The organism is Rhodoplanes tepidamans (assembly GCF_030813915.1).
Lineage (GTDB): Bacteria > Pseudomonadota > Alphaproteobacteria > Rhizobiales > Xanthobacteraceae > Rhodoplanes > Rhodoplanes tepidamans.
The window spans coordinates 1-56,700 of the sequence record NZ_JAUSUJ010000014.1; the positions used below are offsets into that span (position 1 = coordinate 1).

General features: G+C 71.3%; 51 protein-coding genes (1 of these 51 only partly in view). 22 read left to right on the top strand and 29 right to left on the bottom strand.

What is annotated here, in order from left to right; genetic code table 11:
• The coding region (locus tag J2S22_RS17015) for an NAD(P)-binding domain-containing protein (RefSeq protein ID WP_307155856.1) at positions 1-167 on the bottom strand (167 nt) is incomplete at its 3' end.
• Positions 168-441: 274 nt separating this feature from the next.
• On the opposite strand from J2S22_RS17015, the gene J2S22_RS17020 reads away from it, so the two are divergent.
• From J2S22_RS17020 to J2S22_RS17045, 6 genes are all read left to right on the top strand, one after another.
• The gene (locus tag J2S22_RS17020) at positions 442-1,734 is read left to right on the top strand and encodes a M24 family metallopeptidase (RefSeq protein WP_272775862.1); all 1,293 of its coding nucleotides are present in this window, start codon (positions 442-444) and stop codon (positions 1,732-1,734) included.
• 8 nt (positions 1,735-1,742) lie between these two features.
• Positions 1,743-2,771: a thiamine pyrophosphate-dependent dehydrogenase E1 component subunit alpha gene (locus tag J2S22_RS17025; RefSeq protein ID WP_272775863.1), complete on the top strand. Its 1,029-nt coding sequence runs from the start codon at positions 1,743-1,745 to the stop codon at positions 2,769-2,771.
• The gene (locus J2S22_RS17030; RefSeq protein ID WP_272775864.1) at positions 2,759-3,739 is read left to right on the top strand and encodes an alpha-ketoacid dehydrogenase subunit beta; all 981 of its coding nucleotides are present in this window, start codon (positions 2,759-2,761) and stop codon (positions 3,737-3,739) included. Before J2S22_RS17025 ends, J2S22_RS17030 begins: the two co-directional genes overlap by 13 nt.
• A gap of 131 nt (positions 3,740-3,870) precedes the next feature.
• Entirely contained in the window at positions 3,871-5,322 is a 1,452-nt protein-coding gene (locus J2S22_RS17035) for an NAD-dependent succinate-semialdehyde dehydrogenase (RefSeq protein ID WP_272775865.1), read from the top strand.
• A 105-nt stretch (positions 5,323-5,427) separates the two neighbouring features.
• A complete protein-coding gene (locus tag J2S22_RS17040) occupies positions 5,428-6,789 on the top strand; it encodes a dihydrolipoamide acetyltransferase family protein (protein ID WP_272775866.1) in 1,362 nt (453 codons plus the stop codon).
• 73 nt (positions 6,790-6,862) lie between these two features.
• Entirely contained in the window at positions 6,863-7,834 is a 972-nt protein-coding gene (locus J2S22_RS17045) for a Bug family tripartite tricarboxylate transporter substrate binding protein (RefSeq protein ID WP_272775867.1), read from the top strand.
• A 105-nt stretch (positions 7,835-7,939) separates the two neighbouring features.
• Here the strand turns inward: J2S22_RS17045 and J2S22_RS17050 are convergent, their stop codons facing one another.
• The 3 genes from J2S22_RS17050 to J2S22_RS17060 form a co-directional block, all read right to left on the bottom strand.
• Positions 7,940-9,007 (bottom strand): LacI family DNA-binding transcriptional regulator, encoded by a 1,068-nt coding sequence (locus tag J2S22_RS17050; protein WP_272775868.1) that lies wholly within the window; start codon positions 9,005-9,007, stop codon positions 7,940-7,942.
• A 136-nt stretch (positions 9,008-9,143) separates the two neighbouring features.
• Positions 9,144-10,064, bottom strand: a complete 921-nt coding sequence (locus tag J2S22_RS17055) for a formate/nitrite transporter family protein (protein WP_272775869.1) — start codon at positions 10,062-10,064, stop codon at positions 9,144-9,146.
• Positions 10,065-10,368: 304 nt separating this feature from the next.
• Positions 10,369-11,715: a cytochrome P450 gene (locus tag J2S22_RS17060; RefSeq protein ID WP_272775870.1), complete on the bottom strand. Its 1,347-nt coding sequence runs from the start codon at positions 11,713-11,715 to the stop codon at positions 10,369-10,371.
• Between the two features lie 283 nt (positions 11,716-11,998).
• On the opposite strand from J2S22_RS17060, the gene J2S22_RS17065 reads away from it, so the two are divergent.
• Complete coding sequence (locus J2S22_RS17065; RefSeq protein WP_272775871.1) at positions 11,999-12,919, top strand: beta-keto acid cleavage family enzyme; 921 nt, start codon at positions 11,999-12,001, stop codon at positions 12,917-12,919.
• A gap of 10 nt (positions 12,920-12,929) precedes the next feature.
• Here the strand turns inward: J2S22_RS17065 and J2S22_RS17070 are convergent, their stop codons facing one another.
• From J2S22_RS17070 to J2S22_RS17130, 13 genes are all read right to left on the bottom strand, one after another.
• On the bottom strand, positions 12,930-13,868 hold the full coding sequence (locus J2S22_RS17070) for a LysR family transcriptional regulator (RefSeq protein ID WP_272775872.1): 939 nt from the start codon (positions 13,866-13,868) through the stop codon (positions 12,930-12,932).
• A 178-nt stretch (positions 13,869-14,046) separates the two neighbouring features.
• The gene (locus J2S22_RS17075) at positions 14,047-15,351 is read right to left on the bottom strand and encodes a TRAP transporter large permease (RefSeq protein WP_272775873.1); all 1,305 of its coding nucleotides are present in this window, start codon (positions 15,349-15,351) and stop codon (positions 14,047-14,049) included.
• Positions 15,348-15,857 carry a TRAP transporter small permease gene (locus tag J2S22_RS17080; protein ID WP_272775874.1) on the bottom strand — a complete coding sequence of 170 codons (510 nt, stop codon included), beginning with the start codon at positions 15,855-15,857 and terminating at the stop codon, positions 15,348-15,350. The genes J2S22_RS17075 and J2S22_RS17080 overlap by 4 nt, the downstream gene beginning before the upstream one ends.
• 2 nt (positions 15,858-15,859) lie before the next feature.
• The gene (dctP, locus tag J2S22_RS17085; RefSeq protein WP_272775875.1) at positions 15,860-16,864 is read right to left on the bottom strand and encodes a TRAP transporter substrate-binding protein DctP; all 1,005 of its coding nucleotides are present in this window, start codon (positions 16,862-16,864) and stop codon (positions 15,860-15,862) included.
• A gap of 27 nt (positions 16,865-16,891) precedes the next feature.
• Complete coding sequence (locus tag J2S22_RS17090; protein ID WP_272775876.1) at positions 16,892-17,869, bottom strand: 3-hydroxyacyl-CoA dehydrogenase family protein; 978 nt, start codon at positions 17,867-17,869, stop codon at positions 16,892-16,894.
• Positions 17,841-18,647: an SDR family NAD(P)-dependent oxidoreductase gene (locus J2S22_RS17095; RefSeq protein WP_272775877.1), complete on the bottom strand. Its 807-nt coding sequence runs from the start codon at positions 18,645-18,647 to the stop codon at positions 17,841-17,843. Before J2S22_RS17095 ends, J2S22_RS17090 begins: the two co-directional genes overlap by 29 nt.
• A 13-nt stretch (positions 18,648-18,660) precedes the next feature.
• On the bottom strand, positions 18,661-19,002 hold the full coding sequence (locus tag J2S22_RS17100) for a cupin domain-containing protein (RefSeq protein WP_272775878.1): 342 nt from the start codon (positions 19,000-19,002) through the stop codon (positions 18,661-18,663).
• A gap of 1 nt (position 19,003) precedes the next feature.
• Positions 19,004-19,804 (bottom strand): cyclase family protein, encoded by an 801-nt coding sequence (locus J2S22_RS17105; protein WP_272775879.1) that lies wholly within the window; start codon positions 19,802-19,804, stop codon positions 19,004-19,006.
• A gap of 42 nt (positions 19,805-19,846) precedes the next feature.
• Positions 19,847-20,653: a cyclase family protein gene (locus J2S22_RS17110; RefSeq protein ID WP_272775880.1), complete on the bottom strand. Its 807-nt coding sequence runs from the start codon at positions 20,651-20,653 to the stop codon at positions 19,847-19,849.
• A gap of 157 nt (positions 20,654-20,810) precedes the next feature.
• Positions 20,811-21,821: a Bug family tripartite tricarboxylate transporter substrate binding protein gene (locus J2S22_RS17115; RefSeq protein WP_272775881.1), complete on the bottom strand. Its 1,011-nt coding sequence runs from the start codon at positions 21,819-21,821 to the stop codon at positions 20,811-20,813.
• An 81-nt stretch (positions 21,822-21,902) separates the two neighbouring features.
• Complete coding sequence (locus J2S22_RS17120) at positions 21,903-22,892, bottom strand: Bug family tripartite tricarboxylate transporter substrate binding protein (protein ID WP_272775882.1); 990 nt, start codon at positions 22,890-22,892, stop codon at positions 21,903-21,905.
• A gap of 442 nt (positions 22,893-23,334) precedes the next feature.
• Positions 23,335-24,465 carry an iron-containing alcohol dehydrogenase gene (locus J2S22_RS17125; protein ID WP_272775883.1) on the bottom strand — a complete coding sequence of 377 codons (1,131 nt, stop codon included), beginning with the start codon at positions 24,463-24,465 and terminating at the stop codon, positions 23,335-23,337.
• Positions 24,466-24,473: 8 nt separating this feature from the next.
• Positions 24,474-25,406 carry a dihydrodipicolinate synthase family protein gene (locus tag J2S22_RS17130; protein WP_272775884.1) on the bottom strand — a complete coding sequence of 311 codons (933 nt, stop codon included), beginning with the start codon at positions 25,404-25,406 and terminating at the stop codon, positions 24,474-24,476.
• Positions 25,407-25,679: 273 nt separating this feature from the next.
• On the opposite strand from J2S22_RS17130, the gene J2S22_RS17135 reads away from it, so the two are divergent.
• Complete coding sequence (locus tag J2S22_RS17135; protein WP_272775885.1) at positions 25,680-26,642, top strand: hydroxyacid dehydrogenase; 963 nt, start codon at positions 25,680-25,682, stop codon at positions 26,640-26,642.
• 2 nt (positions 26,643-26,644) lie between these two features.
• Positions 26,645-27,367: a FadR/GntR family transcriptional regulator gene (locus J2S22_RS17140; RefSeq protein ID WP_272775886.1), complete on the top strand. Its 723-nt coding sequence runs from the start codon at positions 26,645-26,647 to the stop codon at positions 27,365-27,367.
• A 638-nt stretch (positions 27,368-28,005) separates the two neighbouring features.
• On the opposite strand, the gene J2S22_RS17145 is transcribed toward J2S22_RS17140, so the two are convergent.
• From J2S22_RS17145 to fdhD, 6 genes are all read right to left on the bottom strand, one after another.
• Entirely contained in the window at positions 28,006-28,395 is a 390-nt protein-coding gene (locus J2S22_RS17145; protein WP_272775887.1) for a hypothetical protein, read from the bottom strand.
• A gap of 30 nt (positions 28,396-28,425) precedes the next feature.
• The gene (locus J2S22_RS17150) at positions 28,426-31,563 is read right to left on the bottom strand and encodes an efflux RND transporter permease subunit (protein WP_272775888.1); all 3,138 of its coding nucleotides are present in this window, start codon (positions 31,561-31,563) and stop codon (positions 28,426-28,428) included.
• A 9-nt stretch (positions 31,564-31,572) separates the two neighbouring features.
• Positions 31,573-33,255: an efflux RND transporter periplasmic adaptor subunit gene (locus J2S22_RS17155; RefSeq protein WP_272775889.1), complete on the bottom strand. Its 1,683-nt coding sequence runs from the start codon at positions 33,253-33,255 to the stop codon at positions 31,573-31,575.
• 82 nt (positions 33,256-33,337) lie between these two features.
• Positions 33,338-33,826 (bottom strand): hypothetical protein, encoded by a 489-nt coding sequence (locus J2S22_RS17160; protein ID WP_272775890.1) that lies wholly within the window; start codon positions 33,824-33,826, stop codon positions 33,338-33,340.
• Between the two features lie 135 nt (positions 33,827-33,961).
• The gene (locus J2S22_RS17165) at positions 33,962-35,092 is read right to left on the bottom strand and encodes a c-type cytochrome (protein ID WP_272775891.1); all 1,131 of its coding nucleotides are present in this window, start codon (positions 35,090-35,092) and stop codon (positions 33,962-33,964) included.
• Positions 35,093-35,179: 87 nt separating this feature from the next.
• Positions 35,180-36,088 (bottom strand): formate dehydrogenase accessory sulfurtransferase FdhD, encoded by a 909-nt coding sequence (gene fdhD, locus J2S22_RS17170; RefSeq protein ID WP_370878218.1) that lies wholly within the window; start codon positions 36,086-36,088, stop codon positions 35,180-35,182.
• Between the two features lie 234 nt (positions 36,089-36,322).
• On the opposite strand from fdhD, the gene J2S22_RS17175 reads away from it, so the two are divergent.
• The 4 genes from J2S22_RS17175 (at position 36,323) to J2S22_RS17190 (ending at position 42,250) form a co-directional block, all read left to right on the top strand.
• The gene (locus J2S22_RS17175; protein ID WP_272775892.1) at positions 36,323-38,632 is read left to right on the top strand and encodes an FdhF/YdeP family oxidoreductase; all 2,310 of its coding nucleotides are present in this window, start codon (positions 36,323-36,325) and stop codon (positions 38,630-38,632) included.
• Between the two features lie 12 nt (positions 38,633-38,644).
• The gene (locus J2S22_RS17180; RefSeq protein ID WP_272775893.1) at positions 38,645-39,514 is read left to right on the top strand and encodes a formate/nitrite transporter family protein; all 870 of its coding nucleotides are present in this window, start codon (positions 38,645-38,647) and stop codon (positions 39,512-39,514) included.
• Positions 39,515-39,565: 51 nt separating this feature from the next.
• On the top strand, positions 39,566-40,924 hold the full coding sequence (locus tag J2S22_RS17185) for a cation:proton antiporter (RefSeq protein ID WP_272775894.1): 1,359 nt from the start codon (positions 39,566-39,568) through the stop codon (positions 40,922-40,924).
• A gap of 279 nt (positions 40,925-41,203) precedes the next feature.
• Positions 41,204-42,250 (top strand): sodium:calcium antiporter, encoded by a 1,047-nt coding sequence (locus J2S22_RS17190; protein ID WP_272775895.1) that lies wholly within the window; start codon positions 41,204-41,206, stop codon positions 42,248-42,250.
• A gap of 32 nt (positions 42,251-42,282) precedes the next feature.
• Here the strand turns inward: J2S22_RS17190 and J2S22_RS17195 are convergent, their stop codons facing one another.
• The 5 genes from J2S22_RS17195 to J2S22_RS17215 are packed head-to-tail and all read right to left on the bottom strand — an operon-like array spanning position 42,283 to position 47,330.
• Positions 42,283-42,645 carry a hypothetical protein gene (locus J2S22_RS17195; RefSeq protein ID WP_272775896.1) on the bottom strand — a complete coding sequence of 121 codons (363 nt, stop codon included), beginning with the start codon at positions 42,643-42,645 and terminating at the stop codon, positions 42,283-42,285.
• Positions 42,646-42,648: 3 nt separating this feature from the next.
• Positions 42,649-45,231: a cytochrome c oxidase subunit I gene (gene ctaD / locus J2S22_RS17200; RefSeq protein ID WP_272775897.1), complete on the bottom strand. Its 2,583-nt coding sequence runs from the start codon at positions 45,229-45,231 to the stop codon at positions 42,649-42,651.
• Positions 45,228-46,193 (bottom strand): cytochrome c oxidase subunit II, encoded by a 966-nt coding sequence (gene coxB / locus J2S22_RS17205; protein ID WP_272775898.1) that lies wholly within the window; start codon positions 46,191-46,193, stop codon positions 45,228-45,230. The genes ctaD and coxB overlap by 4 nt, the downstream gene beginning before the upstream one ends.
• Positions 46,194-46,212: 19 nt before the next feature.
• Entirely contained in the window at positions 46,213-46,587 is a 375-nt protein-coding gene (locus J2S22_RS17210) for a c-type cytochrome (protein ID WP_272775899.1), read from the bottom strand.
• Positions 46,588-46,598: 11 nt separating this feature from the next.
• Positions 46,599-47,330, bottom strand: coding sequence for a c-type cytochrome (locus J2S22_RS17215; protein ID WP_272775900.1), 732 nt, complete (start codon positions 47,328-47,330; stop codon positions 46,599-46,601).
• 76 nt (positions 47,331-47,406) lie between these two features.
• On the opposite strand from J2S22_RS17215, the gene J2S22_RS17220 reads away from it, so the two are divergent.
• From J2S22_RS17220 to J2S22_RS17250, 7 genes are all read left to right on the top strand, one after another.
• Positions 47,407-47,982 (top strand): hypothetical protein, encoded by a 576-nt coding sequence (locus J2S22_RS17220; RefSeq protein WP_272775901.1) that lies wholly within the window; start codon positions 47,407-47,409, stop codon positions 47,980-47,982.
• Positions 47,979-48,716, top strand: a complete 738-nt coding sequence (locus tag J2S22_RS17225; protein WP_272775902.1) for a gluconate 2-dehydrogenase subunit 3 family protein — start codon at positions 47,979-47,981, stop codon at positions 48,714-48,716. Before J2S22_RS17220 ends, J2S22_RS17225 begins: the two co-directional genes overlap by 4 nt.
• A 10-nt stretch (positions 48,717-48,726) precedes the next feature.
• Positions 48,727-50,496 carry a GMC family oxidoreductase gene (locus tag J2S22_RS17230; RefSeq protein WP_272775903.1) on the top strand — a complete coding sequence of 590 codons (1,770 nt, stop codon included), beginning with the start codon at positions 48,727-48,729 and terminating at the stop codon, positions 50,494-50,496.
• A 231-nt stretch (positions 50,497-50,727) separates the two neighbouring features.
• Positions 50,728-52,158, top strand: a complete 1,431-nt coding sequence (locus J2S22_RS17235) for a hypothetical protein (RefSeq protein ID WP_272775904.1) — start codon at positions 50,728-50,730, stop codon at positions 52,156-52,158.
• Positions 52,159-52,262: 104 nt separating this feature from the next.
• On the top strand, positions 52,263-53,297 hold the full coding sequence (locus J2S22_RS17240) for a mechanosensitive ion channel family protein (protein ID WP_272775905.1): 1,035 nt from the start codon (positions 52,263-52,265) through the stop codon (positions 53,295-53,297).
• Positions 53,298-53,452: 155 nt separating this feature from the next.
• Positions 53,453-53,698 carry a hypothetical protein gene (locus J2S22_RS17245; protein WP_272775906.1) on the top strand — a complete coding sequence of 82 codons (246 nt, stop codon included), beginning with the start codon at positions 53,453-53,455 and terminating at the stop codon, positions 53,696-53,698.
• Positions 53,699-53,756: 58 nt separating this feature from the next.
• Positions 53,757-53,999: a hypothetical protein gene (locus J2S22_RS17250; protein WP_272775907.1), complete on the top strand. Its 243-nt coding sequence runs from the start codon at positions 53,757-53,759 to the stop codon at positions 53,997-53,999.
• A 30-nt stretch (positions 54,000-54,029) separates the two neighbouring features.
• On the opposite strand, the gene J2S22_RS17255 is transcribed toward J2S22_RS17250, so the two are convergent.
• A complete protein-coding gene (locus J2S22_RS17255) occupies positions 54,030-55,334 on the bottom strand; it encodes a DUF2254 domain-containing protein (protein ID WP_272775908.1) in 1,305 nt (434 codons plus the stop codon).
• Positions 55,335-55,631: 297 nt separating this feature from the next.
• Here J2S22_RS17255 and J2S22_RS17260 point away from each other — a divergent pair, with 297 nt between their 5' ends.
• Positions 55,632-56,018, top strand: a complete 387-nt coding sequence (locus J2S22_RS17260) for a hypothetical protein (protein ID WP_272775909.1) — start codon at positions 55,632-55,634, stop codon at positions 56,016-56,018.
• Between the two features lie 204 nt (positions 56,019-56,222).
• On the top strand, positions 56,223-56,700 hold the 5' portion of the coding sequence (locus J2S22_RS17265) for a hypothetical protein (protein ID WP_272775910.1). The gene runs 197 nt beyond the window's last position; 478 of the gene's 675 nt are visible here — the first part of the coding sequence; its start codon is at positions 56,223-56,225; its stop codon lies beyond the right edge, outside the window.

Here is a 56,700-nt window from a genome sequence, read left to right on the forward strand (position 1 = left end):
GACGGCTTGTCGACGATCTTGCCGCCATAGGCCGCCAGCGGCTCCGCCTTCGACCGCGTCCGGTTCCAGATCGACACGTCGTGCCCGGACTTCACAAGCCGCTCGGCCATCGCGTAGCCCATGCGGCCCATGCCGATCCAGCCCACCTTCGGCGTGTTCTGCGACATCCTCGTGCTCTCCTCGTTGCGCCCTCGACCGGCGGTCGAAGCGTTGCTGGGGCGCCGCTCGCGTGACGCGCATCGCGTCCCGAAGAGCCCGATGCGTCGGCCGGCACCGCGTCTCGACGATCGCACCGCACGACCGCGCCGCAGCGTGTGCGCTGCAGCATCCATCGCCAGTGCAATCGTTTGCATTTGTCATTGCACGCCCCCCGGAGCTGTGTCAATCTTCCGGCGAGACGGGCAGCCTCGTGCCCGCATCCGCGCCTTCCGGGAGATCATCATGGACCAGCATCTGCGCGCCATCCGCGCCGAGGACATCGACCCGCGTCACGACTGGGGCCGCGCGCTGCCGGCGCTCGGGACCATGGGGGTGGACTTCGAGGAGCGCGTCGATTACCGCCGGCTCCACCGCTATCGTCTCGCCCGCGCCCGCCAGGCGCTGGAGGCCTCCGACCTCGGCGCGCTGCTCGTCTTCGACGTCAACAACATCCGCTATCTCACCTCGACCAAGATCGGCGAGTGGGAGCGCGACAAGCTCGCCCGCTGGGCGCTGCTCACCCGCACCGGCGATCCGATCGTGTGGGACTTCGGCTCCGCCGCCGTGCATCACAAGCTCTATTCGCCGTGGCTGAAGCCGGAGAACTGCCGGGCCGGCCTGGTCGGCCTGCGCGGCACCGTGAACCCCGCCTTCGGCCTGATGGAGCGGCATGCCAAGGAGATCGCCGCGCTCCTAAAGGAGGCCGGAGTCGCCGACATGCCGGTCGGCATGGACATCGTCGAGCCGCCGATGATGTTCGAGCTGCAGAAGGCCGGCGTCACCGTGGTCGACGGCCAGCAGGTGATGCTCGAGGCCCGCGAGGTGAAGTCGGCCGACGAGATCGCGCTCCTGAACCGCGCCGCCGCCATGGTGGACGGCGCCTATCAGGTCGTGTGGGACATGCTGCGGCCGGGCGTGCGCGAGAACGACGTCGTCGCCGAGGTGAACAAGTTCCTCTACACGCACGGCTCCGACGACGTCGAGGCGATCAACGCCATCTCGGGCGAGCGCTGCAATCCGCACCCGCACAACTTCACCGACCGCATGCTGCGGCCCGGCGACCAGGCGTTCTTCGACATCATCCAGGCCTTCATGGGCTATCGCACCTGCTACTACCGGACCTTCAACGTCGGCAGGGCGACGCCGGTGCAGCACGACGCCTACAAGCAGGCGCGCGAGTGGCTCGACAACGCCATCGCCCGCATCCGGCCGGGCGTGACGACGGCGCACATCTGCGAGGTGTTCCCCAAGGCCGACGAGTTCGGCTTCCCGGACGAGATGGCGGCCTTCGGCCTGCAGTTCGCGCACGGGCTCGGCCTCGCCCTGCACGAGCGGCCGATCATCTCGCGGGTCGTGTCGATGGACCACCCGACCGTGATCAAGGAGGGCATGGTGTTCGCGATCGAGACCTACTGCCCGGCCAAGGACGGCTACTCGGCCGCCCGCATCGAGGAGGAGGTCGTGGTGACGGCGAACGGCTGCCGGCTGATCACGCTCTTCCCGGCCGAAGAGCTGCCGATCGCCGGCCGGTGGTGAGGTACACGATGGCGAAGAAGACCGCGGAGGCGACCGTGCTCGACCGCAGCAACGACGACATCGGCGAGGCGGTGCGGCTCGAGCTCTACCGCAAGCAGCAGGTGATCCGGCAGGCGGAGCAGCGCGCCTACGACCTGTTCCTGCAGAACCTCGTCAAGGGCACGAGCCACCTGTCGCTCGGCCAGGAGGCGATCGCCGCCGCCTTCGGCACCGCGATGCGGCCCGGCGACCTCTCCTTCTGCACTTACCGGGGGCACGCCCACACGCTGGCGCGCGGCGTCTCGGTCGAGTCGGTGCTCGGCGAGCTGATGCAGCGCGACAACGGCCTGATGCGTGGCAAGGGCGGCTCGATGCATCTCACCTCGGTGGAGCACGGCGTGATGGGCTCCTACGCCATCATCGGCGCCCACCTGCCGATCGCCTGCGGGGCGGCGCTGACCGCCCAGTACAAGGGCACCGGCGACGTCGCCGTCTGCTTCTTCGGCGACGGCACCACCAATATCGGCGCCTTCCACGAGGCGCTGAACTTCGCGGCGATCTGGAAGCTGCCCGTCGTCTTCGTGTGCGAGAACAACCTCTACATGGAGTACACGGCGATCCACGAGGTGACGGCCGTGAAGCATCCGGCCGCCGACCGCGCGGCCGCTTACGGGCTCGAGCGCATCGTGGTCGACGGCAACGACGCCGACGCGGTCTACCGCACCGCGCAGGCGGCGTTCGCCAAGGCGCGCGCCGGCGACGGCCCGTCGCTGATCGAGTGCCTGACCTACCGGCACAGCGGCCACTCGCGCGCCGATCCCGCCAAGTACCGGCCCGAGGGCGAGCTCGAGCGCTGGAAGGAGCGCGATCCCATCAAGGTCTATCGCGAGCGCCTGAAGTCGTTCGGCATCGCCGAGAGCGTGATGACCAGTATCGACCAGGAGGTCGCCCGCATGGTCGATGCGGCGACCGAGGCCTGCAAGGCGGCCCCGATGCCGCCCGAGGACATCCTCTTCACCGACGTGTATGCCGATGGAGGCTGGGCATGGCGGAACTGACCTATCGCGACGCGGTCGCCCGCGGCATCGCCCAGGAGATGGCGCGCGACGACGACGTGATCTTCTTCGGCGAGGACGTCGCCAAGGCGGGCGGCGTGTTCAAGGCGACGGTCGGGCTGCTCGACCAGTTCGGGCCGATCCGCGTGCGCGACACGCCGATCTCCGAGCAGGCGATCCTCGGCGCCGCCATGGGCGCCGCGATGACGGGCCTGAAGCCGATCGCCGAGATCATGTTCTCGGACTTCCTGGCGGTGTGCTGGGACTACGTGGCGAACGAGTTCCCGAAGAGCCGCTACATGACGAACGGGCAGGTGAAGTGCCCGCTGGTCGTGCGCACCGGCAACGGTGCCGGCTCGCGCTTCGGCGCGCAGCACAGCCAGTCGGTCGAGAACTGGTGCATGATGATCCCGGGGCTGAAGGTGGTGGCGCCGTCGAGCCCGGCCGACGTGGTCGGGCTGCTCGCCGCGGCCGTGCGGGATCCCGACCCGGTGATCTTCTTCGAGCACAAGTCGCTCTACGCCGTGAAGGGCGAGGTGCCGGACGGCGAGATCGTCGACACGCTCGGCACCGCGAAGATTCTCCGCCCCGGCAAGGACGCGACCGTGCTGGCGCTCGCCCTGATGGTGCCCCGGGCGCTGGCCGCGGCCGAGACCCTCGCCGCCGAGCACGGCATCGAGGTCGAGGTGGTCGACGTGCGCTCGCTGGTGCCGCTCGACATGCAGACCATCCTCGGCTCGGTCGGGCGCACGCACCGGCTGTTCACCGTGGAGGAGAACCCGCGGCTGTGCGGCTGGGGCGCCGAGATCGTGTCGATCGCGGTCGAGGAGGCGTTCTACGACATGGACGGCCCGCCGGTGCGGATCACCACGCCGCACATCCCGCTGCCGGCCGCCGACGCGCTCGAGGACATGGTGCTGCCCACCCCGGCCCGTATCGTCGAGACGATCCGGCGGAGCCTGGGGAGCTAGCGCGTCGTCATTCCGGGGCGCCGCGCAGCGGCGAGCCCGGAATCCATACTCACGGACAGGGGTTATGGATTCCGGGCTCGCGGACCTGCGGTCCGCGCCCCGGGATGACCGGAAGAACTCGAGGACGAGACATGTACGACAATCTGATCGCCGGCGTTCCGACCGACCTGTGGATCGGGGGCGAGTGGAAGAAGGCCTCCGACGGGTCGCGCTTCGACGTGATCGATCCGGCGACCGAGGCCGTGATCACGAACGTCGCCAGCGGCACGGTCGAGGACGCCAAGGCGGCCGTCGAGGCGGCGGCCGCCGCCGGCGCCGAATGGGCGGCCAGGAAGCCGCGCGAGCGCGGCGAGATCCTGCGCCGCGCCTTCGAGCTGTTCACGGCGCAGAGCGAGCGCTTCGCCAAGCTGATCACGCTGGAGAACGGCAAGGCGATGCCGGACTCGCGCGGCGAGGTCGCCTATGCGGCGGAGTTCTTCCGCTGGTTCGCCGAGGAGGGCGTGCGCAATCTCGGCCAGCTCTACAACGCGCCCTCCTCCGGCGCCCGCATCATGGTGCAGCACCGCCCGGCCGGCGTCGCCTGCCTGGTCACGCCGTGGAACTATCCGGCCGCCATGGCGACCCGCAAGATCGCGCCGGCGCTCGCCGCCGGTTGCACCGTGGTGCTCAAGCCCGCCTCCGAGACGCCGCTCACCATGCTGGCGCTGATGCCGCTGCTCGCCGAGGCCGGCGTGCCGGCGGGCGTCGTCAACGTGGTGCCGTCGCGCCGCTCCGGTGCCGTCGTCTCGGCGATGCTGCACGACATGCGGGTGCGGGTCGTCTCCTTCACCGGCTCGACCGAGGTCGGCGTGAAGCTCTTGCGCGAGGCTGCCGACAACGTGGTGCGGCCGGCCATGGAGCTCGGCGGCAACGCGCCGTTCCTGGTGTTCGAGGACGCCGACATCGACGCCGCCGTCGAGGGCGCCATGATCGCCAAGATGCGCAACCAGGGCGAGGCCTGCACGGCGGCGAACCGCTTCTACGTCCACGAGGCCGTGCACGACGCCTTCGCCGCGAAGCTGACGGAGAAGATGGCGGCGCTGAAGATGGGCAACGGGCTCGACGAGTCGGTCGCGCTCGGCCCGCTGGTCAATGCCGACACCCGCGACAAGGTGCAGGAGCTGGTCGACGACGCCGTCGCCAAGGGCGCCAGGGTGACGGTCGGCGGCACGCGGCCGGACGGCAAGGGCTTCTTCTACCCGGCGACGGTGCTGACCCACATCTCCGACGACGCGAAGCTGCTGCGCGAGGAGATCTTCGGCCCGGTCGCGGCGCTGAAGACCTTCAAGACCGAGGACGAGGCGATCCGCGCGGCGAACGCCACCGAGTACGGCCTCGCCGCCTATCTCTACACCAAGGATCTCAGCCGCGGCCTGCGGGTCTCCGAGAAGCTCGACTTCGGCATGATCGGCCTCAATCGCGGCCTGATGTCGGATCCGGCGGCGCCGTTCGGCGGCATGAAGCAGTCCGGCCTCGGCCGCGAAGGCGCGCACGAGGGCCTGATGGAGTTTCTGGAGACCCAGTACGTCTCCGTGAACTGGTGATGCCGAGGGCCGGCGACGCGCCGGCTCTGCCTCTCCCCGCACGCGGGGAGAGGCGAGGGACAAGGCCGCCACGGCGGCAATCGTCTGCAGAGGTTGGGAACCACGATGGACATCCTGATGCCGCAGCTCGGCGAGACGGTCGCCGAAGGCAAGATCACCACCTGGTTCAAGCAGCCGGGCGACACGGTCGCGCCCGGCGACAATCTGTTCGAGATCGAGACCGACAAGGTGTCCATGGAGGTCCCGGCGATCGCCGGCGGCGTGCTCCAGGAGATCCGCGTTCCGGCCGGCACCGCCGCGCCGGTCGGCGCGATCGTCGCGATCCTCGCCGGCGACGGCGCCGCCACGTCCCCGGGGCCGACCACCGGCACGGCGGCGACCGGCGCGCCGCCGGCCAACACGGCCGCGGCCCCGGCGCCGGCCGCCCCGCCCTCCCCGGCACCGGCGCGCGCCGCCGTGTCGGCCGCGCCGGCCGTCGCGTCGTCGGTGCGCGGCGGCCCGCTCGATCCGTTCCACGCGGTGCGCACGCCGGACAAGAACTTCGGCCCGGCCCGGCTCGGCGGCGGCCGCACCATCACGCCGCTCGCCCGCCGCCTCGCCGCCGAAGCCGGCATCGACGTGTCGCGGATCGCCGCCACCGGCCCGCGCGGCCGCATCTTTGCGCGTGACGTGCAGACCGCGATGGCGAACGGCGTGGCGAGCGCCCCGGCGCCGGCGTCCGGCCCGACCGCCGATCGCGTCAAGGCCCTCTACGAGGCCGGCACCTACACCGAGACGCCGGCCGACAGCATGCGCAAGACCATCGCGGTCCGCCTGGTCGAGGCCAAGCAGACGGTCCCGCATTTCTACCTGACCGCCGAGGTGACGCTCGACCGGCTGCTGGCGCTCCGCCACGAGGCGAACGCCGCCGCCCCGCACGACGCCGACGGCAAGCCGGCCTGGCATCTCTCGCTCAACGACCTCGTCGTGCGCGCCCTCGCCCGCGCCCTCGTCCACGTGCCGGCCGCCAACGCCGTGTGGGCCGAGGACCGCATCCTGCGCTTCGATCGTGTCGACATCGGCATCGCGGTGGCGCTCGACGGCGGCCTCATCACCCCGGTGCTGCGCGACGCCGCGGCGAAGCCGATGAGCGTGGTCGCCGCCGAGGCGAAGGATCTGATCGCCCGCGGCCGCCTGAAGAAGCTCGAGCCGCGCGAGTACCAGGGCGGCGTCAGCACGGTGTCGAATCTCGGCATGTACGGCGTGAAGGAGTTCGCCGGGATCATCAACCCGCCGCAGTCGACGCTGCTCGCGGTCGGCGGCACCGAGCGGCGCCCGGTCGAGGCCGAAGGCGGCGGCGTGCGGTTCGAGACCCGCATGACCGTCACGCTCTCCTGCGACCATCGCGTCGTCGACGGGGCGCTGGGCGCCCGGCTCCTCTCCGCCTTCCGGCACGCCGTCGAGCACCCCACGGGGCTCCTGATGTAGCGCAGGTCTCGTCACCGCGCCCCCGACGGCGCGGGACCAATTCAATCAACAATCGACAACTGGAGGAACGGCTATGAGACTCTTCAAGACGGCGGCCCTCGCCGGCGCGGCACTGCTCGCTCTCGCGGCTCCGGCCCTGGCGCAGGGGTCCGCACAAGGCACCTGGCCGAACCAGATGGTGCGCATCGTCGTGCCGTTCTCGGCCGGCAGCGTCACCGACACGCTCGCCCGCATCATGACCGACAAGCTCGCCGAGATGTGGAAGCAGCAGGTGATCGTCGAGAACCGGCCGGGCCTGCCGGGCACCACCAGCGTCGCCAAGGGCCAGGCCGACGGCTACACGCTGATGCTCACCTCCAACGGCCACACCATCGCCAAGACGATCAACAAGAACATCAGCTTCGATCCGGTGGCGGACTTCGCCGGCGTGACCAAGATCGCCTCGGTGCCGATGGTCGCCGTGGTGCCGCCGGATCTGCCGGCCAAGACCCTCGCCGAGTTCCTGGCGCTCGCCAAGGAGAAGCCCGGCAAGCTCAACTTCTCGTCGGCCGGCCTCGCCTCGACCACGTTCCTCTCCGCCGAGGTGCTCAAGCAGGCCGCCAAGGTCGACATCCAGCACGTCCCCTACAAGGGCACGCCCGAAGCGACCACGGCGGTGATCCGCGGCGACGCGCAGCTCTATTTCACGCCGATCCCACTCGCCCAGGAGCTGACCGCCGGCAACAAGGTGCGGGCGATCGCGATCAACTCCAGCGCCCGCAGCGACCAGATGCCGAACATCCCCACCGTCAAGGAGACGGTGCCGTCCTACGACTACGATTCGTGGTTCGCCGTGCTGGCGCCGGCCGGCACCCCGAAGGACGTCCTCGCCAAGGCGAGCCGCGACATCGCGACGGTGCTGAAGATGCCGGACGTGGTCGAGAAGCTGAAGCAGCAGGGCGCCGTGCCGGCTCCGACGTCGCCCGAGGCGCTCGATGCGCAGATCAAGCGCGAGGTCGAGCTCTACGCCAAGATGCTGCAGGAGGCCGGCGTCACCGCGAAGTGACGCGCGCTCCGAGCTGCGCCGAGCGGGCGGTCCGTGCGCGGGCCGCCCGTTTCGTTTCGGCGAGGGTCCGGCCGACCGGCTCCGGGACCGCCCTCGCGTCGCGCATCAGCGCGCGGCGGCGAGCCGGCGACGGGTGCGGGGCGGCGCCTTCGAGGCCACCTGCTGGGTCGAGCCGCGGACGACGAGCTCGACCGGCAGCACGATGCGGGCGGGCTTGCCGCGGCGTCCCGGGCCGGTCTCGATCGCGTCGAGGAGCAGCCGCGCCGCCTCCCAGCCCGCCTTGTACTGCTGGACCCGGACCGTGGTGAGCGCCGGAACGAAGCGGCCCGCATAGGGCATGTCGTTGAAGCCGGTGACCGAGACGTCGTCGGGGCAGCGCAGCCCGTAGCGCTTCAGCACGTCGATGACGCCGACCGCGAGGCGGTCGTTGGCGCACAGGATCGCCGTGAAGTCGCTGGTGCGGGCGAGCAGCGTCTCGGCGCAGCGCTCGCCCTCCTGCTCGTTGAACCCGTCGGCGAAGACCACGAGCCGCTTGTCGAGCGGCAGCTTCATCTCCCGCCGGTGCCGCTCGAACGCCTCCCAGCGGCTGTAGCCGGTCGAGATCGTGCGCGGGCCGGCGATGTTGGCGATCCGCCGATGGCCGAGCGACACCAGATGGGTCAGCGCGTGGCGGATGCCGCAGTTCTCGTCGAAGACGACGCAGGGCGCGACCGGCTTCGTCGTCTCGCGGAACACGGTGACGACCGGCACGTCGCCGATGCGCGGGATCAGCTTGTCCTCGTAGCGGCTGCTGGCGAGCGCCAGCCCGTCGACCGAGCGCGCCAGCATCGAGGCGACCACCTCGGCCTCGCGCGCCTCGTCGCCGTCCGTGTTGGCGAGCACCACGGCGTAGCCGCGCTCGCTCAGCACGTCCTCGACGCCGCGGATCATCGGCGGGAACACCGGGTCGGTGATGTCGGGAACGACGATGCCGATGGTGCGCGAGCGGTTGGTGCGCAGCGAGGCGCCGGCCGCGTTGGGGCGGAAGCCGAGCTTCGCCGCGACCTCGCCGACCTTGGCGACGATCTCGGGCGAGATCAGGTGGCAGGTCTTGGGATCGAGCGCGCGCGACACCGTCGACACGTGGACGCCGACGATCCCGGCGATGTCGCTCATGGTCGGACGGCTGCGCATGTCCCCCGGCTCGCCGCGCTCGCTGACGGTGGTCGTGATCTCGGACCACGACTGTATGGGCCCGCGAGGACCGGCGCAATGCAAAGGTTTGCATTGGGCCGGCCCGCCCGGCCGCGGCCGCGGCCGCGGCCGCGGCTCAGCGGCGGGCGGCGCGCGCTCCGGCCGGCTCGGCCGCGGCGGCCGGCGTCTCCTCGGGCAGCGGCGTGAGGCCGCCGAGGCCCTTGCGGTAGATGGCCCAGTAGACGAAGCCGACGAAGCCGGCGCCGCCGACGATGTTGCCCAGCGTCGCCGGCACGATGTTGTGGACGATGCCGGAGAGCGTGACGACCGAGGCGTCGATGCCGGCCGGGACGTGGTCGGTCACCACCAGCACCCAGGCGAGCGGCAGGAAGTACATGTTGGCGATGCAGTGCTCGAAGCCGGCGGCGACGAAGCAGGCCACCGGCAGCACCATGCCGGCCATCTTGTCGGCCACCGAGCGGCCCGCATAGGCGAGCCACACGCCGAGGCAGACGAGGATGTTGCAGAGCACGCCCTTGAAGAAGATGGTCGTCATGTCGGGCTGGATCTTGCTCACCGCGAGCTTGACCGCCGCCGCCGCGATGATGCCGCCGTTCATGTCGGGATGGTGCGCCATCACGACCAGGAAGACGAGGCCGAGGGCTCCGACCAGATTGCCGAGCCAGACGATCGTCCAGTTCCTGATCACCTCGGCGGTTCGGATCTGGCCGTTCCACCACGCCATCACGATCAGGCAGTTGCCGGTGAACAGCTCGGCGCCGCCGATCATCACCAGCGCGAGGCCGAGCGAGAACACCAGGCCGCCGAGAAAACGCTGCAGGGCGAAGCCGAGCGTCGGATCGGCCAGGATGATGGTGAAGAACATTCCGCCGAGCCCGATCGAGCCGCCCGCGACCATCGACAGCATCGCGCTCGGCAGCAGAGGCATGCGGGCCTTCTTGACCCCGAGCTTCTCGACCTTGTCCTGGATCTCGGCCGGCGAGTAGGCGTCCGAGCCGAAAATGTCCGTCCTGTGCGCCTGGGGGTTCGCCGCCATCGCTCGTCTCCTGAAGGTGTAGTCACGTCGACGAGCTGGTCCGCTCGGGGCAGTTGCGTTCCAGCCCCCTCCAGGGAGCGTCGTGCTCACGGCCTTTCGTGGTCGACCCGGTGACGCGGTCGGCGGAGCCATAGCAGGGCGCGGCCGGCAGGACGATCGGGAGTGCCTCGAATAATGGGCGCCCGAAACGCATGGCGGACATTTCGGAGCGGCGCAGCCAGCCGCCGGCGCCGCGATCCACAACCTGGGATCACGTCGGACGAAGAGTTCGCCTCGAATTGCAGGCCACGAGGGCGCCGGGCGGTCAGCCGAGCCGGAAGCGCAGCGTGTTGTAGTCGAGCGTGCCGGGCAGGCGCAGCGGGTCGAGCCGGGCCGGATCGGCGAGCGCGACCGCGCCTCGCGTCAGGATCGTCGCGATCACGGCGCTCGCCACCATGGGCACCAGCCGGACCGCCGGGCAGACCGCCGGGCCGCCGCTGAACGGCATCAGCGGCCAGCCGTCGCCGGGGGCGTCCGCCAGCCACAGGTCGGGCGTGAACCGATGGGCCCAGGACAGCGTCTCGTCGTCGCGATGGAAGTACGGCGCGAAGATCAGGAGGCTGGTGTTCTTCGGCAGCACCGTGCCGGCGAGCGCCACGTCGCGCGTGGTCTCGCGCAGGATCGCCGGCGTGGTCGGCCACAGCCGCAGCGATTCGAGCACCACGGCGCGCCCGCGCGGCAGGTCGGCGCGGCCGTCCGGACCGGCGGCGGCGATCTCGTCCTGCACGCGCCGCATCTCGGCCGGATGGGCGGCGAGCAGGGCCAGCGCCCGCATGGTCGCGATCGCCCCGGCGTCGAAGGCGAACAGGTACTGCGTCGTCTGGTCGGCCGGCGCGGCGGCGGCCGCCGCCGGGATCGCCGCGATCATGCCGGCGAGGCTGTCCGGGGCGGCGCGGGCGAGATGGCCGTCCAGACGCGCGTGGAAGCGCCGCCGCAGCCGCGACCGGCCGGGATGCAGGAAGGCCCAGTTGGCGGCACCGCGCAGCCGCGCCAGCATGTCGGTGAGTTCGCCGTCGTCGGCCGCGCCCTCGCCGAGCACGATACGCCGGACGAGACGCTGCCACATGGCCGTGAAGGCGCCCCAGGTCAGCGTCCCACCGGCCTGCGCGAGCAGCGCCCCGGTCTCCTCGTCGATCGCCCGCAGGAACGCGCCGGCGAGCCGATGCACCGGGCAGCCGGTCTCCAGCACCTGCTCGTTGAAGCGCCGCCGGACGCCACGCTCGGCGCCCTCCGAGATCAGCGAGACGTCGGGCTCCATGTGGGCGAGCGCGCTGCGCTTCTCGGCCGTGGCCGGCGAGAACGGCTCGGGCGCCCCGTTCAGGATGGCGACGACGTCGTGTGGCGACAGCACCAGCACGTGTCGGCGGATCGGGATGGCGAGCCGAAGCAGGCCGGTGCCGTAGGTGGCGCGCAGGCGCTGCATCCGCCGCACGGCGCGGTCGTCGAGGCCGAGCGCCTCGGCCGCGCCGACCACCCGGGGCCGGCGAATGATGACGCCCTTGCCGAGCGTCGGAATCACCACGTCGGCGAGCACGGCGAGCGTATCCGCCAGGCTGGCCATGGTCGGGGCCGCGTCGGCCTGGGGCGGCCGCGAGGTGGCGTGCTGAAGCATGTCGGGTCCCTGGCGTTCGGCGGAGCGCTCCGGGGCAGCCGGGCGGATGCGCGGAGCCGGCGGCGGCAGGCCCGCCCTCACGGAGCCAACGCCGCACCGGCGTCCGGGTTTCGGACACCGAAGCCCGCGGCCGAGAAACCGCACCCGCTCCGCGCCGCGATAACCGCGGGATATGGCGCGCATCGCCGATTGTATTTCGCCGGCCGGCGCCGCGCCGGCATCATCCGGCCGTCACGTCATCGGTGCCGGCGGCCCGCCGCCGGCGCCCATCATCGAGCCAGCCATGCCAGAGACACCCCGAGCCCGGTCCGGCAAGCGCCCCGTCGTCGTCACCTGCGCCATCACGGGCGGCGGCGACACGGTCGGCAAGCATCCCGCCATTCCGGTCACGCCCGAGCAGATCGCCGTCTCCTCGCTCGAGGCCGCGCGCGCCGGCGCCGCCATCGTCCACATCCATGTGCGCGATCCCGCCACCGGCAAGCCGAGCAGCAGGCTGGAGCACTATGCCGAGGTGGTCGAGCGCATCCGGGCCGAGAACCGCGACGTCGTCGTCAACCTGACGACCGGCGCCGGCGCCCGCTTCATCCCGTCCGACGCCGATCCGAAGATCGGCGGCCCCGGCACCACGCTGGCGAGCCCGGAGGCGCGGGTGCGCCACATCGAGGCGCTGAAGCCGGAGATCTGCACGCTCGACATCACGACGATGAATTTCGGCGAGTTCGTCTTCGTCAACACGCCGGCGCATCTGCGCGTCATGGCGAAGTGCGTGCGCGCCGCCGGCGCGACCGCCGAGCTCGAATGCTTCGACACCGGCAACATCCGCCTGGCGCTGCGGCTGATCGAGGAGGGCGTGCTCGCCTCCCCCGCCATGTTCCAGATCTGCCTCGGCATCCCGTGGGGCGCGCCCGCGACCGTCGAGGCCCTGCTGATGATGCGCGACATGCTGCCGAAGGACGCGTTCTGGACCGGCTTCGCCATCGGGCCGCAGGAGTTCCCGATGGTCGCCCAGGCCGTGCTGCTCGGCGGACACGTCCGGGTCGGGCTGGAGGACAATCTCTACATCGAGAAGGGCGTGCTGGCGCCGAGCAACGCCGCGCTGGTCGAGAAGGCGGTGCGGATCGTCGAGGCGCTCGACGCCCGTCCGGCGACGCCCGACGAGACCCGCGAGCTGCTCGGAATTCCGCGATCCGCCCAGCCCGCCTGAGCGGTCGCCGTCACACCCGGTCGAGCTCCGCCGGGCCGAGCTCCGCGGCATCGAGATCCGGCGGCGCGAACGACGCGCGCAGCATGGCACAGAACGCCTTGACGACCGGGATCGGCGTCTTGGTGCGCCGATAGGCGATGCCGGCCGAGAACTCCCACAGGGTGCCGTGGATGGCGAGCCGCACGAGGCCGAACGATTCCATGTAGGGCAGCATCACGGTCGGCAGGTTGACGATGTAGTCGCCGGCCTGCAGCAGCGACAGGATGCTGGCGATCGACGAGGTCTCGACCGCCACCTTGGGCGGCGCCAGCTCGTTGGCCGCGAAGAACGAGTTCACCCGGCTCGAGCCGACATAGTCGTTGGCGAGCGCGATCCACGGATAGGCGAGCAGGTCGGCGGCGGCGATGTCGTCGCGCCGCGCCAGCGGATGGCGGGCGCTCGCGGCCAGCATGTGGTGGATCTCGGTGAGGTGCTCCTTCACGATCTCCGGATGGCTCGGATAGTCGAGGGTCGAGCAGACGAGATCGAGCTCGCCGCCGAGCAGCGCCGGCACCAGCGTGTCGATCACGCCGGTGCGCATCGTCACCTTCACGTTGGGCTGCTGCTTCTGGAACTTGGCGATGACGGGCGGCAGCAGCCGCAGCATCCACACCGGCCCGGCGCCGATCCGGATGTGCCCGCCGCTGCCGCCGGTGATCGCCTGGATCTCGCCGAGCGCGTGCTGGTACTCCAGCGCCATCAGGCGCACGCGGCGCGCCAGGATCTCGCCATAGGGGGTCGGCACCACGCCGTTGGGGCGCCGCTCGAACAGAGGCACGCCGAGGCTCGTCTCGAGCTGGTGGATGCTCTTGGTGAGGGCCGGCTGGCTGATGTGCACGGCCTCGGCGGCCGCGCTGATGCGGCCGTGATCGAGAACGGCCAGGAAGTGCCGCAGGAGACGAGAATGCATCGTGCGCGATCCTGCCCGCCGGCCGGCCGGCGCGAGGCCGTCCGGGACGGCACGCGTCGGGCGAGACCCCGGTGGACCCGACCGCTTTGGCACGATCGACCGTCTCCTGCAAGACCGGCAGGTTCCCGACCCGGCCGACCGCCGCGCGGCCGGCCCTCCCGGGCCGGGCGGCCCCGGCTCAGCCCTTGAGCAGCGCCGGGAGCCACAGCGCGAGGTCGGGGAACGCCGTCAGGAGGGCGAGGACCAGCATGTCGGCGATCACGAACGGCATGATGGTCCAGTAGAGCCGGCGCAGCGGGATGTCGGGCCGCATCGCGTTGATGATCAGGATCACCAGCCCGATCGGCGGGATGATCAGCCCGAGCTCGACGATGATCACGTTGACGATGCCCCACCACACCGGATCGTAGCCGAGATGCAGGATGATCGGCAGGGCGAAGGGCAGCGTGACGATCATCGCCGCGAGCTCGTCGAAGACCGAGCCGAGGACCAGATAGACACACAGCATCAGCACGATGACGCCGACCGGCGGCAGCTCGACCTCGCCGACCAGCTTGATGAGCTGCTCGGGGATCATCGGCAGGCTGATGAAGTAGGTGAAGACCGACGAGCCGATCAGGATGAAGTAGATCATGCCGGCCGTCGCGGCGGTGTCGCGCATGCCGGTGACGAAGTTCTCGACCGTGATGGTGCGGCGGAGCGCGGCGAAGGCGAACGACACCACGGCGGCGACCGAGGCCGCCTCGTTGACCGTGAAGATGCCGCTGTAGAGGCCGGTGAAGATGGTGCCGATCAGCAGCACGGCCGGCGCCGCCCGCACGAGCGCGGCGCGCCGCTCGGCCGCCGGCATCCGCTCGGAGACCGGCGCCAGCGACGGGGTGAAGCGCACCAGCAGCGTGATCGCCATGACGTTCGCCGTGATGGTGATCAGGGCGGGCACGACGGCGGCGATGAACACGTCGAAGATGTAGGCGCGCGCCACCACGCAGTAGATGATCATGCTGAGCGAGGGCGGGATCAGCGCCTTCATGGCGCCGCCGGCCGCGATGGTGGCGCCCGAGAAGCTCGACGCGTAGCCGCGGGCCAGCATCTCGGGCAGCGCGACGCGCGTGAAGGTGGCGACCGTCGCCGGCGACGAGCCGCAGATCGCCCCGAACGCGGCGCTGCCTCCGATGGTCGCGTAGGCGAGGCCGCCCCGCCGGTGGCCCAGCACGGCCGCGGCGGCGCCGTAGAGATCCTTGGAGAAGCCGGAGACGTTGACGAACGCCCCCATGATCAGGAACAGCGGGACCGCGGTGAGGTCCATGCTGCTCAGCACCTGGGCCGGCTCGGTGGCCAGGAAGGTGAGCGCCGGCCCCCAGCTGGTCTGCAGCGCGAAGGCGACGATGCCGACCGCGATCATCGCGAAGGCGAGCGGGACGTGCAGCGCGACCAGGACGAACAGGGCGATCAGGCCGGCGATGCCGATTTGAGTCGGGGTCACGCGGGTGTCTCCGTCTCGACGGTGTCGCGGGTGCCGCGCGCCCGACCGACCAGCACCACCAGCTGCACCAGGACGCCGACCCACAGGATGCCGTCGACCGCGAACCAGAACGGCGCCTTCGGCACCTCGAGCATCCAGGTCACCTCGCCGGCCCGCATCGCCTTGTCGGCGTGCAGCCAGAACTGCCAGGCCATGCCGATCATGACGACCTCGACCACCAGGGCGGCGACGCCGTCGACGACCCGCAGGGCGAGCCGCGGGAGCACCCGGCCGAGCGCCCGCAGCACGATGTTGCTTTCGCGCAGGAGCGCGATCGGCAGGCAGGCCGCGCCGGCGATCGCCGCGACCATGTCGCCGAGCTCGCGGACGAAATCCAGCGGGGTGTTGGCGAAGGCCCGCAGGAGCCCGTCCAGCATCGTGAACGTCGCCAGGATCAGGAGCAGGGTGAGGCCGAGCACGGCGAGGCCGTTCGCGACGGCGCCCGCCACCTGTTCGATCCTGGCCATGATCACTTCGCCCGGATCTGGGTCAGGATCTCGCGGGCCTTCGCCAGGACCTTGGCGTTGTTCGGATCCTTGGCGGCCCAGGCGGCCGTGACCTTCTCGTAGGGCGCCTTGATGGCGGCGAGGTCGGCGGCCGAGGGCATGACCACGGTGCGCTTCGCGTCGGCCTTGAAGCGGGCGATGATCTCGGCGTTATGGGCGAGCAGCGCCTTGACGTAGAGATCGTTGATCCAGGCCCCCGAATACTTGTCGAGCACGGCCTTCGCCTCGGCCGGCAGCGCCTCGTACCTGGCGCGGTTCATCACCACGCCGAGCGGGCCGGCGCCGAGATCGAGCAGATAGCTGTGGCTGGTCACCCGGTCGACGCCGAAGTCGATGACGGCCGCCGGCACCAGGGTCGCGGCGTCGACGGTGCCGCGCCCGATCGCCTCGACGATCTCGTTCGGCGGCATCAGCACCGGCACCATGCCGAGCTCCTTCACGGTCTGGCCGACGATCGGCCCGACGATGCGCACCTTCATGCCCTTGAGATCGGCGTTGGAGCGGATCGGCCGTCGCGAATAGAGGTTGTAGTTCGCGTTCATGAACGAGCCGATGACGTGATAGTCGCCATAGCCGCGCAGGCTGTTCGACTTGACGAGCTCGGCATAGAGCTTCGTGCCCTCGCCGAGATCCTTCAGCAGGCCCGGCAGCTCGAACACCTGGTCGTCCGGGAAGCGGCCAGGCACCAAGCTCGGATTGATGAAGGCAATGTCGGCGACGCCGTCGAGCACCAGCTGCGGCTGTGCCGGCAGGCTCTTGCCGAGCGCGCCGTTCGGATAGGCGTCGATCTTCACGGCGCCGCTCGGATCCGCGTTGACGGCGTCGACCCACGGCTTGATCACCTTGGCGTAGTTCACCTCGGTGTCGTTGGAGAAGAAGGACAGCTTGAGGGTGACGGGCTCGGCGAGCGCCGGCCCGGCGGCGAGCGCCATCACGGCCCCCAGAAACGCCGCGAAACATTTCGTCATCTGGTCTCTCCCTTGCGTCCTGCCGGTTCACCCGGCGGCTTTCGTGTCGACACCGACGGGCTCCTCGCCCTTCGTCTCGTCCGGCCCGCGCGCCGCCGCGAGCAGCGCGGCGTCGAGCCGGTTCTCCAGTTCCGCGCGTTGCTCCGGCGTCCAGCTGCGGAAGCCGCGGCCGACCGCGGCGCCGGTCTCGCCGGCCGCGACCTTGTCGACGAGCAGCCGTTGCGGCGCGCGACTGCAGTCGAGATCCGACAGCAGCACGGAATGGATGGCCAGCGTCAAGCCGAGACCGAGCATGTCGGACTGCTCGAGCGGTCCCATCAGGCCGAGGCGCGCGCCGAAGCTGTTCCTGACGACGAAATCCACCGTCTCGGCGTCGCAGACGCCGTTCTCGACCAGCGCGATCGCCTCGCGCTTGAGCGCGTGCTGCAGGCGGTTGCCGATGAAGCCCGGCACATCCTTGCGGACGTGGACGGGCTTCTGGCCGACCTCGGCGAGCAGCGCCATGGCGGGCGCGATCACGGCCGGATCGGTGCGCTCGGCCTGCACCACCTCGACGAGCCGCACCGCGTAGGGCGGATTCCAGAAATGCATGCCGAGCGCACGGCCGGGCCGGCCGACCTCGGCCGCCACCCGCGACACCGGGATGACCGAGGTGTTGGTGGCGAGGATGACGTCCGGCCCGCAGCGCGCGTCGAGCTCGCGGAAGATGCTCTGCTTGAGCTCGACCTTTTCCGGCGCCGCCTCGATCACCAGCACGCAGCCGGCGATCGCGTCCGGCAGCGCGGCGTGGAACGACACGCGGTCCGCCACCGCGGCCGGCTGGCCGCGGCGCGCCGTGATGCCGGCGAGCCGCTCCGGCGCCGCGGCGAGCGCCGCCGCGACCGGATCGATCAGGTGGACCCGGAACCCGCCGGCCGCGAAGATCTGGGCGATGCCGACGCCCATGCGGCCGGCACCGACCACGCCGACGGCGCGGTCACCCGGCCGTGTAGCCGCCGTCGACATACATCACCTGTCCCGTGCAGAAGTCCGATGCGGGCGAGAGGAGGTAGAGCGCCATGCCGACAAGGTCCTCGGCCTCGCCGAGCCGGCCGAGCGGGATGCGCGACAGCGACCGCTTCTTGGTCGCCTGGCCGAGCTCGTCGTCGCCGAACATCCAGGCGGTGAGCTTGGAGCGGAAGACGGTCGGCGCGATGGCGTTGACGGTGATGCCGTACTTGGCCCACTCGGTGGCGAGCACCCGGGTGAGCGCGTCGGTGGCGCCCTTGGAGGTGCAGTAGGCCGTGTAGCCCGAGACGTTGCCGTGGCGGCCGCGCACCGAGGACATCAGCAGCACCTTGCCCTTCACCTGCTTCTCGATGAAGTGGGTGCCGACCGCCTTGGCCATGAACCAGGCGCCGCGGACATTGGCGTCCATCACCTTCTGCCAGTCCTCGTAGGCCATCTCGTGGATGAAGCCGGCCTTGTTGTAGCCCGACGCGATGACCAGCTGGTCGACGCGGCCGAAGGCGGCGAGCGCCGCGTCGAGCATGGCCTGCGCGTCCTCCAGCGTGTCGGGCCGGCGCGGCACCGTGATGCAGCGCCCGCCGCCCAGGCTCTCGACCTCGGCCGCGACCTCGGCGAGCTCCTTCACGGAGCCGCCGGCGAGCGTGACGTCGACGTCGAGCGCGGCGAGCATCAGCGCGGTGGCGCGGCCGAAGGCCCCGGTGGCGCCGGTGACGATCGCGGACTTTCCCCGGACGTCGAACAGGGACAGTGGATTGCGGAGCGGTTCGGAGATCATGGTCGGCTCGGGCTCAGCTCTTCGGCTTCGACAGGATGACCAGCATGCTGGCGACCGCGTTGCCGCGGTTCTCGATCGCGCGGGCCTCGCCCGGCGCGAGATGGCAGGAGTCGAGCGGACCGAGCACGACCTCGCCGCCGTCGGTGATCACCGTCACCTCGCCGGCGACGACGACGTAGAGCTTCTCGGCGGCGGAGGCGGACATCTCGGCGCCGCCGCCGGGCAGGAAGTGCGACAGGCCGCAGGTGAAGGCCTCGGTGGCGCTCTCGGCGCCGCCCTGGAGCTGCAGCGCCACCATGGCGTGATGGCGCTTGGCCTCGTAGGGCTTCGCGTCGGTGAAGCGGGTGACGTGCATGTCAGGCCCCCGTCGGGATGCGGAACGTCTGGTCGGGGTCGATCACCGCCACGACCCGCACGACGCAGCCCTCGCCCTCGTGCCAGCGCCACGGGAACGCCATGATGGTGCAGCGCCGGCCGGTCACCAGGTCGACGTCGCCGCCGATGTTCTCGATGCCCGGAATGCCGGCGCCCATCATGATCTTGTGGGCCGGCTCCCAGTACGGGAAGTCCTCCAGCACGTGGCGGCCGGTGAGCGCCTTGTACTCCGCGTCGAGATGCGGGTGCGACGGGCCGAGGCCGTGGTCGCACAGCTTGGTGCCGAGCGGGTGGTCGAGCGCCTGGACGTCGATGCCGAGCATCTTGACGCCGCGCTCGACGATCCACTCGGCCGCCTCCTTGTAGAGGCCGGGCGAGTAGGCGTAGTAGTCGTCGTTGTCGCCGAGCTTGTGGTGCGAGCCGGTGTTGATGATCAGGATGTCGCCGCGCTCGATCTTCGGCGTCGCCTTCTCCAGGTCGTCCGGCGTGATCACGCCCCACTTGCCCTTGGGGATCGACACCACGACGCCGGTGCCGAAGAAGCGCCAGGTGTCGTAGCCGGTCAGCGACCTGCCGTTCTCGGTGACGTGCAGCTGCGCGTCCATGTGGGTCGAGCGATGCATGATCGACTCGATCTGCTGCACGAAGATGCCGTCGTTGGCGTGGAACTTGTGGACCCGGACGTTGAGGTTTGCGGCGGACGGCCATTGCGGCACGCCGTGGCCGTAGACGTTGCTGAGGTCGTAGTAGCGCAGCCCGTTGGCGCCGATGATCTCGCCCATGGTGGTGTCTTTCTCGATCGCGTGGAGGACGACTGTCGCCGGTCAGGCGGCGCGGCCGGGCTCGATGCGGTACGCACCGCCCGGATCGAGCAGCGCCATCAGGCGGATCACGCAGGCGTCGCCGGCCGCGAACCGCCACGGATAGGCCTGCAGCGTGCAGCGCTTGCCGAGCACCTCGGCGACGTCGCCGCCGACGTTCTCGATGGTCGGGATGCCGGCCTTCAGCAGCATGCGGTGGGCCGGGGTCCATTCGGGGAAGTCGACCTTCGGGTCGCGGCCGGTCTCGGTCTCGTAGAGCTTCGGCAGGCGCTTCATCAGCGGGCCGCCGCGATGCAGGCCGAGCGAGGTGGCGAGCGGATGGTCGACATAGGCGGTGTCGATGCCGACGAGCCGCACGCCGCGGTCGATCAGCCACTGCGCCGCGTCCTTGGCGAGGCCCGGGCCCTGGCCGAAATACTCCTGGCTGTCGGAATACTTCTCGTGCCAGCCGGTGACGATCACGACGATGTCGCCCGCCTCGACCTCGGGGGTCGCGGCCGCGAGGTCGGCGGCCGTCACGTACTCCCAGCGTCCCTTCGGGATGCTCAGCACGACGCCGTTGCCGAAGAACAGGTCGATCGGCAGGCTCGCCAGATCGGCGCCGCCCTGCACCATGTGCAGCGGCGCGTTGAGATGCGTCGAGTTGTGCATCACGGCGGTGATGCGCTGGCTCAGCACGCCGTGCGCGGCGTGGTAGACGGCGCGCTCGATGCGGATGTCCGGATCGCCCGGATTGATCGGGGTGCCGTGCCCCCAGGGGTGGCTGAGTTCGACGAAGACGAGTCCCGTGCCGGGTTCGGTGACGCTCATTTTTTCGCTCCGCTCGGGCACCGTTCTCGAACCGGTGCTCGTTCTTGGGGCGACGTTAGGAGCGGCGGCCGACCCGGGTCCAATAGCGACCTCGGCCGAAGGGATAGCTGGAAGTTATGGTGCGCTGCAGCAGCGAGCCGGACCGCGACGCGGCCGGTCAGTCGGCCTTGATGCCGGCGTCGCGGATCAGGTCGCGATACTTGGCGTACTCGCGCCTGGCATGGGCGAGGAGCTCGTCCCGCCGGCCGCTCGCCGGGGTGATGCCGACCTCGCGCAGGCGCTCGATCACGTCGGGCGACGCCAGCACCGCCTGCAGCTCGGCGCTGAGCCGGTCGACGATCGGCTTCGGGGTCCGGGCCGGCGCGTAGAGCGCGTACCAGCCGTTGACGGCGAAGCCCGGATAGCCCGACTCGGCGAAGGTCGGCACGTCCGGAAACGCCGGCAGCCGCTCCGCCGAGGCGACCGCGAGCGGGCGCACCTTGCCGCCCCTGATCAGCGGCGTCGCGTTGGTGGTGGTGTCGAAGATCACGTCGACGCGCCTGCCGATCAGGTCGAGAATGTGCGCGCTGCCGCCCTTGTAGGGCACGTGGATCATCTGCAGGCCGTTCTGCAGGCAGAAACCGGCGCCGGCCATGTGCAGCGGCGATCCGTTGCCGGAGGATCCGTATCGCAGGGTGCCGGGCGACCGGCGTGCCGCGTCGACCAGATCCTTCAGCGTCCTGAAGGGCGATTCGGTGGAGGTGATCAGCATGGTCGGCGCGGTGCCGAACAGGCCGATCGGCGCGAAGTCGTCGATCGGGTGGTAGTCGGCCTTGAACAGATGCGGGCTCGCCGCGTTGGAGGCGAAGCCGCCGACGAACAGCGTGTAGCCGTCCGGCGCGGCGCGGGCGGCCTGGCTGGCGCCGATCAGGGTCCCGGCACCGGGCCGGTTGTCGACGATCACCTGCTGCCGCAGCCGGTCTGACAGCTTCTGTCCGATCAGCCGGCCCAGCATGTCGTTCGCGCCGCCGGCCGGATAGGGCACGATCAGCGTGATCGACCGGGACGGATAGGCGTCCCCGGCCCGGGCGGCGCCGGCGCCGGGGCCGGCGACTGCGAGGCCCAGCGCGGCCCCGAGCCCGAGCACGAGGAACCGCCTGGCGCGTGCGGCACGGGACGTCGCGATCATGGCACCTCCCGATGGGCCGGCCGGCTTCTCGGGCGTGCGGATGCGGGCGAGGTCTCCGCGTCTGCGCTTCGGGCCGGCGATTCATCCGGCCTTGATATTGGCCTTCTCGATCACCTTGCGCCACCTCTGTGTCTCGTCGGCGATGAAACGGGCGAAGGCGTCCGGCGAGGAGTCGGTCTGCACGATGGCGCCGAGGTCGGCGCATTTGCGGATCACCTCGGGCTTGTTCGCGAACGCCTTCATCTCCTTCGCCAGCCGGTCGACGATCGGCCGCGGCGTCGCGGCGGGCGCCAGATACCCGTGCCAGGCGGTCGCCTCGAAGCCCGGCAGGGTCTCGGCGATGGTCGGCAGGTCGGGATCGATCGGCAGGCGCTGGGCGGTGGCGAAGCCGAGCGCCCGCAGCGCGCCGCTGCGGATGTGCGGCAGGGCCGGACCGGTGTTCTCGAACCCGAGGTCGATCTGGCCGCCGATCAGGTCGTTCAGCATCAGCGATGTGCCGCGATACGGAACGTGCTGCATCGACGTACCGGTGATCTGCTGCAGATACTCGCCGGCGAGATGCTGCGAGGTGCCGATCCCGGCGGAGCCGAAGCTCAGCTTGCCCGGATTGGCCCTCAGATGGGCGATCAGGTCGGCGACCGTCTTCACGTCGGGCAGCCGCTTCGGATTCACGACCAGCACGTTCGGCGTGATGGTGAGCTGGTAGATCGGGGCGAAGTCGCGCAGGGTGCGGTAGGACAGCTTCTCGCCGTAGAGCGTCTCGTTGACGGCGAGCGGCCCGGTGCTCGACAGGGTCAGGGTGTAGCCGTCGGGGGTCGCGCGGGCCACCCGCGTCATGCCGATGATGCCGCCGCCGCCCGGCTGGTTCTCGACCACGAAGGGCTGGCTCCAGGTGGCGGCGAGATGCTCGGCCACCATGCGGGTGAACACGTCGGCCGCCCCGCCCGCCGGAAACGGGCAGATCACCGTGACGAGGCGGCTCGGATAAGCGGCCTCGGCCCGGACCGCCTGCGGCAGCGCCGCGGCCGCGGCGAGGCCGACGAGATCGATCAGAACCTTCCTGCGATTCATTGCGTCCTCCACTGTCTCACGACTCTCGACGCGCGCCGGCACCGGCCCGCACCCGCGGCACGGGGCGGCATCGGCGACGTGGTGATCTCGGGGGCGGGGCATGCCGGGCGGAGAAGACGCACGGTCCCGGACGGGCCGCCGCCGCGGACCGGCCGCTGCCGCGGACCGGCGACGCGCGGCGGACGCCGCGACGCCCGCGCGCGGACCGCCGCCGGCGTGGCGCATCGGCCGGACATGAACGAACGCCAGGCGAAGCCGCAATTCCGCCTCGCCGACGTCCACCGGGACCGTCGGTCATGGGACATACTCTCCTCCGGGCCCGATCGATTGTTGTCCTGCGGTCGGCCTGCGCCGCCGCGGATCGGGTCTGGTGGCCGCCCTCCGCCGGGCGGCATCGACTGTCCTTCCTGGTCTCGCTCCGGCCGGAGCCGGAGCCGGACGCTCAGAACGCGGTTCGGTAGATCGCCAGGATCTCGTCCCTGGAGATCTCGCGGGGATTGTTGTCGAGCAGGCGGCGGATCACGAACGCCTCGTCGGCCATCGCCGGAAGATCGTCCTCCGGCACGCCGAGGCCGGACAGCCGCATCTCGAGGCCGAGCGCGGCGCAGAAGCCGTAGGCCGCGTCGCGCACCGCGGCCTCGTCGGTCGCCGCGGGCAGCCCCAGCGCGGCCAGGACGTGGCGCGTCTTCTCCGGCACGACGGGCGCGTTGAAGGCGAGCACGTGCGGGAAGATCAGCGCGTTGGCGGCGCCGTGCGGCACGTGGTGGCGGGTGCCGAGCGGATAGGCGAGCGCGTGGCCGGCCGCCGTGTTGACCGGGCCCAGGCAGAAGCCGCCGTACAGCGAGGCGACGGCGAGGCCGCGGCGCGCCGCGCGGTCGCTGCCGTCGGCGACCGCGCGGGCGAGATGGCGGCCGACCTGGCGGATGCCCTCGATCGCATAGAAGTCGATCAGCGGATGGGCCCTGCGGTTGGTGTAGGCCTCGACGCAGTGCGCCATGGCGTCGACCCCGGTCGCCGCCGTCAGGGCCGGCGGCACGCTCATCGTGAGATCCGGATCGACGACGGCGAGGTCGGCCAGCATGTCGAGGCTCTCGACCGCGAGCTTGTTGCGGGTCGCGGGGTCGGTCACCAGCGCGCGGATGCCGCCTTCGCTGCCGGTGCCGGCCGTGGTCGGCACCTGCACGAGCGCGCAGCAGCGCGGACGGGTGCGCCCCACGCCGACGACGTCGCGGATGGTCTGGCCGCTGCCCGGCAGCACCGCGGCGAGCTTGGCCAGATCCATGGCGCTGCCGCCGCCGAAGCCGACGACGAGATCGGGCGCCGTCTCTGTCGCCGTCGCCAGCAGCGCGTCGAGATTGGGAATGTCCGGTTCCGGCACCACGTCGCCGAACACCGCGACCGGCCCGTCGAGCCCGAGCAGCTCGACGCGGCCGACATTGAAGGCGTCGGCGACGACCAGCGGACGCCGGCAGCCGCGCGCCTTCGCCCACGCGCCGACGCGCGCCACCGTGCCGGCCCCGAACTCGATGACGGGCGGGCAGACGAGACGGAGCGGTGCGTCGACGGCCGGCATGGCGATCCTCAGGCTCCGAACCCGTCCATCCTGGCGAACAGCGGCGCCACCGCAGCGCGGAGCGTCGCGTCCTCGGCGGACGTCAGCGGCAGGTTCGGCAGCAGCGCGTTGCTCCACGACGGGTCGCCGCGGCGCACCGCCGCGAGCGCGCGCAGTGCCGCGATCTGCGGCACCGTGCGGGTGACCTCGCGGATCTCGGAGAGCAGCGCCTGCGCGGCCGCGACCTTGTCCTGCGCGGCCGGGTCGGCGAAGTTGCGGAACAGATAGGCGAGCAGCGGCATGGCCACGTTCGAGGTCGCCGTGATGGCGCCGGCGCCGCCCTCGCGCAGCAGCGGCAGCATCAGGGGATCGGCGCCGGCCAGGATCGACAGCTGCGGGAAGCGCTTCGCCAGCATGGTCATGTTGGCGAGCTCGCCGGACGAATCCTTGACGCCGACGACCGCGCCCGGGAAGGCCTCGATCAGCCGCTCGATCACGGCCGGCACGATCGGCACCCGCGACATCGGCGGGATGTGATAGAGGACGATGTTCGGCCGGGCGTGGCCGACCGTCTCGATCAGCCGCGCATAGACGGCGAACAGCGCATCGTCCGACACCGGCGTGTAGTAGAACGGCGGCAGCGCCACGACGCCGCGGCAGCCGAGATCGAGGGCGTGCCGGGTGAGCGCGACCGCATCCTTCATGGCGCAATTGCCGGTGCCCGGCATGAACAGCGTCGGGTCGAAGCCCTGCGCCAGCAGATCCTCCAGCAGCTTCATGCGCTGCCCCGGCGTCAGCGAGTTCGCCTCGCCGGTGGTGCCCAGCAGCGCGAAGCCGGTCGCGCCTTCCGCCAGCAGGGCGCGGCAGTGGGCGGCGAGCAGCGCCGCGTTCGGCTCGCCGTCCGCATCGACCGGGGTGAGGGTCGCCGGGAACACGCCGGTCGGCGTCGCGTCGGTGCTCATTCCATCCGTCCTGTGCTGCTGCGGCACCCTGCCCTCGGCCGGGCGGCTGCCGATCCGTGTTTTACAAATTTGTAAATTCAACATCGTCCCGCTGGCAAGTGCGTCAAACCCCGGATGCGCGACGATCGCGCTCACGTGAAGCTCGGAGCGGCTTTTCGCTGCTTCGCGGCGAACGGCAGGCGGGCCCTACGGGATCCCGCTGATTTACAAGTTTACAAGTTCATGACACAGAGGGACGTCGCTGCGGCGTTCCGCCGGCACGTGGAGGTATCGGTGAGCTTTACGGTCGTGACCCTCGGCAGCCAGATCGCGAACGAGGGGGTGGCGTTGCTGCGCGACGCCGGCGCGTCGCTGGTGGCGACGGAGGCCTTCCCGTCCAAGGACGAGATGATCGCGGTGCTGGACCGCCACCGCCCCGACGCCGTGATGGTACGGCTGGTGCCGCGGCTCGACGAGGACGTGATGCGGGCGGCGCCTACGCTCAAGGTGATCGCCAAGCACGGCGTCGGCTGCGACGACATCGACGTGGCGGCGGCGCGCCGGCTCGGCATCCCAGTGATGATCGCGACCGGCTGCAACGCCCAGTCCGTCGCCGAGCACGCGCTCGCGATGATGCTGGCGCTGGTGAAGGATCTGGAGCGCCAGACCGCGCTGATGCGCAGCGGCCGCTTCGACAAGTCGCTCTATCGCGGCCGCGAGCTGCGCGGCATGCGGCTCGGCCTCGTCGGCCTCGGCCAGATCGGCCGCAGCTTCGCCGCCATGGCGGCGGCGATCGGCATGGTGATCGAGGCCTACGATCCGTTCGCGCCCGACGCCGCCTTCGTCCCGCCGATCGCCCGTGCGACCGATCTCGACGCCCTGCTCGCACGGGCCGACGTGGTCAGCCTGCACTGCCCGCTGACCGAGACGACCCGCGGCCTGCTCGGGGCGCGCGAGATCGGCCTGATCAGGCCCGGCGCCTGGTTGATCAACACGGCGCGCGGCGAGGTGATCGACGAGGCGGCGCTCGCCGCGGCGCTGCGCTCCGGCGCGATCGCCGGCGCCGGCATCGACAGCTTCGCGGCCGAGCCGCCGCCGGCCGACCATCCGTTCCTGCATCTGCCCAACGTGATCGCCACCCCGCACGTCGCCGGCGTGACCGACGACGCCAAGCGCGAGGTGTCGCTGCAGACGGCCCGGAACGTGCTTTCGGTGATCTCCGGCGGAGCCCCCGATCCGCGCTACCTCGCGAGGTGACCATGACGTCCGCCGACCCCCGGGAGACCGCGCCACGGCGCAACGGCAGGCCGGCGCTCGCCGACCACGTCTACGAGCTCCTGTTCAACCGCATCGCCGGCGGCGAGCTCGCCCAGAACACCCGCCTGCCCGGCGAGCACCAGCTCGCCGAGAAGTACGGCGTCTCGCGCCCGGTGGTGCGCGAGGCGCTGCGGCGGCTGCGCGAGGAGGGCCTGATCGAATCGCGCCAGGGGGCCGGCAGCTGGGTGACCGGGGTCGTCCGGGCCCAGAAGGTGCCGGCCTTCACGCCGATCGCCAGCATCGCCGACATCCGCCGCTGCTACGAGTTCCGCATCGCGGTGGAGCGCGAGACCGCCTTCCTGGCCGCCCAGCGGATCACCGAGAAGACGCTCGCCGACATCGCCCAGGCGCTGGCCCTGATGGACATCGCGACGCGCCAGCACGTCCACCGGGAGGACGCCGACTTCGCCTTCCACCACGCCATCGCGGTGGCCTCCGACAACCACTACCTCTCGTCGTCGCTGCTCGGCCTGCGCCAGCACATCGACGTGGTGATGAAGCTGCACGGCAAGTCGGTGCTCGGCTCGACCCCGAGCCTGGAGCACGTGTTCGCCGAGCACCGCGGCATCTTCGAGGCGATCCGCGCCGGCGACGCCGCCGCCGCCGGCCGGCTGATGGAAGAGCACCTCGCCGGCTCCCGCGACCGCCTGTTCGGCGTGGATTAGACGACCCGCGACGGCGCGGCGCCGAGCCCGGCCGCAGCTCACTCCGATCGCCTCGCATGCCTGGCCGTTCCGGGGCGGCGCGCAGCGCCGAACCCGGACTCCATACGCCCTGTCCGTCGTGGGTCACCCACACCGGGCGTATGGAGTCCGGGCTCCGGACCTGTGGTCCGCGCCCCGGAATGACGACTTCCGCAAACGCTCGCCGAGCGTTTGGAGAGTCGTGCATGCCGCGGCGACGAGGCCGCGGAAGGGCGTCATAACAGCGGCCCTGACCGCCGACCCGTCATCCCGAGGTGCTCGCCACCGATCTCGGGTTTACCCGAGATCGGCACGACGAGCGCGCAAGTCGCGCTATAGCCGACTTGCGTGGCCGAGCCTCGGAGTATGCGGCCCGGGCCGTCGCCCTTCGAGGGCTGCGCTTTGCGCAGCCACCTCAGGGTGACGGTGAAAGTCAGTGCCGGAGCCGCTGGGACGAGCCGGACGAGGGCGGGCCCGCGATCGAGCGCTGGTTTCGTGAGTTCAAAGCAAACACGCTACGAAAGGCCGCTGCCGGGCCGGCGCGGCGCGCCGCGCCCGGGACACGAGACCTTCCCCGACACAGCGCCGCGAGCGCGCCGGCATGACGCGGGTCCGACGCGTCAGTTGAACTTCGCCTGCGCGGTGGCGCCGGTCGGCGTCGTGATCTGGACGACGCCCTTCACGCCGTCCGGCAGCGGCGCCGGCGCGGTGCCGTCGAGGCGGTTTCCCTCGGCGGCGGCGAGCGGCACGCGCTGGCTCTTGCCGTCGACGACCAGGATGGCCAGGCCCTGGTGGCCGGCGGCGTCGCGCGGCTTGTCGTCGTGGCCGAGCAGATAGGCCGACACGGTCGCGCCCTTGATCACCAGCTCGACGTGGAAGTTGCCGGCGATGACGATGCGGCCGCCGTGCCGGGGCTGCGGATTGTGGGCGAGGGCCGGCCCGGTGGCGACCAGGGCGGCGCCGGCCAGAACGGCCGGGATCGTGGTCAGGAGGGTTCGCTTGGTGAGCATCTGTGGTCTCCCTTGTTGCTCGATCGGTGTTCAGTAGGTGGCCGGCGCGGCGGCGGCGGCCGCCGGTGACTCGGCGGCGCGCTCGGCCGCCAGCGCGCGAAGCCGGGCGATCGGCGTCTCGCCGAGGCGCAGCACGAGAATCGGCGTGACGAAGGCGTCGAGCAGCGTCGCGCTGATCAGCCCGCCGAAGATCGTCACCGCGACCGGGTGCAGGATCTCCTTGCCGGCCCCGGAGGCGTCGATCAGCAGCGGCACCAGCGCGACGCCGGCGGAGAGCGCCGTCATCAGCACCGGCGTCATCCGCTCCAGGCAGCCGCGGGTGACGAGGTCGCGCCCGAACGGCACGCCCTCGGTCACGCACAGATTGGCGATGTGGCTGATCTTGAGGATGCCGTTGCGGGCCGCGATGCCGGTGAGCGTGATGAAGCCCACCATGCTGGCGACCGACAGCGGCTCCCCGGCGATCCACAGCGCCGCCACCGAGCCGATCAGGGCGAGCGGCACGCTGCCCATGATGATCAGGGCCAGCACGGCCGAGCGGTAGCGGCCGTAGAGGATGGCGAAGATCATCGACAGCGAGACGAGCGACAGGAGCCCGATGGTGCGTGCGGCATCCTCCTGGGCCTGGAACGTGCCTTCGAGCCGGGCCGTGACGCCCTCCGGCAGCGGCGTCTCGGCGATGATCGTCCGGATCGCTGCGACGATCCCGGCCATGTCGGTCGAGCCGTCGCCGTTCGCCAGCACGACGATGCGGCGCCGCGCGTTCTCGCGCAGGATCTGGTTCGGCCCGTCGGTCTCGCGGATGTCGGCGATCAGGCGGGCCGGGATCCAGCCGCGCGGCGTCTCGATCAGGAGGTCGCCGAGCCCGTCGGTGGTGCGCAGCCGGTCGGGCAGGCGCATCACCACGTCGAAGCGGCGGTTGCCGTCGATGACGCGCGAGACCACGCGGCCGTTCGACAGCCGCCCGAGCTGGTCGACCACGGCGGACGGCTGGACTCCGTAGAGCGCGGCGCGGCCGTAGTCGATCCGCACCTCGAGCTGCGGAATGCGCACCTGCTTCTCCACCTGCAGGTCGACGACGCCCGGCACCGCCGCGATCTTCTCGCGAAAGCCCTCGGCGACCGTGCGCATGGTGTCGAGGTCCTCGCCGAACACTTTCAGGGCGAGCTCGGAGCGGATGCCGGACAGCATGTGGTCGAGCCGGTGCGAGATCGGCTGGCCGATGTTGAGCGACAGCGGCAGCACGGCGAGCTTGGCCCGGATGTCGGCGACGATCTCCTGCTTGGGCCGGCCCCGCTCCAGGTCGACCTCGAGCTCGGTGACGTGGATGCCCTCGGCGTGCTCGTCGAGCTCGGCGCGGCCGGTGCGGCGGCCGACCGTGCGGATGCCGGGCACCTCCATCAGCAGCCGCTCGGCGATGGTGCCGACCCGGTTCGACTCGGCGAGCGAGACGCCCGGATTGAAGGTGAGCAGGATCGTGAAGGTGCCCTCGTTGAAGGGCGGCAGGAAGACGCGCGGCAGCGACACCGCGGCGGCCCCGGCGGCGACCACCAGGGCCACCGTGGCGGCGAGGATCGGCCCGCCGTTGCCGTAGGCGCGCCGCAGCGCCGCGGCGTAGCCGCGCTTCAGCACCCGGACCAGCCAGCCCTCGCGATGTGCGTGCCGGCCGAGCGCCGGCAGCATGTAGAAGGCCATCACCGGCGTCAGCGTGATCGACACCAGGAGGCTCGCCAGGATCGACACGATGTAGGCCTGGCCGAGCGGCGCGAACAGCTTGCCCTCGATGCCGCCGAGCGCGAAGAGCGGCACGAACACCATCACGATGATGGCGGTGGCGTAGACGATGCCGGAGCGCACCTCCTGCGAGGCGCCGACGACGACCTCGAACACCGAGCGGGGCGAGCCGAGCGCGACGTTCTCGCGCAGGCGCCGGAAGATGTTCTCGACGTCCACCACGGCGTCGTCGACCAGCTCGCCGATCGCGATGGCGATGCCGCCGAGCGTCATGGTGTTGATGGTGAGCCCGGCGAGGTGGAACACCACCGCCGTGATCAGGATCGACATCGGGATCGCGGTCAGCGAGATCACGGTGGTGCGCCAGTTGAGCAGGAAGCAGAACAGCACCACGGCGACCACGACGCCGGCCTCGATCAGCACGGTCTCGACGTTGCGGATCGAGGTCTCGATGAAGTTGGCCTGGCGGAACATGGGATTATCGAGCGAGATGCCGTGCGGCAGCGACGGCTGCAGCTCCGTCAGGGCCTCCTCGATGCGGCCCGTCAGCGCGACCGTGTCGACGTCGGGCTGCTTCTCCACCGCGACCACCACGGCGGGGCGGCCCATGTAGCCGGAGTCGCCGCGCTTGGCCCGCGCCGCGTACTCCACCGTCGCGACCTGATGCAGGAACACGGGCCGCTGCTCGACTGTGGCGACCACGACGTTGCGGAGATCGTCCAGGCTCGTGGTGCGGCCGATGTTGCGGATCAGGTATTCGCGCGCGTCGAGGTCGGCGAAGCCGCCGCCCGCATTGGCGCCGAACTCGGTGAGCGCCTTCTCGACCTGGTCGTAGCTCACGCCCAGCGCCCGCAGCGCCGGCGGCTGCGGCGAGACGCGATACTGGCGCACCTCGCCGCCCATCGGGATGACCTGGGCGACGCCCGGAATGGCGAGCAGGCGCGGCCGCACCACGAAGTCGGCGGTCTCGCGCAGCTCCATCGGGGTCGCCGTCTCGCTCGTCATGGCGATCATCACGATCTGGCCCATCAGCGAGGAGACCGGGCCCATCATCGGCGTGACGGTGGGCGGGAGCTGGTCGCGCACCAGCGCGAGGCGCTCGGCGACGAGCTGGCGGTTGCGGTAGACGTCGCCGCCCCACGCGAACTCGACATAGACGATGGACAGGCCGACGCCCGACACCGAGCGGATGCGGGTGACGCCGGGGGCGCCGTTCATCCGGGTCTCGATCGGATAGGTGACGAGCAGCTCGACCTCGGGCGGCGCGAGGCCCTCGGCCTCGGTCATGATCGTGATGGTCTGCCGGTTGAGGTCGGGGAAGACGTCGACCGGCAGGCGGGTGACGCTGTAGGTGCCGAGCACGATCAGCACGGCGGCGAGCGCCAGCACCAGGACGCGGTTGCGCAGCGACTGGGTGACCAGGGTCGTGAACATGGCGCGGCCTCAGCGGACGTTGTCGAGCAGGGGCGCGCCCTGGACGACGATCCGGTGCCCGGGCTCGACGCCGGCGACGATCAGCACGCGGTCGCCGTCGAGCGGCGCGGTGCGCACCGGGCGCGGCACGAAGCGCTCGGCCGAGACGTGGTCGAACACCTGCGACTGCCCGTCGGAGCCGCGCACCACGGCGGAGCGCGGCACCGTGATGCCGGTCCTGGCGTCGCCGGTCGCCGCCAGCACGGTGACGAACTGGCCGGTGCGGATCCCCCTCGTCTCGCCCGTGATGGCGAAGTGCACCGGGATCGCCTGGCCGCGGTCGGCGAAGCCGGCGCCGCGGAAGGCGAGCGGCAGGGTGGCGCCCGTGGCCGTCACGGCGGTCGCCTCGGCGAGGCCGTCGAGCGGATCGAAGCTGAGCGCCTCGACCCACAGGCGCGCCGGGTCGACGATCTGGAACACGGTCGCGTTGGTCTGGGCGATCTGGCCGGCGATCGGCACGCCGTCGGCGACGATGCCGGAGACCGGCGCGACCAGCGCCTCGGGCTCGCGGCGGATGCGGTCGAGCGCGGCGCGGCGGTCCTTCAGGCCCTGCAGCTCGAGCCGGGCCTCCTCGAGCTGGGTGCGGGTCACGGCGCCGGCCGAGGCGAGCGGCTCCCAGCGGGCGATGCGGCGCTCGACGATGGCGATCTGCTGGTCGAGCTCGCCCTGGCGCTGGCGCATGTCGGAGGCGTCGATCGCCTGCACGGGCGGCATCACATAGGCGAGCACCTCGCCCGCCTTGACGGCCGAGCCGAGGCGGGGGAACCCGCCGGGCGGTGGCGACAGCCGACCGCCGACGGCCGTCTGCACATGGCCGGCGGCGTCCGGGTCCGGGATGATGCGGCCGGGCAGCTCGACGGCGCGGCGCACCGCGCCGGTCTCGGACAGGGTGTTCTCCAGGGCGAAGATGCGCTGCACCGCCTTGGGCACGAAGATGGTGCCGTCGGCCTGGCGCTGGGCCCGCTCGGCGACCGCGGTCGCCGGCCGGGCGGCCGGGGGCGCCGCCGGGCCGGGGTCCTCGCGGGCGACGCTCTCGTGCTGGACGACGCCGAGGCCGACGGCGGCGACGAGGACGACGGCGGCGAGCGGCACGGCGGCGGCACGACGGCGGCCGAACAGCCCGGCGAGCAGCAGCCCGGCCGCGATTCCCCCGGCCAGCGTCGCGATCACGGCCGGCTTCGCCAGCGCCGCGAGGCGGGCCGTCCAGGCCGGCCACGTCCCGGCCGTCGGCCCGGCGGCGCCGGCCGGGGTCGCGCCCGCGATGGTCAGGGCGAAAATTTCGACCTCGTCTCCGGCGGTTACCGTGACGGCGAGATCGAGCGGCGCGGCGCTCGCCACCCACGGGGCCTTGAGCCGCCAGGTGCCGTCCGCGGGCCGCGGCTCGGCCGCGACCGGCCCCTGCGGGGTCTCGATCTCCAGGCTGGCGTCGGTGACCGGCCGGTTGGTGGCGAAACGGTCGAGCCACAGCACCAGCTCGTCGCCGTTCGCCACCGCGACGAGCTGGAACGGACCCGCCGTGGCCTCCCCGCGCGGCAGGACATGGGCGGGAGGAGCTGGCTGGTCGCCGTGGTCGTGGCCTTCGTGCGCCAGGGCCGGGCCGGCGGCGAGCAGCGCCACGGCCACACAGACCGCGCGCAGGATGCGGGAGAACATGGAGAGGTCCTTCGGACTGGAAATCGGGCATCGACCACGGCGCCGTCGCGAGCGGACGACGCGGCGATCACGCGGACACGATTCAGCCGAAGGATCGAGGCGGACGTTTCAGGCCGGAGGACACGGCGTCATGCAGCGCCGGGGCGGCATGGACGCCATGGACGGGAGCGGCCCGCGCCGGCCAGACGAGCACGGCGACCGGCGGCACCATCGAGCAGCAGGCACTGCACGGACCGCCGCCGCAGCACCCCGGCACCGTACACCCGGCAGCCGGCGGCGCATCGGGCGGAGCGGCGCCATCCGAGGTCACGGCGCCCGTGACGGTGACGGGCATCGCGACCGCGGCCGCCTCTGCGGCCGTCTCGACCGCGGCATGGACGACAGTCGCGTCCGGCCGGACGGCGGAGGCCGTCACGGCGACCGCCGCCGCGGCGAGCGCATGCCGATGTTCGTGGCCGTGGCCCGGATGCGCATGCGCCGCCCCAGCGCCCAGCAGCGTCGCGAGGAGCGACACTGCGAGCACCGCGGCTACACCGAGAAGATGCCGAACCGATCGAAGCATCGTGCGCACGCGTTTTGTCCAGTTCGGCCGAATTTATGGAATCGCGCGCCCGGCGGCAAGTCGGGCCGGCCCCGCACGACTGGGAGGCGCATGATACCACCTTGCGAGCGAGGAGCCGTGCCCCGGCGAGCCCCGCGGCCGCCGTCACTCCGCCGTCGGCAGGCGCGCGTAGTAGAGGGCGACGGCGCGGATCTGCTCGTCGGTGAGGTTGCGGGCGGCCGCCCTCATGATCTGACCATGGGTCCCGCCGCGGGTGCCGGCGCGCCAGAGCTTCAGCTGCTGCTCCAGATAGTCGCGGTGCTGGCCGGCGAGCGCCGGGTAGCCCGGGAGGTTCGTCTCGGCCCGCCCGGCCGCGCCGTGGCACGCCCGGCACGCCGGCGTTCCGGCGGCCGGATCGCCGACGGCGGCGATCACCCCGCCCCGTTGGAGGAGATCGGCCTCGTCGTATGCGACGGTCTCGACCCGAGGCTCGCCCGGGGTCGCGGGCAGTGCCGCGTAGTACTCCGCGAGTGCCCGCCTCTGTGCCTCCGACAGCATCGTCGCGATCGGCTGCATGATTCCACTTGGACGCGTGCCGTTCGCGTAGTCGCGCAGCGACGCCACGAGATAGTCACGCCGCTGACCGGCGAGAGTCGGAACGCCGCCGGCCGCGCCGCCGGTTCCGTCGACGCCGTGACAGCGGGCACAGGCCGCCACGGCGTTCTCCGCGAGGCCTTCTCGCGCGATCAGCCGGGCGGACGGGTTCGACGCCGGGCCACCAGGACCTTCCGGCGCGGCGGTCGCCCGGTGGTACTGCTCGGCCGTCATGCCGGGCAGCCCGCGGGCGAAGGCGACGACGGCCCACACCTCGTCGTCGCGGCTCTGCGCCGGCCAGGCCGGCATGCCGGTGTATTTCAAGCCGTGCTTGACGACCCAGAAGAGCTGATGGTCCTGCCAGCTGTTCACCGCCTCCTCGTAGCTGGGCGGAGCCGGGAGCATCTGTCCGGCGATCACGCTGGCAGGCACGCCGGGTGCTCCGTGGCAGGGCGCGCAGAAGCCGGCGAAGTGCCCGGCTCCCCGCTCCGCCAGCGCCGCATCATCGAGGTTCGACGGAGCCTCGATGCCGGCCGCATAGGTCTCCACCGAGTTGCGCATGATGAAGGCGAGCAGACGGGCCGTGACGCCGAAATGGCTGGCGCTCGCCGCGACATTGTAAACACCCGACCAGGCGAACAGCAGCAGCCCGAGCGCGGCGACCACCACCAGCCCCAGGGCGATGCGGATGATTTTCGGCACCCCGTACCTCTCCGTCGGCGACACTGGGGAGAACGTGCGGTGTCCCGTGAGGTTCGAAACGACGACCGTCCGCCCGGCGCGCGACGGTCATCCGTGCGGGGCGAGGTCCCGCAGCCGCTCGACACCCGCATAGACCTCGAAGCCGGTTCCCCGCGCCATCACCACGAGCGTGAGGCCGGCGGCCTGCGCGGTTCGTACCGCGAGGGCGGTCGGTGCCGACACCGCGATCAACACCGGGGCGCCGATCGCTGCGGTCTTCTGCACCATCTCGACGGACACCCGGCTGGTGATCACGACCACGCCGCCCGCCCCCGCGATGCCGCGGCGCGCCAGCGCCCCGGCGAGCTTGTCGAGCGCGTTGTGGCGGCCGACGTCCTCGCGCAGCGCCACCAGGCCGCGGCCCGGCACGAAGAACCCGGCCGCGTGGGTGGCGTGCGTCGCGTGGGCGAGGTGCTGAGCCGCCTCGAGCGCGGAGATCGCCGCGGCGACGTCCGTACTGGCGACCGACAGGTCGCTGGCGATCCGGCGGGCCGGCCGCATCGCCTCGTCGAGGCTCTCGATCCCGCACAGCCCGCACCCGGTCGGCCCGGCGAGGCGGCGGCGCCGCCGCCCGTAGGCGTCCGCGCGGGGCGCAGCGAGCCACAGGCGCAGCTCGATTCCGGCCGGGCCGGCGACGATCGACAGGTCGGTGATCTCGCCGGGGGAGCCGACGATGCCCTCCACGAGGCTGAAGCCGACGGCGAAGTCCTCGAGATCGGCCGGCGTCGCCATCATCACGGCCTCGGTGCTGCCGTCGTAGACCAGCGCCACCGCGGTCTCCTCCGGCACGGCACGCGCCGGGGCCGCGACGTCGCGGCCCCGGCTGATCGCGCTCAGCATCTGCAGCGGCGGCGGCAGGGCGGCCGGGCGGCCGGCGGCCGCGCCCGGCGGCGACGCGAGATCGCCTGACGCGAGATCACCTGACGCCAGATCGCCTGCCGCAACGCGGGATCCCATGTCCCGGCAGTCCCGCCCGACGATGTCGCGAGCCGCGAGCTCGTCGTCGAAGGTCGTGTGGTCGAAGGTCGTGCCGTGGAGCGTCATGGAGCCGCCGATTCGGTTGCGCGTGTATGCCACCTCCCAGGAACTCCCGACCCCGCCCTGGCGTTCGCCCACCGTCGGTCTCGTCTGGCCGGCCGATCGGTCGCGCGCGTCGCCCGCCGTTCCGTCCTTCTCCTCAACGAGGTCGTCATGGCGCACCAGCCGCAGCGGAAAGCCGTCCACAAGCCCTATTCCGGCCCGGCCGGAGGATGGGGGTCCGTGAAGGCGCTGGCCAGCATCCTGACCCAGCAGGAGGTGGCGATCCTGGGCAGCGAAATCCTGTGGAAGCAGAACAAGCCCGGCGGCTTCATGTGCGTGTCCTGCTCGTGGGCGAAGCCGGCGGACCCGCACATGTTCGAGTTCTGCGAGAACGGCGCCAAGGCGACCGCCTGGGAGATCACGCCCAAGAAGACCGATCCGGCCTTCTTCGCCTCGCACACCGTGTCGGAGCTGCGAACCTGGAGCGACCACGCGCTCGAGGACAACGGCCGCCTGACCCACCCGATGCGGTACGATGCAGCGCTCGACAAGTACGTGCAGGTCTCCTGGGACGAGGCCTACGCGGCCATCGGGGCCGAGCTGAAGGCCCTCGATCCGAATTCGGTCGTCTTCTACACGTCGGGCCGCGCCTCGCTGGAGGCGAGCTACATGTACCAGCTGTTCGGCCGCATGTACGGAACCAACAACTTTCCGGACAGCTCCAACATGTGCCACGAATCCACCTCGGTGGCCCTGCCCGAGGTGATCGGCGTCCCGGTCGGAACCGTGCTGCTCGAGGATTACGACAAGGCCGACTGCATCTTCTTCTTCGGCCAGAACACCACGACCAACTCGCCCCGCATGCTGCATCCGCTGCAGGGCGCCGCCAAGCGCGGCGTCCCGATCGTGGTGTTCAACCCGATCCGCGAGCGCGGGCTGGAACGCTTCACCAATCCCCAGAACCCGGTCGAGATGGTGGCGAGCGGCAGCACCCGGATCGCCACGGAGTACCATCAGGTGACACCCGGCGGCGACATCGCGGCGATCACCGGGATCTGCAAGGCGCTGATCGAGCAGGACGACGCGGCACGACGGAGCGGCCGACCGCGGGTAATCGACGCGGCGTTCGTCGCCGAGCACACGCACGGCTTCGAGGACTTCGCCGCCTTCTGCCGCGACCAGCCCTGGGGCGATCTCGAGGCCGTGTCCGGACTGCCCGAGACGGAGATGCGAGCCGCCGCCGACACCTACGCCAAGGCCAAGGCCGTGATCGCCAATTACGGGATGGGGATGACCCAGCACGTGCACGGCGTCGAGGCCTGCAAGATGGTGGTGAACCTGCTGCTCCTGCGCGGCAACATTGGACGCCCGGGCGCCGGCATCTCGCCGGTGCGCGGCCATTCGAACGTCCAGGGGCAGCGCACCGTCGGCATCGCGGAGAAGACAAAGCTGGTGCCGCTGGACCGGCTGAAGGAGCTCTACGGCTTCGAGCCGCCGCGCGAGGACGGGCTCAGCACGGTGGACGCCTGCGAAGGGATCCTCGCCGGCGAGGTCCGCGGCTTCGTCGGCCTCGGCGGCAATTTTCTCCGTGCGGTCCCGGACCATTCCCGCATGGAGCCGGCCTGGGCGCGAATGCGGCTCTCCGTCCAGATCGCCACCAAGCTCAACCGGTCTCACCTGTTCCCGGGCGCGGTGACGTATCTCCTGCCGTGCAACGGCCGCATCGAGATCGACCGCCAGGCGACCGGTCCGCAGGCCGTGTCGATGGAGGATTCGACCACCTGCATCCACGGCTCCCGCGGCCAGCGCGACCCGATCAGCGAGCACGTGCGCTCCGAGCCCGCGATCGTCGCCGGGATCGCCAAGGCGACGCTCGCGCCGAACCCGAAGATCGACTGGGACGCCTGGGTCGGCGACTACGGTCTGGTCCGCGACGCCATCGAGCGGACCTGGCCGGACCAGTTCAAGGACTTCAACAAGCGCCTGTTCCAGCCGGGCGGCTTCCCGCGACCGCTCGGCGCCCGCGAACGCGTCTGGAACACGCCGACCGGCAAGGCGAACTTCACCGTTCCGGACAGCCTGCTCAACCGGACCGCCCCCGAGCCGGACGTCTATCAGCTGGTGACGCTGCGCGCCGACGGGCAGTTCAACACCACGGTCTACAGCCTCGACGATCGCTTCCGCGGCGTGTACGGCGGCCGCGACGTCGTGCTGATGAACGCGGCCGACATGGCGCGACTCGGGCTCGCCGAGGGCGACATGGTCAGGCTCTCGACGGTCGCGCCGGACGGCATCGCGCGGGAGCTCGGCGGCCTGCAGGCGATCCCCTTCGGGATCCCGGAAGGAGCGATCGCCGGCTATTATCCCGAGTGCAACGTGCTGATCCCGCTCGGTCACTACGCCAAGGGCAGCAAGGTGCCCGCGGCCAAGTCGGTGCCGGTTCGGATCGCCAGGGACGCGATACCGCTCGCCGCCGAATAGAGGCGCGGCGGCATGGATTCCGAGCAGAGCCACCGGAGCGACGACGACGTCGACCGGGACGAGGCACGATCGCGGGCGACGATGACCCGCGAGGAGAGCGAGGACGTCGAGGAGCGCTCGAGTCCGCGGTCGCCGGTGATCTACGAGGTGGTCCGCCGCCACGGCGAGGAGGAGATGGCGCGCCCGATCGTATCGCTGTGGTGGTCGGGCTTCGCCGCGGGCCTGTCGATCAGCTTCTCGCTCCTGGCGCAGGCGCTCCTCACCATCCACCTGCCGGACGCGGCGTGGCGCCCGCTGGTGGCGAGCTTCGGCTACAGCGTCGGCTTCCTGATGGTGGTGCTGGCCCGCCAGCAGCTGTTCACCGAGAACACCATCACGATCGTCCTGCCCGTGATGGCGCAGCCGACGGCGGCCAGCGCCGGCCGCCTCGCCCGCGTCTGGGCCGTCGTGCTCGCGGCGAACCTCACCGGCACGCTGTTCGCGGCGGGATTCTGCACCCTGACGCCGGTGATCGACGCGGAGCTCCTCACCGCGATGCTGGACATCGGTCGGCACATGATGGAGAACGCCTGGGCCGCGATGTTCTTCAAGGGCATCGCGGCCGGCTTTCTGATCGCCGCCATGGTCTGGCTGATTCCCAGCGCCGGCGGCGCCCAGTTCCACGTGATCACGCTGATGACCTGGCTGATCGCGCTCGGCGGATTCACCCACGTCATCGCCGGCAGCATGGAGGCGTTCCTGCTGATGATGCACGGCGACCTCGGCGTCGTGGAGGGCCTCGCGCGCTTCCTGCTGCCGGTGCTACTCGGCAACGTGATCGGCGGAACGGCGCTGTTCGCCCTCATCGCCTACGCCCAGGTGATGAAGGAGCTCGAGCCGTGAGGGGAGCCGCCGCGCCGGCCGACCGGCCGTGCGGTGGGGAACGGGACCGTCATGCTGTCGACCATCGAGATCGCCGCCGTTCTTCTGGTGCTCACCGCGGCACTCGGCTGGATCAATCACGTCGCGATCGGACTGCCGCACACCATCGGGCTGCTGCTCATGGGTCTCGCGGCGTCGCTGATCCTGGTCGGCGTCGAGGTCGCGATCCCCGACGTCCACATCTACGAGGATCTCGGCGGCCTGTTGCGGCGGATCGACTTCAGGGACACGGTGCTCAACGGCTTCCTGGCGTTCCTGCTGTTCGCCGGAGCGCTGCACGTGGACTTCACGCTGTTGCGCCGGCGCGCCTGGGCGGTTGGCTCGATCGCCACGGTCGGCGTGCTGATCTCGACCGCCGTGGTGGGGACCGGGCTGTGGCTGATCGCCGATCTCCTCGGCCTCGCGATGCCGCTGCCCTGGGCCCTGGTGTTCGGGGCCCTGATCAGCCCGACCGACCCGGTGGCCGTGCTCTCGACGCTCAAGTCCGTGAAGGTGCCGGAGACGCTCGAGCTCGACATGGCGGGCGAGTCGCTGTTCAACGACGGCGTCGGCGTCGTCGTGTTCACGGTGCTGGTGGCGGTCGCGGCCGGCACCGGCGGGACGGCGGCCGCCGATCCGCTCCACATCGCCCGCCTGTTCGTCGTCGAGGCGCTGGGCGGCGCGGTGCTGGGCCTGTGCACCGGCTGGGTCGCGTACCGGGCGATGCGGAAGATCGACAGCTATCCCCTGGAGACGCTGATCTCGATCGCGCTGGCGATCGGCACCTATGTGGCGGCGGCGCGGCTGCACACCAGCGGGCCGATCGCGGTCGTCGTCTCCGGCATCCTGATCGACAACCGCGGGCCCAACGACGCGATGAGCGAGCTGACCGAGCGCTACGTTTTCGGCTTCTGGCAGCTCGTCGACGAGATGCTGAACTCGATCCTGTTCCTGCTGATCGGCCTCGAGGTCCTGGTGCTGAGCTTCGCCCCCGACCTCGTGCCGCTGGCGCTCGCGGCGATCCCGCTGGCGCTGCTGGCGCGCTTCGTCGCGGTCGGCGGGCCGGTGCTGGCGCTGCAGCACCGTCAGCGCTTCGTCGCCGGCACGGTCCCGGTGCTGACCTGGGGCGGGCTGCGCGGCGGCATCTCGATCGCGCTCGCCCTCTCGCTGCCCGACGTCCCGCAGAAGCCGGCGCTGCTCGCCGCGACCTACGCCGTGGTGGTGTTCACAATCGTGGTGCAGGGCCTGACCCTGCGCACGGTGGTGCGCCGCGCCGTCGATTGCGGCGCGTCGGATCGAGGAGAATGGTCCTCCGGCCGGCGGCCGGGCGTGCGCCATCGTACCGACGGGATGGAGGGGCGGTCCCGGGATCCCGGCGCGAACGCCGGCTGAAACCAAAACACCGGGGCAGGATTGGTCCGACAGCGGAGCCCGAGGGGCCGGTGCGTGACCGTCTCCGCCCGCGTCGGGAAACCGGCGTCCGCCGGGAGCGGCGCGGGGCACGACGGAAGGATCGAACGATGCCGCTGTCCGGATCACGTCCGTGGTCGCGTCCCGCCCGCAGCGTCGGGACATCGGCGCTGACGATCGAGGCGAGGCGACTCTCGGCCGATGTGTGCGCGCACGCCTGCATCGCCGAGCCGACCTTCGGAACGTAGCGGTTCGCGATCCATGTCGTTCGTCCCGCTCGGGCTCTGGACCAACATCGCCCTGTTCGCGCTCGCGTCCGCCTTCGTCTGGTTGGCCGGAACACGCATGACCGAGAGGCTCGATGCGATCGCCGGCATCACCGGGATGGACCGTGCCTTCGTCGGCATGCTGCTGCTCGGCGGCGCCACCTCGCTGCCCGAGATCGCCGCCGTGTCGACCGCGTCGGCCACCGGCAACGCGGCGCTCGCCACCAACAACCTGCTCGGCAGCGTCGCTTTCAACGTGATGCTGATCGCCGTGGCCGACGCCGTGATCGGACGTGACGCGCTCACCGCGGTGGTGCCGAGCGCGACGACCCTGCTGCAGGGCGCGTTGTCGATGATCGTCCTGTGCCTGATGGCGATCGCCGTGCTGACCGGCGACGTGGCGATCGCCGGCGTCGGGATCTGGCCGACCGTGCTGTTCGTCGTGTGCGTCGCCGCGTTCCGGCTCGCCGCCGGCTACCGGGAACGCGCCCCGTGGAAGGTGTCGACCGGCACGCCACCGGCGGTCGTGGACACGCCGAAGGAGGCGGACGGCCCGGGCCCGGCGCCGTCCCTGCGTCGTCTGATCGCGACGGCCGGAGTGGCCGCCGCCGTCATCCTGGTCGCCGGGCTCGTGCTGTCGCAGTCGGCGGACGCGATCGCGAAGCAGACCGGGCTCGGGTCGGGGATCGTCGGCCTCGTGCTGGTCGCCTTCGCCACCTCGCTGCCGGAGGTGAGCTCGATCACGGCGGCGGTCCGCCGCAAGCGCTACGAGATGGCGCTCGGCGACGTGTTCGGCACCAACATCCTGACGGTCGGTCTCGTCTTCCTCGCCGATCTGTTCTATCGCGACGGTCCGGTGCTGGCGCAGGCCGGCCGCTTCGAGGCCGTGGCGGCGCTGCTCGGCCTGCTTCTCACCGGGATCTTCCTGGTCGGGCTGCTCGAGCGATCCGACCGCACGATCCTGCACATGGGCTACGACGCGGCGACCGGGGTGGTGGTCTTCGTCGGCGGCCTGGTGCTGCTGTTCTTCCTCCAGAGCTGAGAGGGAGAGAGGGAGAGCCGCTCCCGCTCCGCTCAGGCGCAGGGACGAATCAGCACGGCCGGCAGGCCGCTCCACACGATGGCGACGAAGCCGAAGACGGCGACGCCTCCCGTCACCGAGCGCCAGAAGACGCGCAGCGCCGGATCCGGCTCGCCGGCGATGCCGGGGCCGCGGCCGAGCACCGCGGCGAAGAGGACGACGAGCGACAGTCCCGCCGCCACGACAGTGGCGAAGGCGACGACGAACGGCACCGCGGCCGGCCACGCGGTGCCGAGGCCGCGGGCGCACACCACCCCGGTGAGGCCGTAGACGAAGCCGAAATGCGCGGCCCACAGGACGAGGCCGGCGTTGAGGAACAGCATCTTGGTGAGGAAGCCCGGCCGCGCGCCCCGCATGGCTCAGCCCCCGACGAGGCGCGGGAACAGGGCCGTCACGGCCAGGCCGACGAGCCCCTGGACGACGGCGAAGTGCCACAGCAGCATGGTGTTGTCGAAGGTGCCGCGGCGGACGCCGTCGAGCTTGCCGGCGAGCGACCGCGCCAGCGTGAAGACCCCCATCAGGACCAGGACCACGGCATAGAAGCCCTGCAGCGACACGAACATGTAGACGACGGCGCCGTAGGCGCTCTCGGTCGGCTGCAGGCCGGTCCCCGATTGCGCCGCGAGGTCGGTGGCGACGGCGGCGACCACCAGCGGGATCGCCGCGGCGAGGGCGATCCGCATCGGCCAGACGCCGGCCGCGCCGGCGCCGCCCGCCGGAACCCGCCGCAGCGACCGGCTCGCGAGCACCACGGCGAGGCTGCTCGCCGCATAGAGCACGGCCGGCAGCAGCGGCCACGGGAGCTCCGGCAGAGCGTCCGGCTTCGGCCACACATCGGGGCTGACGGTCCACAGGAAGAGATAGGAGAACAGCAGGCAGGCATAGAGCGTGCCGGCGACCATGAGCAGCACGACCATGGCCCACCAGGAGTGGCTCATCGGGCCGGTGACGTAGGTCGGAAGCCGGATGCCGCCGCCGATGTCGACCGTCGCCTGGGCCGGGCCCGGATCCGTGTCCCACAGCCACCAGATCACCATGCCGACGGCGATCACGGCGCAGACGATCGCCGGGATCACCAGCTTGACGGTGAGCAGGATGAAGAACGCCGCGGTGAAGAACGCGCCCAGCACGGTCGCCCAGCTCGGCCCCGGCATCTGGACGACGTATTGCGGCTCCGCCGTGATCGGGCTCGTCACGATCGTCTCGCGGCCGCCGGTCGGCGCGTTTGGCAGGTAGTACCGGCCCGCCTCGACGTCGGCGGCGAGGTGCGGCTGGTCCCACAGCGGCTCGCGGCTGGTCACCCGCGGAATGCTGCGGTTGGCGTAGTCGCCGCTCGGCAGCCATTCGAGCGTGCCGGCGTTCCAGATGTTCCCCGCATTGTCCTCGGTGATCCGGAACCTGCGCACCAGGTCGAACAGGAACAGCGCGACGCCGGCCGCGATCATGAAGGCGCCGATCGTCGAGGTCATGTTGAGCCAGTCCCAGCCGAGCCCTGCCGGGTAGGTGTAGACCCGCCGCGGCATGCCGATGAGCCCGGTGAGGTGCATGGGGAAGAAGGTGACGTTCATCCCGACGAACATCAGACCGAACACCCAGCGCCCGAGTTTCTCGGACAACGGCTTCCGGCTCGCGAGCGGCGTCCAGTAGTAGAAAGCGGCAAAGAGCGGGAACACCATGCCGCCGATCAGCACGTAGTGGAAATGCGCCACGACGAAATAGGTGTCGTGCACCTGCCAGTCGAACGGCACCATGCCGACCATCACGCCGGTGAGGCCGCCGAGCGTGAAGATGAACAGGAAGCCGAGAATGAACAGCGCCGGCGTGGTGAGCTGCAGGCGGCCGTTGGCGATGGTGGCGATCCAGGCGAACACCTGGATGCCGCTCGGCACCGAGACGGCCATGCTGGCGGCCGAGAAGAAGCTGAGGCTCAGCTGCGGAATTCCGGTCGCGAACATGTGGTGCACCCACACGCCGAACGAGAAGAAGCCGGTCGCGACGATGGCGAGCACGACCAGCCGGTAGCCGACCAGCGGGGTCTGCGCGATGGTCGGTACCATCATCGACACCATGCCGGCCGCCGGCAGGAAGATGATGTAGACCTCCGGATGGCCGAAGAACCAGAACAGGTGCTGCCACAGCATGGCACTGCCGCCCTTCTCGGCGATGAAGAACGGCCAGCCGAACGCGCGCTCGATCTCGAGCAGCAGCGTGCACAGGATGACGGCCGGAAAGGCGAAGACGATCAGGGCCGCGAACACCAGCATGGCCCAGGCGTAGACCGGCAGCTTGTCGAGGCTCATGCCGGGCGCGCGGGTCTTCAGCACGCCGACGATGATCTCGATCGCCCCGGCGATCGCCGAGATCTCGATGAAGCCGATGCCGAGCAGCCAGAAGTCGGCGTTGATGCCGGGCGAGTACTTGGTGCCGGTGAGCGGCGGATACATGAACCAGCCGGTGTCCGGCGCCACCTGGAACAGCAGGCTGCAGAAGAAGGCGAGACCGCCGAAGAAGTACGCCCAGAACGCGTAGGCCGAGAGGCGCGGGAACGGCAGGTCGCGCGCCGCCTGCATGTTGGGGAGCAGATAGACGCCCATCGCCTCCACGGCCGGCACCGCGAACAGGAACATCATCATGGTGCCGTGCATGGTGAAGAGCTGGTTGTAGGTGCCCTGGCTCACGATGTCGGCCTGCGGCACCGCGAGCTGGGTGCGCATGATCAGCGCCAAGATCCCGGCCAGGATGAAGAACAGGAAGGCGGTGCCGACGTAGAACAGGCCCACATAGGTGTTGTTGACGACGGTGATGAAGTTCAGCCCCTTCGGGGCGCGCCAGACGTGCTTCAGCGCCTCGATCTCGCCCTCGGGCCGCGGCGCCGGGTTGGGCAGCCCGGCGGGACCGGTGCGCTCCTCGGCGCGGGGCGTCTTGTGCACGGTGGCCGTCATTTCAGGCTCTCCAGATAGGCGGCGACCGCACGCAGATCCTCTCCGCTGAACACCGGGAACGACGGCATTCGGTTGGAGGGCTTCAGGTGCTGGCTGTCGGCGATCCAGCCGGCCAGCGTGCCCTGGTTGTTCGGAAACGAGCCGGCCGCGATGGAGCGACGGCTGCCCACATGGGTGAGGTCCGGCCCGATGCTGCCGGTCGCGGGCGTGCCGCGCACGGCGTGACAGGCGCCGCACCCGGCGGCGAGAAACAGCTCGCGGCCGCGGGCGAGGAGCGGCGTCGCCGGCTCGACGGCCCGGCGCAGTTGCGCCTCCCGCCATGCGGCGAAGTCCGCCGGCGCGTGGGCGACGACGTCGAAGGCCATCAGCGCATGGGCGCCGCCGCAGAATTCGGCGCACTGGCCGCGATAGACGCCCGGCCGCTCCACCGCGAGCGTGAGGCCGTTGGTCTGGCCCGGGATCATGTCGAGCTTGCCGGCGAGGCTCGGAATCCAGAAGCTGTGGATCACGTCGCGCGTGGTGAGAAGGAAGCGGATCGGGCGGCCGGTCGGGACGTGGATCTCGTTCGCCGTGACGATCTCGTCGCCCTCCCCTTCTCGCTCGTAGCGGACCCGCCACCAGAACTGCTCGCCGATCACGTGGATGCGGAGCGTGTCGGGCGTGTCCTCGCGCACCAGGGTGCGGGCGAGGGCGAGCCCGTAGACGAGCAGGGCGGTGAGCACCACCACCGGGAACACGATGCCGCCGGCGATCACGACGCCCTGGCCGGAGAGCCAGCCGCGGCGACCCGGCGGCAGCAGGATCGCCGCCGCGAGAAAAACCATCACGACGACGAAGATCACCGCCGCCGCGGCGAACATGATCCACGACAGCTCGGCGATGCCGGACGCGTTCGGTCCGGCCGGCGCCAGGGCGGACTGCAGGCCGGAGAAGACGTCGTCGATGATCGAGGATCGGGCCATCGCACCTCGGGGGTCGTGGTCAGCGCAGGGTGTGCAGGAAGCTCGCGACGTCGCGGGCGGCGTCGCGGTCGAGCGGCATCGGCGGCATGGCGGTGCGCGGCACCAGGGACGGGGCGTCGCGCACGAAGTCGGCGAGGACGTCGGGGCGGTTCGGCAGCGTCCCGGCGACGAAGGTGCGGCTGCCGAAACCGGCGAGCGAGGGTCCGACCGTGCCGCGCGGCCCGGCGACGCGCGGGATGACGTGGCAGACGCCGCAGCCGACCCGTTCCACCACGAGCCGCCCACGGGCCGCGGCGCCCCCGGTGGACGGCCGCCACTCCGGATCGGTCGTCGGCGATTCACCGCACCCGGCGAGCCAGCCGGCGAGCATCGAGCAGACGAGGACTGGCCGCACGCGTCGCCCCATCATGGCCGCACGACGGCCTCACGGGCCGGAGCGGGCGGCGGCAGCGAGGCGAAATAGGTGGCGAGGGCGCGGACGTCGTCCTCGGAGAGCTGCCGGGCGATGTGCCGCATCACGCCGAGCGGATCGTTGCGGCGGGCGCCGTCCTTCCAGGCCCGGAACTGCAGCGCGACATAGGGGGCGTACTGCCCGGCCAGATACGGGTAGGTCGGCGGCAGGCCGCGTCCGCGCGGGCCGTGGCAGTTCACGCAGGCGGCGACGCTCTTCTCGGCGAGGCCGGCCGCCGCGATGCTGCCGCCGCGCTGGAGCAGCGCCGGATCGGCGGATCGTGCCGGCGCGGCGGCGGCCGGTACCTGTGCGGCGTAGAAGGCGGCGACGTCCTGCCGCTGCCGGGCCGCGAGCGCCCGGGCGATCGGCTCCATCACGGCATTGCGCCGCGCACCGGACGCGTAGTCGTCGAGCTGCTTGTACAGATACCAGGCGGGCTGGCCGCCGATCCGCGGGAAGGCGCCCGAGCGGTCGCCGGCGCCGTCCGGCCCGTGGCAGGTGTGGCAGGCCGCGCCGGCCGGAAGCCCGGTCGCATCGCCGCGGGCCACGGCGCGGCCACGCTCGAGATCCGCCTCGCCCGGCGGCGTCGGCGGGCCAGCCGCGGCAGCCGGGGCGCTCGCGCCGCATACGGCCGCGAACCAGACGGTCGCGAACCAGACGACCGTGATGACTGCCGGACAGCGCATCGGACTCCCGCACGGGTGGCTCCGCACCGCGCCGAGCCACCTCGGTTGAACGCGGAGAGGCCCCGCCGGTTGCGGCATGGCAGGGCGGATCGTACGGGCACGTACCCAGGGCGTGCCGCGCTGCCGGAACCGTGCGACACGCGAGCGCTTTTCCGCACGACGGCGACGACTGACTTCCATCGATCGGGAACACGCATTGACTTCGGCCGGCGGCGAACACCTGGACAGAGATCGCCTGAAGACCGGCTCGGTGCCGCGGCGGGCGCGCCGAGGCCGCCGGTGCATCGCCGCGACGGCGCTCCTCTGTGCGGCCGGCCTGGGCGCACCGGCGACCGTCCACGCCCAGGGCAACGAGACGACGACCACGTCGGCCGGGGCCGAGAGCCCGACCGAGGCCGGGTCCGTCGAGATCGGCGCCGGCTCGACGGCCGCGGTCACGACCGGCTCCAGCGGCCCGGAAAGCGCTGCCAATCCGCGCCTGGCGCCGCTGCCGGCGCCGTTCGACATCGTGCCGCCGCGCCATCCCTTCCTCGGCCCCGGCATGCTCCCGATCGCGGCGCCCGCGCTGCGCCGATGCGACCTCGTCGCCGACGCGGCGGCGCGGCGCCGCTGCGAGGCGCCCGCCCTCGCCGCGGCGGACGCGCGCCCATGACGTCGATCCCGCGCCGCGACTTCCTGCACGGCAGCGCCGTCCTCGGCGTCGGCGTCGCGCTCGGCTCGTACGCGTCGGCCCGCCCGGCCGGATCCGAGCCCGGCTACGTCTTCTTCGACCGCGCCGAGGCGGCCTTCGTCGAGGCCGCGGTCGACCGGCTGATCCCGCCCGAGGCGGACTGGCCGGGCGCGCGCGAGGCCGGCGTGCCGAGCTATATCGACCGGCAGCTCGCCGGCCCTTACGGCGAGGGCGAGCGGCTCTATCTCGCCGGGCCGATCAGGCCGGGCATGCCGGGCCAGGGCTATCAGCTCGGACTCACGCCGGCCCAGCTCTACCGCACGTCCCTCGCGGCGATCGGCGAGGCCCTCGGGCAGCGCGGCCTCGATTTCGCCGCGGCGCCGGCCGGCGAGCAGGACGCCTTCCTGACGAACCTGGAGCGGGGCCGGCTGCGGATCGCCGACTTTCCGTCCTCGATCTTCTTCGAGACGCTGCTGGCCAACACCATCGAGGGCTGGTTCGCCGATCCCGCCTACGGCGGCAACCGCGACATGGTCTCGTGGCGAATGGTCGGCTTCCCGGGCGCCTATGCGGCGTATCTCGACCTCTACACGCGCCACGGCCTCCATTTCACCCGGCCGCCGCTCTCGATGATGGACGCCGGTCCCCACCACCACGGCGCACCCGCCGACCCGTCGCCACGCGGCACGCCGCCGGCGCGACACACGCATCCCTGAGGAGCCCGCGATGGCCGAACGCAGGCGGCCGGTCGACGTCGTCCTGGTCGGCATGGGCCTGACCGGCGCGATCCTCGGCCGCGAGCTGACCCAGGCCGGCCTCAGCGTGGTCGGGCTCGAGCGCGGGGTCTGGCGCGACACCGTGCCGGATTTCCAGTCGCCCGGCATGCACGACGAGCTGCGCTACGCGGTGCGGCAGCACTTGCACCAGAACCCCCGGCTGGAGACCTACACGGCCCGCAACACCGACGACCAGGAGGCGCTGCCGATCCGCACGCTCGGCTCGTTCCTGCCGGGCACCGACGTCGGCGGCGCCGCGGTGCACTGGAACGGCCAGACCTGGCGCTTCCTGCCCTCCGACTTCGTCGCCCACACCCACAACCGCGAGCGCTACGGCGCCGAGGCGGTCGGCGGCGACCTGACCGTGCAGGACTTCGGCGTGACCTATGACGAGCTCGAGCCGTTCTACGACCGCTTCGAGTATCTTTGCGGAATCGGCGGCCGGGCCGGCAATCTGAACGGCACGATCCGGCCGGGCGGGAATCCGTTCGAGGGACCGCGCAGGCGCGACTACCCCAATCCGCCGACCGCGCCCGCCTATGCGGGCGCGCTGTTCGCCAACGCGGCGCTGGCGCTGGGCTGGCACCCGTTCCAGGTGCCGTCCGCCAACATGACGGCGCACTACACCAACCCCGAGGGCATGACGCTGCAGCCCTGCATGATCTGCGGCTTCTGCGAGCGCTTCGGCTGCGAGCACTTCGCCAAGTCGAGCCCGCAGACGATCGTGCTGCCGAAGCTGATGGAATCGCCGAACTTCGAGCTGCGCACGCGCGCGCACGTCACCCGCGTGCTGCTCGACCGGAGCCGGTCGCGCGCGACCGGCGTGCTCTACCTCGATCTCGCCAGCGGCCGTGAGGTCGAGCAGCCCGCCGAGATCGTGATTCTCTGCTCGTTCGGCATCAACAACGTGCGGCACATGCTGCTGTCGGGCATCGGCACGCCCTACGATCCGCGCACCGGCGAGGGCACGATCGGGCGCAACTACACCTACCAGACGATGGCGTCCGTCACGGTGTTCTATCCCGAGACCGTGCACACCAATCAGTTCATGGGCGCCGGCGCCCTCGGCACCGCGATCGACGACTTCAACGGCGACAATTTCGATCACGCCGGCCTCGGCTTCATCGGCGGCGCCTATGTGGCGGCCTATTCGACCGGCGCGCGGCCGATCGAGTACCACCCGGTGCCGCCCGGCACCCCGCGCTGGGGTCTCGCCTGGAAGCGGGCGGTGCGGCGCCACTACAACCACGCGGCCGGGCTGTCGGTGCACGGCGCCTCGATGGCGACGCGCGGCAACCATCTCGACCTCGACCCGACCTATGTCGATGCCTACGGGCAGCCGCTGCTGCGCATGACCTTCGACTTTCCCGAGAACGACGTCCGCATGGCGAACTACATCACGGCGCGGACGACCGAGATCGCGCGACTGATGGGCGGCGAGATCGTCGTTCCGAACGACCGCTCGACGCCCTACTCGATCGTGCCGTACCAGACGACGCACAACACCGGCGGCGCCGTGATGGGCAGCGATCCGAAGACCAGCGCCGTCAACCGCTATCTGCAGAGCTGGGACGTGCCGAACGTGTTCGTGCAGGGCGCCTGCGCGTTCCCGCAGAATCCCGGCTACAACCCGACCGGCACGGTCGGCGCCCTCGCCTACTGGTCGGCGAAGGCTATCCGCGAGCAGTACCTCAAGAGCCCCGGTCCGCTGGTCCGCTGAAGCGTTCGCGCGACCCGGTGAAACGAGCGGCGGGCCCCCACGGCCGCTCGATCCCACCGTGAGGTCGAGCCGCCCGGGTCGGAGAGAGGACACCGCGCGGTTGTGGGCGGAGCCTCGGACCGAAACAGAGTTCTTCTTGTCAAGCCGCGGGCCGCCGTGCCTTAATCCCTGCGATCCTACCTCTCCGGCTCGCCCGGCTCTCACGTCAGCTCATCAGTCACGGATCGCGCGATGGCTCAGCCGCCCGTCTCGGCCTCCGACGTGCCGTCGGGTGCAGCCGGTTCGTCTCTCGCGCTCGCCGCCCGGGCGGCTGCCAGGATCGCGGCGCCGGTCGCCGCCGTGCTGGTGCTGCTCGTCCCGGCGATGTGGAACCGGTTTCCGCTGCTGCAATACGACACCGGCGGCTACATCGCCCGCTGGTACGAGCCTTATCTCGTGCCGAGCCGGTCGACCACCTTCGGGCTGTTCCTCCATCTCGGCGAACGCCTCGACTACTGGCCCGTCGTGATCGTGCAGGCGGTGCTCACCGTGTGGACCGTCGCGCTGCTCCTCCGCGTGCTCGGCCTCGGCGGCGGGACGCGACGCGCCGCCATGATGGTCGTGGCGCTCGCCGGTCTCACCTCCCTGCCCTGGCTCACCAGCCTTCTGCTGACCGATATCTTCGCCGGGCTCGGGCTGCTCGCCCTCTACATGCTGGTGGCGCGGCGCGAGGCGCTGCGCCGCTGGGAAGCCGCATTGCTGTTCGGCCTCGTCGCGTTCGCGGCGGCGAGCCACACGGCGACCTTCGCGATGCTGCTCGCCGTGCTCGGCGCCGGGCTGATGCCGGTGCTGGTCCGGCGTCCCGTGGTGCCGCTCCGCGGCCTCGCCCGCGGGCTCGCCGCGGTGGCGGTGGGCGCCCTCCTCCTGCTGAGCACCAACCTGGCGCTCGGCCGCCAGTTCGCCTGGACGCCCGGCGGATTCACGATTCCGTTCGGCCGCATGCTGCAGGACGGGATCGTCGCCCGCTATCTCGACGACCACTGCGCCAAGGTCGCCTACAGGCTCTGCCCGTATCGCCACGACCTGCCCAAGACCGCCGACGACTTCCTGTGGGGCAAAAGCGTGTTCAACCAGCTCGGCCGGTTCGCCGGGCTGGGCGACGAGATGCGCGCCATCGTGCTCGGCAGCCTCGCTGCCTATCCGTGGCGCCAGATCGAGACCGCCGCTGCGGCAATGGGGACCCAGCTCGCGATGAACGCCAGCGGCGAGGGCGTGCACGACAAGCTCTGGCACACCTACGGGATCATCGACCGTTTCGTGCCCGGCATGGCGCCGCGGATGCGGGCGGCACGCCAGCAGAAGGGCGAGATGAGCTTCGAGGCCGTCAACCTGCTCCACCCCGTGGTCGCGACGCTCTCCCTGCTCGGGCTCGTCGGCGTCATGGCGTGGTCGGTGCGGCGGCGCCGCTGCGACGACATCGCCGTCCTAGCCGGCGCGATCGGCGTCGCGGTGCTGGCCAACGCGTTCGTGTGCGGTGCCCTCTCCGGACCGCACGACCGCTACGGCGCCCGCATCGCCTGGCTGCCGACGCTAGTGCTCGCGGCCGCCGCCCTGCGCGCCTACCAGATCAGGGTGCCGCGGCTGCAGAACGGCGACGCCCTGGCGCCGGCCGAGGCGGGCTGAGCGCACCGTCGACGGACGCTCGACCGGCGCGCGGGCGGCACGAACGAAGCTGCCCCGGACACCGTTGTCCCCGGATCGGCCGCCCGCGCCGCTCCGAGGATCACATGAACCAGTCCATCGATCCGGCCGTCCAGGTCGTCGAAGGCTACATCGAAGGCTTCGTCGCCGTGGTGCCCCGGCTCGGCATCGCGGCCCTCGTCTTCCTCGTCTTCATGCTCGCCGCCGCCGGCGCGGCGCACGCGGTGCGCAGCGTGCTGCAGCGCCGCGACCGCAGCGATCTCGGCCGGCTGCTCGGCAGCTTCGTGCGCTGGGCCGTGCTGCTGTTCGGCTTCCTGGTCTTCGCCACCATCGTGTTTCCGTCGATCAAGCCGGCCGACCTCCTCTCCACCCTCGGCATCGGCTCGGTGGCGATCGGCTTCGCGTTCAAGGACGTGCTGCAGAACTGGCTGTCCGGCCTGCTGATCCTGTACCGCCGCCCGTTCCGGCCGGGCGACCAGATCGTCTCGGGCGCGTTCGAGGGCACGGTCGAGCGCATCGAGGCACGCGCCACGCTGATCCGGACCTACGACGGCGAGCTCGTCGTGATCCCCAACAGCGACATCTACACGCGCGCCGTGACGGTGCGCACCGCGTTCCCGCGCCGGCGCTCCGAATACGACGTCGGCATCGGCTATGGGGACGACGTCGAGCGCGCCTGCGCCGTCATCCTGGCGGCGCTGAAGGACGTGCCGGAGATCGAGCCCGATCCGCCGGCCGAGGCGATCCCGTGGGCCCTGGACGGCTCCGCCGTGATCGTCAAGGTGATGTGGTGGTCGGATCCGCGACGGCTCGCCGTCGTCCGGACGCGCGGCCGCGTCGTCGCGGCGATCAAGCGGGCGCTGAGCGAGGCGGCGATCGACCTGCCGTTCCCGACCTGCACGATCCTCCTGCACGACCAGACCGAGGAGGCGGACGGCGACCGCACCCGTCAGCGGGAAGGCTGGCCCGCCGGGTCCGATCCTCCGCGACGGCGGCGGTCGGTGATTGCGGATGCGAAGGGCGCCGCCGGCGCCGCTGCGCGCGACCCCGACGGACGGTCTCCTGAATCCGACCGTCCGGCGACCGGCCCGTCGCGCCGTCGGTCCGATAACGGGCGATGAATCGCGCACGCCATCCTCCGGTGTCGCTTTCCCGGGCAGCGTCGGCCCTTATCCTGGCCTCCTCGCAATCGCGCCGCGGTCCGCCGCCGCGCACCGCGCGGGGCGACTGCGCCGTTGCGAGAACAGCGCCCACCGTAACCGTCCGAGGTTTCGTGATGTACGCCTTCGAGCCCGACACGCTTCGAATACTCCGCACCGTCATGGACGACGTCGTCGCCGCGATCCGGCCCGAGAACCTGGACCAGGAGCAGAGGCTCCTGATCGCACGCCGCCTCCTCACGCTCGCGGCCGGAGGCGAGCGACATCCGGGCCGGCTGAAGGAGGAAGTCCTGATGCAGGGGACCGCGACCCGTGCCGCGATCGCCGAGAAGCACCGAACCACCGTGCTGCACGAGGGTTGAGCTTCGAGGAGGATCGATCGGCCGACACACCGGCCGGACCGGCACGAGGAGCACCCCGATGACGCCGACCACACCGAGAACCGACGACTTCCGGCTCGAGCGGAACGGCGACGCCGTGACCGTGGTCTTCACCCGGACGGGAGCGGCGTTCACGTTCCCGCTCGGGCCGGACGGGACGATCTCCGCGCCGCAGGTCGTCGCACCCGCGACCGCGTCCCCCGACTACGACGAGGCGGAGGTTCGCCGCACCGCGACCGAGCTGGCGCGGCTGGCCGTGCAGGGCGGCCCGCCGGCGGACTGACGCTGACGCGCCGGGCCGAGATCGCCACGATCACCGCAGCGGCAGCGTTACCGAGGCATTCTCCGGCGGCACCGCGGCAGCCTCCTCCAGGGCGCGGCGGTCGGCCGGCTCCGCGAATCCTTCGGCGAGCCGGCCGATCATGTGCAGATGCTTCGACAGCGCGTCGCGCTGGACATCCGAGCTCGCGACCTCGTGCAGGTCGCGCAGGCGCGAGGCGAGCCGCAGCAGCACCGCCGCATCGTCGCGCGCGGACTGGCGGATCTGCATGAAGGCGGTGTTCACCAGCGCCTCGTAGGTGCTGGCGTCGGCGATCACCCGAACCGTGCCGTCCTCGTCCGCGTATTCCTGCGGCGGCAATGGCCGGCGGCCGATCTCCTCCAGGGCGGCGGCGAGGCGGTCGATCACCGTGATCGCGGTGAACGGATCGTTTATTCCGGGAGAGAGGGCACGCAGCGCGATCTCGACGAGCTGGCGGATCGCGTATTCGAGATCCTGGTCCGGGGTGCGGTCGGCGCCGAGCGCGAAGGCATCACGGACCGCATCTTCGACGTCGTCCGGGAGAGGCGCGGGCGAGAGCGCCTCGATCACGCAGCGGCCCCGGATCGCGAACGCCCCGGCCCTGATCCGGACGGTCAGCAGCGCATCGTGGCGCACCGCCAGACGGCACAGCGCGGCATAGTCGATGAACTGGACGTAGCCGCTGTCGGTCAGCGCGATCCGGCGCTCCAGCGAGCCGCTCGGCAGCGGGCCGCCGACGCTGGCCCGCCGTTCCCCCGAACGGGTCGCGATGGCTTGCGAGAGATGGCGCGCCACGGTGTCGACCATGGTGTCGGAAATGATCGAGCGGGCCAGCTTGTGCAGATAGAACAGCAGCGCGAACAGGCAGACGACGACCAGGGCGCTCGCCATCGTGATGGCGGCGTGCGGAACATAGTCGGGGCCGAGTTCCTCGTTGATGCTCCGGAGAACCACCAGCGTATACAGGATGGTGGCGACGAACAGGCCGATGACGGCCTGGATCTGGCGGTCATCGATGAAATTCCAGATCAGCCGGGGACCGAGCTGGCCCGCCGAAAGCGACAGCACCACCATGGTGATCGAGACCACGAGCGACGTCATGGTGATCATGCCGGACAGGAGCGTCGAGAGCAGATCCCGGGCGGTGCCGGCGTCGCCGCTGAACACCCACCAGTGGCCGTCGCTCGGCGCGATGCTGAAAGCGAGACCGGAGAACAGCATCGCCACGCCGAGAACCGTGCCGACCGTCGCCATGACGGCCGGGATGAGCCAGAGGCTCGTCCGCAGGCGGTTGAGCACGATCCTGATCCAGCTCAAGCGTGTCACTCCCGATCGGCGTCACGACGGCCGCGAACCGTGGCTCGGCCCCGGACGGTCCCCGGCGCCCTGCTCCTCCCAATGCGGCGGCATGCGCGGGTGTTCCGATACGTGTGCCGGCGCCGCGAACGGGCAGTCGCCCGCCGAAGTCGGAGGATCGGTCCGATAGCGAACCGGCCGCGCGGGCGAACGAGGAACGCCAGGACGGCCCGACGCATGACCCGACGTCGCCGCCCGCATGCGAACGCGGCGACGGAACCACGCGAACAATCCAGCCCCTTCGAAGGAGACGAGCAGATGCGTCACGTCACGATCGCCGCCGCCATCCTGGCCCTCGGCATGGTCCCCGCCGCCGCGCAATCCGGATCCCAGTCGTCCGGATCGCAATCCGGCACCCAGAAGAACGCGGCGGGCCAGAGCCAGAACCAGCGAGTCGGGGCCATGTCGCAGGACAAGCTGCGCAAGACCCTGCAGCAGTCCGGCTTCCAGGACATCACCATCGTCGACGCGGCCTACATCGTGCACGCCAAGACGAGCGACGGCGACATGGTGGTGATGTACATCAACCCGCCGAGCGCGGTGAGCGCCGCCTCGCAGGGCGGCACGTCGTCCCAGGGCACCACCGGCTCGTCGTCGTCGAGCGGGTCTGCGGGGTCGAGCTCCAGCGGCTCGCAGTCGAAGTAGCCGGCGCGCCCCATCGATCATCTGTCCGGGCGGGCGTGCTCCTCTCCGGGGCACACCCGCCCGTTCGCAGCCGAGCGGCGCGGTCCGCGTCAGGTCCCGCAAATACCGCTCCGACGGACGAGCCGTTCGGCACGGCCGCACCGTGCCGGGGGGCGCGGCCGATCGTCGAACGCGGTCGTCGAACAGTGCGAAGGGGAGCCGCCCATGTCTGCGAAACGCATCCCGGCGAACCGTCTGTCGCTCGCGGTCCTGCTCGCGGCGGTGGGCTCTGCGGATCCGGCCGCCGCCGAGATCTCGGTCCGCCAGGCGGAGTACACGGCGGGGATCCTGGTCGTGCGCGGCGAGACGGAGCGTAGCAACCAGCGGATCACGCTCGACGAGCGCTATTCCGGGCGCAGCGACCGCCTCGGCCGGTTCCGGTTCCGGATCCGCTATCTGCCGCCCGACTGCATGATCGAGCTGCGGGCGGGCCGCGACGTCAGGCCGGCGCGGGTCGTCAACTGCGAGCCGACGCTGCCGTCGCCGACCGGGTCGGAGACGACGGCCGCACCGTCCGCGCCAGACGCATCCAAACCCGAAGCATCCAGGCCCGACGCCTCCGGGTCCGAAACCGCACGGCCGGGCCCCGGCGACGACGCCGCGGCCGGCGGCGGCGGTCCGGTCTCCGGCCCGGCGAGCCTGC

What these genes read in the sequence shown, in the direction of transcription:
- J2S22_RS17020 (WP_272775862.1), top strand. Translation starts at nt 442, where the DNA reads ATGGACCAGCATCTGCGCGCCATCCGCGCCGAGGACATCGACCCGCGT.
- J2S22_RS17025 (WP_272775863.1), top strand. Translation starts at nt 1,743, where the DNA reads ATGGCGAAGAAGACCGCGGAGGCGACCGTGCTCGACCGCAGCAACGAC.
- J2S22_RS17030 (WP_272775864.1), top strand. Translation starts at nt 2,759, where the DNA reads ATGGCGGAACTGACCTATCGCGACGCGGTCGCCCGCGGCATCGCCCAG.
- J2S22_RS17035 (WP_272775865.1), top strand. Translation starts at nt 3,871, where the DNA reads ATGTACGACAATCTGATCGCCGGCGTTCCGACCGACCTGTGGATCGGG.
- J2S22_RS17040 (WP_272775866.1), top strand. Translation starts at nt 5,428, where the DNA reads ATGGACATCCTGATGCCGCAGCTCGGCGAGACGGTCGCCGAAGGCAAG.
- J2S22_RS17045 (WP_272775867.1), top strand. Translation starts at nt 6,863, where the DNA reads ATGAGACTCTTCAAGACGGCGGCCCTCGCCGGCGCGGCACTGCTCGCT.
- J2S22_RS17050 (WP_272775868.1), bottom strand. Translation starts at nt 9,007, where the DNA reads ATGCGCAGCCGTCCGACCATGAGCGACATCGCCGGGATCGTCGGCGTC.
- J2S22_RS17055 (WP_272775869.1), bottom strand. Translation starts at nt 10,064, where the DNA reads ATGGCGGCGAACCCCCAGGCGCACAGGACGGACATTTTCGGCTCGGAC.
- J2S22_RS17060 (WP_272775870.1), bottom strand. Translation starts at nt 11,715, where the DNA reads ATGCTTCAGCACGCCACCTCGCGGCCGCCCCAGGCCGACGCGGCCCCG.
- J2S22_RS17065 (WP_272775871.1), top strand. Translation starts at nt 11,999, where the DNA reads ATGCCAGAGACACCCCGAGCCCGGTCCGGCAAGCGCCCCGTCGTCGTC.
- J2S22_RS17070 (WP_272775872.1), bottom strand. Translation starts at nt 13,868, where the DNA reads ATGCATTCTCGTCTCCTGCGGCACTTCCTGGCCGTTCTCGATCACGGC.
- J2S22_RS17080 (WP_272775874.1), bottom strand. Translation starts at nt 15,857, where the DNA reads ATGGCCAGGATCGAACAGGTGGCGGGCGCCGTCGCGAACGGCCTCGCC.
- dctP (WP_272775875.1), bottom strand. Translation starts at nt 16,864, where the DNA reads ATGACGAAATGTTTCGCGGCGTTTCTGGGGGCCGTGATGGCGCTCGCC.
- J2S22_RS17090 (WP_272775876.1), bottom strand. Translation starts at nt 17,869, where the DNA reads ATGTCGACGGCGGCTACACGGCCGGGTGACCGCGCCGTCGGCGTGGTC.
- J2S22_RS17095 (WP_272775877.1), bottom strand. Translation starts at nt 18,647, where the DNA reads ATGATCTCCGAACCGCTCCGCAATCCACTGTCCCTGTTCGACGTCCGG.
- J2S22_RS17100 (WP_272775878.1), bottom strand. Translation starts at nt 19,002, where the DNA reads ATGCACGTCACCCGCTTCACCGACGCGAAGCCCTACGAGGCCAAGCGC.
- J2S22_RS17105 (WP_272775879.1), bottom strand. Translation starts at nt 19,804, where the DNA reads ATGGGCGAGATCATCGGCGCCAACGGGCTGCGCTACTACGACCTCAGC.
- J2S22_RS17110 (WP_272775880.1), bottom strand. Translation starts at nt 20,653, where the DNA reads ATGAGCGTCACCGAACCCGGCACGGGACTCGTCTTCGTCGAACTCAGC.
- J2S22_RS17115 (WP_272775881.1), bottom strand. Translation starts at nt 21,821, where the DNA reads ATGATCGCGACGTCCCGTGCCGCACGCGCCAGGCGGTTCCTCGTGCTC.
- J2S22_RS17120 (WP_272775882.1), bottom strand. Translation starts at nt 22,892, where the DNA reads ATGAATCGCAGGAAGGTTCTGATCGATCTCGTCGGCCTCGCCGCGGCC.
- J2S22_RS17125 (WP_272775883.1), bottom strand. Translation starts at nt 24,465, where the DNA reads ATGCCGGCCGTCGACGCACCGCTCCGTCTCGTCTGCCCGCCCGTCATC.
- J2S22_RS17130 (WP_272775884.1), bottom strand. Translation starts at nt 25,406, where the DNA reads ATGAGCACCGACGCGACGCCGACCGGCGTGTTCCCGGCGACCCTCACC.
- J2S22_RS17140 (WP_272775886.1), top strand. Translation starts at nt 26,645, where the DNA reads ATGACGTCCGCCGACCCCCGGGAGACCGCGCCACGGCGCAACGGCAGG.
- J2S22_RS17145 (WP_272775887.1), bottom strand. Translation starts at nt 28,395, where the DNA reads ATGCTCACCAAGCGAACCCTCCTGACCACGATCCCGGCCGTTCTGGCC.
- J2S22_RS17150 (WP_272775888.1), bottom strand. Translation starts at nt 31,563, where the DNA reads ATGTTCACGACCCTGGTCACCCAGTCGCTGCGCAACCGCGTCCTGGTG.
- J2S22_RS17155 (WP_272775889.1), bottom strand. Translation starts at nt 33,255, where the DNA reads ATGTTCTCCCGCATCCTGCGCGCGGTCTGTGTGGCCGTGGCGCTGCTC.
- fdhD (WP_370878218.1), bottom strand. Translation starts at nt 36,088, where the DNA reads ATGGGATCCCGCGTTGCGGCAGGCGATCTGGCGTCAGGTGATCTCGCG.
- J2S22_RS17175 (WP_272775892.1), top strand. Translation starts at nt 36,323, where the DNA reads ATGGCGCACCAGCCGCAGCGGAAAGCCGTCCACAAGCCCTATTCCGGC.
- J2S22_RS17180 (WP_272775893.1), top strand. Translation starts at nt 38,645, where the DNA reads ATGGATTCCGAGCAGAGCCACCGGAGCGACGACGACGTCGACCGGGAC.
- J2S22_RS17185 (WP_272775894.1), top strand. Translation starts at nt 39,566, where the DNA reads ATGCTGTCGACCATCGAGATCGCCGCCGTTCTTCTGGTGCTCACCGCG.
- J2S22_RS17190 (WP_272775895.1), top strand. Translation starts at nt 41,204, where the DNA reads ATGTCGTTCGTCCCGCTCGGGCTCTGGACCAACATCGCCCTGTTCGCG.
- J2S22_RS17195 (WP_272775896.1), bottom strand. Translation starts at nt 42,645, where the DNA reads ATGCGGGGCGCGCGGCCGGGCTTCCTCACCAAGATGCTGTTCCTCAAC.
- ctaD (WP_272775897.1), bottom strand. Translation starts at nt 45,231, where the DNA reads ATGACGGCCACCGTGCACAAGACGCCCCGCGCCGAGGAGCGCACCGGT.
- coxB (WP_272775898.1), bottom strand. Translation starts at nt 46,193, where the DNA reads ATGGCCCGATCCTCGATCATCGACGACGTCTTCTCCGGCCTGCAGTCC.
- J2S22_RS17215 (WP_272775900.1), bottom strand. Translation starts at nt 47,330, where the DNA reads ATGCGCTGTCCGGCAGTCATCACGGTCGTCTGGTTCGCGACCGTCTGG.
- J2S22_RS17220 (WP_272775901.1), top strand. Translation starts at nt 47,407, where the DNA reads ATGGCAGGGCGGATCGTACGGGCACGTACCCAGGGCGTGCCGCGCTGC.
- J2S22_RS17225 (WP_272775902.1), top strand. Translation starts at nt 47,979, where the DNA reads ATGACGTCGATCCCGCGCCGCGACTTCCTGCACGGCAGCGCCGTCCTC.
- J2S22_RS17230 (WP_272775903.1), top strand. Translation starts at nt 48,727, where the DNA reads ATGGCCGAACGCAGGCGGCCGGTCGACGTCGTCCTGGTCGGCATGGGC.
- J2S22_RS17235 (WP_272775904.1), top strand. Translation starts at nt 50,728, where the DNA reads ATGGCTCAGCCGCCCGTCTCGGCCTCCGACGTGCCGTCGGGTGCAGCC.
- J2S22_RS17240 (WP_272775905.1), top strand. Translation starts at nt 52,263, where the DNA reads ATGAACCAGTCCATCGATCCGGCCGTCCAGGTCGTCGAAGGCTACATC.
- J2S22_RS17245 (WP_272775906.1), top strand. Translation starts at nt 53,453, where the DNA reads ATGTACGCCTTCGAGCCCGACACGCTTCGAATACTCCGCACCGTCATG.
- J2S22_RS17250 (WP_272775907.1), top strand. Translation starts at nt 53,757, where the DNA reads ATGACGCCGACCACACCGAGAACCGACGACTTCCGGCTCGAGCGGAAC.
- J2S22_RS17260 (WP_272775909.1), top strand. Translation starts at nt 55,632, where the DNA reads ATGCGTCACGTCACGATCGCCGCCGCCATCCTGGCCCTCGGCATGGTC.